Source organism: Pseudomonas sp. DWP2-2, from assembly GCF_049897065.1.
GTDB classification, from domain to species: Bacteria; Pseudomonadota; Gammaproteobacteria; order Pseudomonadales; family Pseudomonadaceae; genus Aquipseudomonas; species Aquipseudomonas paracarnis.
This window is the reverse complement of the sequence record NZ_JAFCVN010000006.1, coordinates 1-57671: the sequence shown is the minus strand read 5'-3', so window position 1 is coordinate 57671 and position 57671 is coordinate 1. Positions and strand designations below refer to the sequence as shown.

The 57671-nt window shown below is 59.4% G+C and carries 46 protein-coding genes and 1 pseudogene (1 of these 47 running past the window's edge); 26 read left to right on the top strand and 21 right to left on the bottom strand.

The window, feature by feature from the left end; genetic code table 11:
* Together ACP7CZ_RS15240 and ACP7CZ_RS15235 are read left to right on the top strand one after the other, a co-directional pair.
* Positions 1-474, top strand: the 3' portion of a protein-coding gene (locus tag ACP7CZ_RS15240; protein WP_054897996.1) for a hypothetical protein. The gene continues 6 nt to the left of window position 1, outside the view; only the last 474 of its 480 coding nucleotides appear in the window; the start codon falls outside the window, past its left edge; it ends in the stop codon at positions 472-474.
* Between the two features lie 250 nt (positions 475-724).
* Complete coding sequence (locus tag ACP7CZ_RS15235) at positions 725-1120, top strand: hypothetical protein (protein WP_072447133.1); 396 nt, start codon at positions 725-727, stop codon at positions 1118-1120.
* Between the two features lie 235 nt (positions 1121-1355).
* Here ACP7CZ_RS15235 and ACP7CZ_RS15230 read toward each other — a convergent pair whose 3' ends face one another.
* Positions 1356-1604 (bottom strand): DUF6124 family protein, encoded by a 249-nt coding sequence (locus ACP7CZ_RS15230; RefSeq protein WP_181123918.1) that lies wholly within the window; start codon positions 1602-1604, stop codon positions 1356-1358.
* A gap of 431 nt (positions 1605-2035) precedes the next feature.
* Between ACP7CZ_RS15230 and ACP7CZ_RS15225 the strand changes: the two are divergent.
* The 15 genes and pseudogenes from ACP7CZ_RS15225 to ACP7CZ_RS15155 all read left to right on the top strand — a co-directional run.
* Positions 2036-5341 (top strand): annotated as a pseudogene (locus ACP7CZ_RS15225) (DUF637 domain-containing protein); the annotation flags it as partial.
* A 3-nt stretch (positions 5342-5344) separates the two neighbouring features.
* On the top strand, positions 5345-5734 hold the full coding sequence (locus ACP7CZ_RS15220; RefSeq protein WP_127880968.1) for a hypothetical protein: 390 nt from the start codon (positions 5345-5347) through the stop codon (positions 5732-5734).
* 132 nt (positions 5735-5866) lie between these two features.
* Positions 5867-6568, top strand: coding sequence for a transposase (locus ACP7CZ_RS15215; protein ID WP_426174607.1), 702 nt, complete (start codon positions 5867-5869; stop codon positions 6566-6568).
* Positions 6569-6621: 53 nt separating this feature from the next.
* Positions 6622-6876, top strand: a complete 255-nt coding sequence (locus ACP7CZ_RS15210; RefSeq protein WP_146120443.1) for a hypothetical protein — start codon at positions 6622-6624, stop codon at positions 6874-6876.
* Positions 6877-6959: 83 nt separating this feature from the next.
* Complete coding sequence (locus ACP7CZ_RS15205; protein ID WP_294204672.1) at positions 6960-7661, top strand: transposase; 702 nt, start codon at positions 6960-6962, stop codon at positions 7659-7661.
* A gap of 457 nt (positions 7662-8118) precedes the next feature.
* The gene (gene leuA, locus ACP7CZ_RS15200) at positions 8119-9813 is read left to right on the top strand and encodes a 2-isopropylmalate synthase (protein WP_294204671.1); all 1695 of its coding nucleotides are present in this window, start codon (positions 8119-8121) and stop codon (positions 9811-9813) included.
* A 1-nt stretch (position 9814) separates the two neighbouring features.
* Positions 9815-10555 (top strand): AraC family transcriptional regulator, encoded by a 741-nt coding sequence (locus tag ACP7CZ_RS15195; RefSeq protein ID WP_054899116.1) that lies wholly within the window; start codon positions 9815-9817, stop codon positions 10553-10555.
* 210 nt (positions 10556-10765) lie between these two features.
* Positions 10766-12268 carry a TolC family protein gene (locus tag ACP7CZ_RS15190; RefSeq protein WP_198790645.1) on the top strand — a complete coding sequence of 501 codons (1503 nt, stop codon included), beginning with the start codon at positions 10766-10768 and terminating at the stop codon, positions 12266-12268.
* Entirely contained in the window at positions 12265-13437 is a 1173-nt protein-coding gene (locus tag ACP7CZ_RS15185) for an HlyD family secretion protein (RefSeq protein WP_054918464.1), read from the top strand. The genes ACP7CZ_RS15190 and ACP7CZ_RS15185 overlap by 4 nt, the downstream gene beginning before the upstream one ends.
* The gene (locus ACP7CZ_RS15180; protein WP_054918466.1) at positions 13430-14974 is read left to right on the top strand and encodes an MDR family MFS transporter; all 1545 of its coding nucleotides are present in this window, start codon (positions 13430-13432) and stop codon (positions 14972-14974) included. Before ACP7CZ_RS15185 ends, ACP7CZ_RS15180 begins: the two co-directional genes overlap by 8 nt.
* A 461-nt stretch (positions 14975-15435) precedes the next feature.
* Positions 15436-16212, top strand: a complete 777-nt coding sequence (locus tag ACP7CZ_RS15175) for a DUF3050 domain-containing protein (RefSeq protein ID WP_054898387.1) — start codon at positions 15436-15438, stop codon at positions 16210-16212.
* Positions 16209-16556: a DUF4437 domain-containing protein gene (locus tag ACP7CZ_RS15170; RefSeq protein WP_089042406.1), complete on the top strand. Its 348-nt coding sequence runs from the start codon at positions 16209-16211 to the stop codon at positions 16554-16556. The genes ACP7CZ_RS15175 and ACP7CZ_RS15170 overlap by 4 nt, the downstream gene beginning before the upstream one ends.
* A gap of 24 nt (positions 16557-16580) precedes the next feature.
* The gene (locus ACP7CZ_RS15165) at positions 16581-17510 is read left to right on the top strand and encodes a diiron oxygenase (RefSeq protein WP_072448457.1); all 930 of its coding nucleotides are present in this window, start codon (positions 16581-16583) and stop codon (positions 17508-17510) included.
* Between the two features lie 12 nt (positions 17511-17522).
* A complete protein-coding gene (locus tag ACP7CZ_RS15160) occupies positions 17523-20999 on the top strand; it encodes an amino acid adenylation domain-containing protein (protein ID WP_426174600.1) in 3477 nt (1158 codons plus the stop codon).
* A 21-nt stretch (positions 21000-21020) separates the two neighbouring features.
* Positions 21021-21488 (top strand): SRPBCC family protein, encoded by a 468-nt coding sequence (locus tag ACP7CZ_RS15155; RefSeq protein ID WP_054918472.1) that lies wholly within the window; start codon positions 21021-21023, stop codon positions 21486-21488.
* Positions 21489-21631: 143 nt separating this feature from the next.
* Here the strand turns inward: ACP7CZ_RS15155 and ACP7CZ_RS15150 are convergent, their stop codons facing one another.
* Together ACP7CZ_RS15150 and ACP7CZ_RS15145 are read right to left on the bottom strand one after the other, a co-directional pair.
* Positions 21632-26587: a hemagglutinin repeat-containing protein gene (locus tag ACP7CZ_RS15150; RefSeq protein ID WP_294204665.1), complete on the bottom strand. Its 4956-nt coding sequence runs from the start codon at positions 26585-26587 to the stop codon at positions 21632-21634.
* Between the two features lie 120 nt (positions 26588-26707).
* Complete coding sequence (locus ACP7CZ_RS15145; RefSeq protein ID WP_054898391.1) at positions 26708-28423, bottom strand: ShlB/FhaC/HecB family hemolysin secretion/activation protein; 1716 nt, start codon at positions 28421-28423, stop codon at positions 26708-26710.
* Between the two features lie 473 nt (positions 28424-28896).
* Here ACP7CZ_RS15145 and nadA point away from each other — a divergent pair, with 473 nt between their 5' ends.
* The gene (gene nadA, locus ACP7CZ_RS15140) at positions 28897-29955 is read left to right on the top strand and encodes a quinolinate synthase NadA (protein WP_003193840.1); all 1059 of its coding nucleotides are present in this window, start codon (positions 28897-28899) and stop codon (positions 29953-29955) included.
* A gap of 63 nt (positions 29956-30018) precedes the next feature.
* Here nadA and ACP7CZ_RS15135 read toward each other — a convergent pair whose 3' ends face one another.
* From ACP7CZ_RS15135 to arcD (ACP7CZ_RS15080), 12 genes are all read right to left on the bottom strand, one after another.
* Complete coding sequence (locus tag ACP7CZ_RS15135; protein WP_034128556.1) at positions 30019-30507, bottom strand: RDD family protein; 489 nt, start codon at positions 30505-30507, stop codon at positions 30019-30021.
* Positions 30508-30602: 95 nt separating this feature from the next.
* Entirely contained in the window at positions 30603-30815 is a 213-nt protein-coding gene (locus ACP7CZ_RS15130) for a cold-shock protein (protein ID WP_034128555.1), read from the bottom strand.
* A gap of 391 nt (positions 30816-31206) precedes the next feature.
* On the bottom strand, positions 31207-32331 hold the full coding sequence (gene gcvT / locus ACP7CZ_RS15125) for a glycine cleavage system aminomethyltransferase GcvT (RefSeq protein WP_294204661.1): 1125 nt from the start codon (positions 32329-32331) through the stop codon (positions 31207-31209).
* A 39-nt stretch (positions 32332-32370) separates the two neighbouring features.
* On the bottom strand, positions 32371-33747 hold the full coding sequence (locus tag ACP7CZ_RS15120; protein WP_034128553.1) for an L-serine ammonia-lyase: 1377 nt from the start codon (positions 33745-33747) through the stop codon (positions 32371-32373).
* Positions 33748-33908: 161 nt separating this feature from the next.
* Positions 33909-36746 carry an aminomethyl-transferring glycine dehydrogenase gene (gcvP, locus tag ACP7CZ_RS15115; RefSeq protein ID WP_198790640.1) on the bottom strand — a complete coding sequence of 946 codons (2838 nt, stop codon included), beginning with the start codon at positions 36744-36746 and terminating at the stop codon, positions 33909-33911.
* A gap of 10 nt (positions 36747-36756) precedes the next feature.
* On the bottom strand, positions 36757-37140 hold the full coding sequence (gene gcvH, locus ACP7CZ_RS15110; RefSeq protein WP_089042411.1) for a glycine cleavage system protein GcvH: 384 nt from the start codon (positions 37138-37140) through the stop codon (positions 36757-36759).
* Between the two features lie 402 nt (positions 37141-37542).
* Complete coding sequence (locus tag ACP7CZ_RS15105) at positions 37543-39051, bottom strand: sigma-54-dependent transcriptional regulator (protein WP_003193823.1); 1509 nt, start codon at positions 39049-39051, stop codon at positions 37543-37545.
* Positions 39052-39224: 173 nt separating this feature from the next.
* Entirely contained in the window at positions 39225-39587 is a 363-nt protein-coding gene (locus tag ACP7CZ_RS15100; protein ID WP_057975114.1) for a DUF5064 family protein, read from the bottom strand.
* Positions 39588-39605: 18 nt separating this feature from the next.
* Positions 39606-40535, bottom strand: a complete 930-nt coding sequence (gene arcC / locus ACP7CZ_RS15095; RefSeq protein ID WP_294204657.1) for a carbamate kinase — start codon at positions 40533-40535, stop codon at positions 39606-39608.
* 154 nt (positions 40536-40689) lie between these two features.
* Positions 40690-41700 carry an ornithine carbamoyltransferase gene (locus tag ACP7CZ_RS15090; protein ID WP_014719695.1) on the bottom strand — a complete coding sequence of 337 codons (1011 nt, stop codon included), beginning with the start codon at positions 41698-41700 and terminating at the stop codon, positions 40690-40692.
* A 12-nt stretch (positions 41701-41712) separates the two neighbouring features.
* Positions 41713-42969, bottom strand: coding sequence for an arginine deiminase (gene arcA, locus ACP7CZ_RS15085; protein WP_014719694.1), 1257 nt, complete (start codon positions 42967-42969; stop codon positions 41713-41715).
* Between the two features lie 24 nt (positions 42970-42993).
* Positions 42994-44421 (bottom strand): arginine-ornithine antiporter, encoded by a 1428-nt coding sequence (gene arcD, locus ACP7CZ_RS15080; RefSeq protein ID WP_014719693.1) that lies wholly within the window; start codon positions 44419-44421, stop codon positions 42994-42996.
* Between the two features lie 397 nt (positions 44422-44818).
* On the opposite strand from arcD (ACP7CZ_RS15080), the gene arcD (ACP7CZ_RS15075) reads away from it, so the two are divergent.
* Together arcD (ACP7CZ_RS15075) and ACP7CZ_RS15070 are read left to right on the top strand one after the other, a co-directional pair.
* Positions 44819-46246 (top strand): arginine-ornithine antiporter, encoded by a 1428-nt coding sequence (gene arcD / locus ACP7CZ_RS15075; RefSeq protein WP_294204654.1) that lies wholly within the window; start codon positions 44819-44821, stop codon positions 46244-46246.
* A complete protein-coding gene (locus tag ACP7CZ_RS15070; protein ID WP_200583308.1) occupies positions 46243-47094 on the top strand; it encodes a DNA-3-methyladenine glycosylase family protein in 852 nt (283 codons plus the stop codon). Before arcD (ACP7CZ_RS15075) ends, ACP7CZ_RS15070 begins: the two co-directional genes overlap by 4 nt.
* A gap of 104 nt (positions 47095-47198) precedes the next feature.
* Here the strand turns inward: ACP7CZ_RS15070 and ACP7CZ_RS15065 are convergent, their stop codons facing one another.
* From ACP7CZ_RS15065 to ACP7CZ_RS15040, 6 genes are all read right to left on the bottom strand, one after another.
* Positions 47199-48548, bottom strand: a complete 1350-nt coding sequence (locus tag ACP7CZ_RS15065; protein WP_057975118.1) for a CoA transferase — start codon at positions 48546-48548, stop codon at positions 47199-47201.
* 37 nt (positions 48549-48585) lie between these two features.
* Entirely contained in the window at positions 48586-49932 is a 1347-nt protein-coding gene (locus ACP7CZ_RS15060; RefSeq protein ID WP_054898400.1) for a sensor histidine kinase, read from the bottom strand.
* A 64-nt stretch (positions 49933-49996) separates the two neighbouring features.
* Positions 49997-50455 carry an LTXXQ domain protein gene (locus ACP7CZ_RS15055; RefSeq protein WP_034128544.1) on the bottom strand — a complete coding sequence of 153 codons (459 nt, stop codon included), beginning with the start codon at positions 50453-50455 and terminating at the stop codon, positions 49997-49999.
* A 250-nt stretch (positions 50456-50705) separates the two neighbouring features.
* Positions 50706-51383: a response regulator transcription factor gene (locus ACP7CZ_RS15050; protein ID WP_003193803.1), complete on the bottom strand. Its 678-nt coding sequence runs from the start codon at positions 51381-51383 to the stop codon at positions 50706-50708.
* A gap of 100 nt (positions 51384-51483) precedes the next feature.
* A complete protein-coding gene (locus tag ACP7CZ_RS15045; protein ID WP_034128543.1) occupies positions 51484-51783 on the bottom strand; it encodes a YciI family protein in 300 nt (99 codons plus the stop codon).
* A gap of 1 nt (position 51784) precedes the next feature.
* Entirely contained in the window at positions 51785-52372 is a 588-nt protein-coding gene (locus ACP7CZ_RS15040) for a septation protein A (protein ID WP_054898401.1), read from the bottom strand.
* 87 nt (positions 52373-52459) lie between these two features.
* Here ACP7CZ_RS15040 and ACP7CZ_RS15035 point away from each other — a divergent pair, with 87 nt between their 5' ends.
* The 6 genes from ACP7CZ_RS15035 to rluB all read left to right on the top strand — a co-directional run bounded on the left by ACP7CZ_RS15035 (position 52460) and on the right by rluB (position 57388).
* Positions 52460-53323, top strand: coding sequence for a PHP domain-containing protein (locus tag ACP7CZ_RS15035; RefSeq protein WP_020303140.1), 864 nt, complete (start codon positions 52460-52462; stop codon positions 53321-53323).
* Between the two features lie 13 nt (positions 53324-53336).
* Complete coding sequence (locus tag ACP7CZ_RS15030) at positions 53337-53966, top strand: L-threonylcarbamoyladenylate synthase (RefSeq protein ID WP_003193796.1); 630 nt, start codon at positions 53337-53339, stop codon at positions 53964-53966.
* Between the two features lie 120 nt (positions 53967-54086).
* On the top strand, positions 54087-54785 hold the full coding sequence (locus tag ACP7CZ_RS15025) for a segregation and condensation protein A (protein WP_164365898.1): 699 nt from the start codon (positions 54087-54089) through the stop codon (positions 54783-54785).
* A gap of 12 nt (positions 54786-54797) precedes the next feature.
* On the top strand, positions 54798-55718 hold the full coding sequence (gene scpB, locus ACP7CZ_RS15020) for an SMC-Scp complex subunit ScpB (RefSeq protein WP_003193794.1): 921 nt from the start codon (positions 54798-54800) through the stop codon (positions 55716-55718).
* A gap of 126 nt (positions 55719-55844) precedes the next feature.
* Positions 55845-56036, top strand: a complete 192-nt coding sequence (locus tag ACP7CZ_RS15015; RefSeq protein ID WP_034128540.1) for a DUF1289 domain-containing protein — start codon at positions 55845-55847, stop codon at positions 56034-56036.
* A gap of 143 nt (positions 56037-56179) precedes the next feature.
* Positions 56180-57388, top strand: a complete 1209-nt coding sequence (gene rluB / locus ACP7CZ_RS15010) for a 23S rRNA pseudouridine(2605) synthase RluB (RefSeq protein ID WP_014719681.1) — start codon at positions 56180-56182, stop codon at positions 57386-57388.
* The last annotated feature ends 283 nt before the right edge of the window (positions 57389-57671 follow it).

Sequence of the window (57671 nt, the reverse complement as noted above, 5' to 3'; positions counted from 1 at the left end):
GAGTTATATGAGGTTGTTCTAGGTGGTGTGGTTGAAGACGATATTATTATTCTTCTGAAGGATTTGGAGAGTCATTCGGAGCGCGTCGACGATGTGACAGCTTCAGAAGTGCTCGGTATTGCGAGTTGCTTGGGCCTTGATCAAAGTATGGTTGCGGAGCTTTGTCGTTTTGAAGGTGATGTTTGTGTGTCTGCTAAGTTGTATGGTTTTGATATTGTATCTGCTTCCTCCGATTTTTTTGTATTACTTAGAGTTGTAAAATGTGGGGGCGGTGTTGACGTAGAGCTGTGTTTTGACGATTCTGTTTTTAGTGATGTTGATAAAGTTATGCTTCTACTGCAGAAATATCTGAAAGAGATTTCTGATAGAGTTCGTATGAAGGAGTATTACGGAGGGATGGAGCCTGCTAAAGACTTAGGAACTCGGTACTTTACTGGCGAAATGTTAGGCCCTCTGGTTACGCGTTTTCGCTGACAGGTGGCAAAATGGGTGAGTATAAGCCTACATCCACGAAAACGACTTACGATCCAAAGGTTCTGCCGGATAGCAGGGTGGCTGATATGTCTAGTCGAGCGGCAGTCCAAGCCGAGTCTTTGTTTAAAACCAACCCAGCGTTGAGAGAAGCTAGTATTAAAGTTGATGGCTATCACTTCCAAGTGACACGTAATAGCAAGACAGGAGAAATAACAAATTCCTTTATCACTATGCCCCCGAGGACAAACTAATGGATAGCTTGGCTTGGCTTAAGAGGTTCAAGGAGTCATTTGCTTCAACTGGTCTGGACTATGAAGATCTTTACGAATTGATAGAGGCTTCTATGGCGAGGGGAAGGACTAATTTTCCAGCGTTCATCTATGACGCTTCGCAGGGATTTGGCTTCTCTGTGAGTGAAGGTTTTTTTTACGCCCTTGATCAGGACTGGGACGATCCAGAAAGTTTCAATGAGGTTAGTTTCTTTTTGGGCGAAGTGGAAACTTCAAGTATCCCAGTGCCTGACTACGTTTCCCTGATGAAAATTGCAGCAGATGTTTATTCTGCTTTCTTTCCTGATGATGGGGATGGCGTTCTAAGGTCTGCTGAAAGATTAGAAGAGCGTTACTCAAAAAAATTTTCAGTCTAGTTGGAGTGGAAAAGGAGCAGATTTATTTGATTGCTCTATTGGCGGTTTGCTGTTTAATAACGTGGTTTTATTTTTTGGTACCTGCTAGCTTTATAGTTAGCCAAAATGGATGTCTATAAGGCACCATTTTTTTGTAAGTATTCAATTGTTTAAATATAAGTGATAGATGGGCTAGGCCACGATATTTCGAATAAAACTGCGTAACCTATCCTCATCTATTTTTCTCCATTAAAAATCAGAGGGTTACTGGACTCGTTTTTTTCAGAGCATCGTTTACTAGAAGGTGCGCGCTTTCGATCAGCTGGGCCAACCCGAAGGTTTGAAGTCGCTGTGATCCGTTTGAGGAAAACGCCTGTTCATTCGCCATTGCTGATGCCGAAGCCAAAAGCTCACTCGCATTCACTAATGCTTCTTCGGAACTCAAGCCTGGCCGCACATTGAAAACACTGGCAGGAAAATCGTCATCATCTATTTGCGTGTTCATGAGCGACCCTCCGATGCACCACACATTGAATGAGCGTTAACGGTAGAGCGCGAACATCTCATCACGACTTTTACTTCAATAACTCGGCAGTTTCGATTTGTAGAAAACATCCACTCGATCCTCAGACAGTTAAGAGGCCACCACCTTCGTTGCGACACGAGTGGGTGGTGGACCGTGCGAGGGTCGCAAACCGGTGTCCGAGGGTACCGGCCGGGCAAAAGCCCGCCTCACACGGTCCACCATAGATGCGGTAAGCAGGCATAAAAAAAGCGCCTGCTACAGAGCTATGGCGCTACCGCGCCTCAGACTACTTCAGGTTGCGACACCCGGCCACAGGATTTACTGCGACGCCGAATCCTAGCCAAGTTACTTCCTATGGCTCAACCTCGGGAGGTCGTGGGAAAAGTCCGAAGCTCGTGATCACGGCAATACGTTTCAAAAATGATCCAGTTTTCCGACCGTCCGGCCAACGCTACATCAACGGCCTCGCCAGCGACGACGCACTGTTCCGCTACCTGATGGACAACGCCATCTCGTACAAGGACTCGCTCAACCTGCAACTGGGCGTGTCGCTAACTGCCGAGCAAGTCGCGGCACTGACCCACGACATCGTTTGGATGGAAGAAGCCGAGATCAACGGCCAGAAAGTCCTGACCCCCGTGCTTTACCTGGCCCAGGCCAACAACCGCCTGGCCCCCAACGGCGCGCTGATCCAGGGCCAGGACGTGAGCCTGGTCACCGGCGGCGACCTGCACAACAGCGGCACCCTGCGCGCCACCAATAACCTGAGCATGGTTGCCAACAACATCGACAACAGCGGCCTGATGCAAGCTGGCAACCGCCTGGAAATGCTCGCCACCGACTCGGTCCGCAACACCCGTGGCGGCATCATCAATGGCCGCGACATCAGCGCCACCGCCGTGATCGGCGACATCATCAACGAACGCACCGTCACCACCTTCAAACAGGACGGCCAGGGCTACCAACTGCGCAACGACGTGGCCAGCGAAGCCTCCCGCTTCGAAGCCACCGACACGCTCAAGCTGAACGCCGGCCGCGACGTGCTCAACCTCGGCAGCAACCTCAAGGCCGGTGGCAACGCCAGCGTAACCGCAGGGCGTGATGTGCTGATCGCCAGCCAGACCGAACAGGACGACTACGCCTACCAACGCCGTCGCATCAGCGGCACCGAGCAAACCATCCTGCAACACACCTCCGCCGTGGACGTGGGCGGCAACCTCGCCATCGACGCCCGCCGCGACATTGCCGTGGTCGCCAGCACCGTCAGCGCCGCCAAAGACCTCAGCGTCAAGGCCGGCGAAAACCTGACCCTGGCCGCCGCCGCCAACGAACAACACGACTACTCCAAAGGCAAAAAAGGCGGCACCAAAACCACTACTCAACTGGACGACGTCACCCAACAAAGCGCCGAACTCAAAGCCGGCGGCGACCTGATCGCCATCGCCGGCACCGACCTGACTTTGGTTGCCAGCAAGATCAGCGCAGGCAATGAAGCCTATGTGCATGCGGATAACGAACTGCAAATGCTGGCGGCGCAGGACAGTCATTACTCGCTGTATGACATGAGCAAGAAGGGCAATTGGGGCAGCAAGAAGACTCAGCGTGATGAAGTGACCGATGTGAAGAGTGTCGGGAGCGAGATCAAGACTGGGGGGGATCTGACACTGGAGAGTGGTGGGGATCAGAAGTATCAGGCGGCGAAGCTTGAGAGTGGTGGGGATATTGCGATTGTCAGTGGGGGGGCGGTTGAGTTTGAGGCGGTGAAGGATCTGCATCAGGAGAGTCATGAGAAGAGCAAGGGAGATGCGTTCTGGACATCATCAAAAGGTAAAGGCAATACAGATGAGACCCTGCGCCAGACCCAAATGGTGGCAGAGGGCAATATCGCGATCAAGGCGGTGGAAGGCCTGAAGATTGACGTCAGGCAGGTCAACCAGCAAACCGTCAGCCAATCGATTGATGCGATGGTCAAGGCCGATCCGCAGTTGGCCTGGATCAAAGACGCCGAAGCGCGTGGGGATGTGGACTGGAGGCAGGTCAAGGAGATTCACGACAGCTTCAAGTACAGCAACTCGGGGTTGGGGCCGGCGTCGCAGATCATTATTGCGATTGTGATGGCTGCATTTGTTGGACCTGCAGCTATGGGGGCAATGACCACCGCAGGTGCTGGTATTGGCGTCGCTGCTGGCACTGGCGCTATTGCCGCAGGTGCTGCGACTAATGCCACGGTGAGTGCGGTTAATAATCGCGGCAACCTCGGCGCGGTATTTAAAGATGTCACTTCGTCTGATGCGATGAAGGGATACGCAGTATCTGGCCTCACAGCAGGTTTCACGGCGGCATATTTTGACGGTTGGACGGGAAGTAAAACGACTCAAGCTTCCGGAAAAATCGACTTACAACTTAATACGCTGAAGGGCGTAGGGCAGTTTGCGGCCAACCAGACGCTACAGAACGGCACCTCGGCCGTGCTTAAAAAAGCGCTGGGGCAGGATGCCGATTTGGGTGATGCGCTCACCAGCGTTTTATTCAACACATTGGCGGCCACCAGCTTTAACGCAGTTGGTGAAATAGGTTTGAAGACGGGCAGTATCGAAAAAGTAGCTACCCACGCGCTCGTTGGTGGATTTATCGCGGAGGTGGCCGGAGGAGATTTTGTTAGCGGGGCTATCGCCGCCGGAGCTAACGAAGCACTGGCAAATCAGCTACGCCGCTTGGCTACCGATATAAGCCCTGAGAAGCGGGACGTCCTTCTAACCACCGCCGCTCAACTGATTGGTGTCGCTGCAGCAGCAGTTGTTGATGGTGGCGCCGACACGAAAAATCTTCAAGTTGCCGCATGGGCTGCTCAGAATGCCACCAATTACAACAGCTTAAATCATGAAGATGCCGCCGATTTTGTAGCAGATATGAATATCTGCGGGAAAGACGTGACATGCCAGCAGAAAACGTGGAAGGCAGGTAAGTACGACGATATCAGCCTCGGAAATTATGAAGAGGCCATGAAAACCGCTGGCCCGGCGTGGGCAAAGTCTCAGATAACAACGCTCGAAGGTGGTTTGTTTGCGCTTAAATCGCTCAACTGCCAAACAGATGTGTGTTTTAACTACAAGCAGACATTGGAGGCTAGGGCGTATGAGAATCTGGATAAGCTCCATACGTTGGTTAACACCTATGAACCTTATATTGCAGGCATAGCTGGTGGTGTTGCTGGAGGCGTGCGTCCTAGGCAACCTACGCTTCGAGAGGGTGAGACAGCAGGTGCGCAGGCTGGTAAATCAGAGGCGTACTGGAGTAAGGTTAAAATCGAAACTGGCGGTGTAAAAACACCCACAAGCTGGCAGGGGTCAGGCCCTGCGCCTGGGGTTTTAGGCTTGGAGCCGGGGTCTGTATCATCTAAAGCTATACAGAATTATTTTCCTAGTACAAAAAACGGTTCCATTGAGTTTGTTTTTGATCCTAAAACTAGCACTTTCGCTGTCGGTAAGCCTACCACTAACCTTGGGGGCTCTCCTCATCAACAGCTGGCAGAAACTATAAAGTCCGACGGATCGGCTCTAGTTGGTGGTATGTTTCGGCGAGGACCCAACGGGGAGGTGATAACGAATGAGTTTAGCGGGCACTACTGGAAAAATTGGACACCTGAGGTCAGAGCTAAGTTTGAGCAGACTCTTAAGCAGTACGATCTCAATGTCAAACATCATCCTGGAATGTAATGTATGAAAGATTCTGAGAGAATTATTTTGGATGGGGGGGGCGTAATTTGCAGATGTGAGTCTGGTCGCTGGAAGCTATCAAGCGATGAAGCTACATGGCCTTTGGTTAGCTCGTCAGATTTCAAAAGAGTTATCTCATTACTTGAGATACCTTTTGAAAGCGTTAAATTAGCTCTAGGACTAGACTTTCCCTACATGAGTGTTGTGAGGGTTGGATTGAGGCACGATTCTGATTATTGGATAAATCTTGCCATTTCTTGGGTCGCGCAAAGTTCGGCTCAAGAGGTCGCTTCCTTTGTAGAAGACCTGAAGAAGTTATCAGTAGATAAGGCTGTCTCACAAAGTAACCGACATTTGGCAAGAAAGGAACTAAAGCGTATTCTTAATGGTTAATTGATACAAGGCGCGCAGTATCCACTGCTAAGGAGTAGAGAAAAAAAGGGGACAGAAAAAAAGAGAAAAAAGGGGACAGATTTATTTTTTTCCATTTGCTAGGCTGTAATTCTCTAAGGAAGGAGGTTACCTATGCCCAGAGTGGGACGTGTCGTTTTGCCCAACTATCCTCATCATGTTGTACAGCGTGGTCACAACCGCCAGGTGGTCTTTGCTGCCGAGGAGGACTACCAGCGCTACGTGAGAGACCTTCGAGAGCTTAAGGACGCATTTGGCATAAAAATATACGCCTACTGTTTGATGACTAATCATGTCCATTTACTGGTTTCTCCGGGTAACTCGGTTGCAGGGCTAGGGCAGTTAATGAAGGCGCTCGCGGCTCGGGCCACTCGGTATCGAAACAGGTTAGAAGGGCGGACAGGTACATTATGGGAGGGACGGTATAAATCAAGCGTGGTGCAAACGGAGGCTTACTTGCTAGCTTGCTGCAGGTACATTGAATTAAATCCGGTTCGTGCATGCATGGTAGCTGACGCGGCGGATTATCCATGGTCAAGTTACAGTGCCCGCACAGGGCTGGTGCCTGATAGTGACTGGCTTGATGTTGATGCTTGTTTTTCCATATTGGGGGATACAACGCTGAAGCGCCGCGAAAATTATAAGTTATTTGTGAAGCAGTCCGTTTCGAGTGATGAGACGAAAATTATTCGTGAGGCGTTGCAACGGGGGCAGCTTACCGGAACTGCTCGTTTCATTGAAGAAGTTGAGAGGATTGCAGGCGTTCGTATTGAGCGCCGAGGGCAAGGGCGGCCAAGGTTGGATGGTGGTAAATAAATCTGTCCCCTTTTTGCTTTTTGTCGTGGTGTATCTAATATGGGAAGTAATAAGTGAAGCCAAAAACGGTAGGTTGGTACCTATTGGGTACGCTAGCTGTGTATTTTTTTCTGGTTTTTTTTGTGGTAGGTATTGTCGGTAATTTACTCGTGGCGACGATTGCATATTTCAAGCTGGGTCATTGGGCGCTTGAGGCTGGCGTTATCAATGCCTCTCTGAAAGTCGCTGCTTACTGCGGGGTTCCAGTAGGTGCGGGTATTTGGATGTTGTCATGGCTGAAAAGTCGTAAAGACAAAAAAAGGCACTAGTATTTGGAAGAAGTAGAAAAAGGGGACAGATTTATTTTTTCCCCATTTGCTAGGCTGTAATTCTCTAAGGAAGGAGGTTACCTATGCCCAGAGTGGGACATGTCGTTTTGCCCAACTATCCTCATCATGTTGTACAGCGTGGTCACAACCGCCAGGTGATCTTTGCTGCCGAGGAGGACTACCAGCGCTACGTGAGAGACCTTCGAGAGCTTAAGGACGCATTTGGCATAAAAATATACGCCTACTGTTTGATGACTAATCATGTCCATTTACTGGTTTCTCCGGGTAACTCGGTTGCAGGGCTAGGGCAGTTAATGAAGGCGCTCGCGGCTCGGGCCACTCGGTATCGAAACAGGTTAGAAGGGCGGACAGGTACATTATGGGAGGGACGGTATAAATCAAGCGTGATGCAAACGGAGACTTACTTGCTAGCTTGCTGCCGGTACATTGAATTAAATCCGGTTCGTGCATGCATGGTAGCTGACGCGGCGGATTATCCATGGTCAAGTTACAGTGCCCGCACAGGGCTGGTGCCTGATAGTGAATGGCTTGATGTTGATGCTTGTTTTTCCATATTGGGAGATACAACGCTGAAGCGCCGCGAAAATTATAAGGTATTTGTGAAGCAGTCCGTTTCGAGTGATGAGACGAGAATTATTCGTGAGGCGTTGCAACGGGGGCAGCTTACCGGAACTGCTCGTTTCATTGAAGAATTTGAGAGGATTGCAGGCGTTCGTATTGAGCGCCGAGGGCAAGGGCGGCCGAGGTTGGATGGTGGTAAATAAATCTGTCCCCTTTTTGGTCCTTTTTGGTCGGTCCCCTTTTTGGTCGTCACCCCCTTTTTGGTCGCTTTTTGCTCGTCCTGAACGTAACCTACAGGTATCCAATCAAGTGTGTTCAGAAAACCCGAGAGCCTTACACAGGTAAGGTTCTCGGGTTTTTTTTGCCCGTCAGAAATGTTTTCCCTGGCTCCCTCAGCCCGTTCATCCAAGCGATAGGTTCTTTTTTACTGATTTTGCCGGTAACTCCTGACTTCCGGTCTTTGATTGTTTGTTTTTATTTCTTTGCGCAATATTTTTTCGGTTTTTTTGAGCTTTTTGGATTTTTCTTTGGATTTTTTCATTCCGCAAACTCAACAACGCAATTTGTATCAAACTATGTTCGTTTAGTATTGGATCCAATCAGTCGGCATTGCCGGTGGTGTGTCTGACACAAACAAACTGCTGAAAAAGGAGAAACGCCATGATGCTCAAGGACCCTTCCCGCAAATATCGCCACTTCACCACGGTCAACCTGCCGGATCGCACATGGCCCAGCACTGTCCAGGCTGCTGCTCCCACCTGGTGCAGTGTGGATATGCGTGATGGCAACCAGGCTTTGATCGAGCCGATGAATGCCGAGCGCAAGCGGCGTTTCTTCGATTTGCTGGTGAAGGTCGGTTTCAAGCAGATCGAGGTGGGCTTTCCTGCCGCTTCGCAGACCGACTTTGACTATGTCCGTGAGCTGATTGAAAGCGGTTCGATTCCTGATGATGTGACGATTCAGGTCATGACCCAGGCGCGCAGCCACCTCATCGCACGCACGTTTGAGGCGTTGAAGGGCGCGCCTCGCGCCATCGTGCATGTTTACAATGCGACGGCGCCGGTGTTTCGGGACGTTGTCTTCAATGTGGACAAGGCGGGCTGCATCGAGATTGCTACCCAGGCAACACGAGAGATCAAGCAGCACATGGACGCGAACCCCGATACGCAGTGGACGTTCCAGTACTCCCCGGAAACCTTTTGCTTCACCGAGCTGGATTTTGCATTGCAGGTGTGTGAAGCGGTGACGGATACGTTCGGGCCGACCCCGAGCAACAAGATGATCCTGAATCTGCCCACCACCGTGGAGGTGTCTACCGCCAATGTCTTCGCCGACCAGATCGAATGGTTCTGCCGGCACTTCAGTCGCCGTGACAGTGTGGTCATCAGCGTGCATCCGCACAATGATCGGGGCACTGGAGTTTCCACCGCGGAGCAGGCGTGCCTGGCCGGTGCCGAGCGTGTCGAGGGCACGTTGTTCGGTAACGGTGAGCGTACCGGCAACGTCGATATCCTCACGCTGGCGATGAACCTCTACACCAGCGGCATCGATCCGCAGTTGGATTTCTCCGACATCCTGCACGTCCAGCGTGAGGTGGAGTTCTGCAATCAGTTGCCGACCCATCCTCGTCACCCTTACGCCGGTGAGTTGGTGTTTACCGCGTTCTCCGGCTCGCATCAGGACGCGATCAAGAAAGGCTTTGCGGCGCGCCAGGCCAATCCGCAGGGCATGTGGGAAGTGCCGTATCTGCCTATCGATCCTGCCGATATGGGCCGTAGCTATGAAGCGGTGATTCGCGTGAACAGCCAGTCGGGCAAGGGGGGAGTGGCCTATCTGTTGGAGCAGCACGGCATTGTGATGCCGCGTCGCTTGCAGATGGAGTTCAGCAGCTTGGTACAACAGGAAGCCGATGGCTCCGGCCAGGAAATCAGTGGCGAGATGATCCTTGCCTGCTTCACCCGGCATTACCTGGAGCAGGGCAAGCCTTACGCGTTACGAGCCCCCAAACTGGTGAGCGAGGGCGATGTGACTTACCTGGAGGCCACCCTTGAACAAGGTACACAGCGCATCGACTTGAGTGGCGAGGGCAACGGCCCGCTTGCGGCGCTGGTCGATGCGTTTGCCCAGCGTGGCATTAATTTTGATATCGCCGATTACCACGAACATGCCACCCGTGACGGTGCCCAGGCTGAGGCGTTGGCCTATGTGGAAATTCGCGTGGGCAACCAGTTGCTGTTCGGCGCCGCTCGCGATGGCAGTAGCCTGCTCGCTTCCCTCGAAGCGGTCACCAGTGCGGTCAATCGTGCATCGCGCCTGGGCCTGCTCAGCGTGGTGAATGCTGCGGTGCCGTCCTGAGATGAACGCGCATACCGCATTGGCGGCACTTGCCGGTAATTATGGCCACGGTGACATCGTGGCCTCGCATCGACATGACGAAGGCCAACTGGTCTACGCCATCAACGGCGTGATGCTTGTGTCGGTGGAGGAGACCACCTGGGTGGTACCTTCCGGGCATGCCCTGTGGGTGCCTTCAGGTTTGGAACATCAGATCCGCATGACCGGCGAAGTGCGCATGCGCACTTTGTTGATCTCACCGGGAGCGCACCGTCGTTTGACGGAGGAGTGCGAGGTCATCAGGGTTTCACCCTTGCTGCGCGAGCTGATTGTGGCCGCCGGCGATGAGCCTGACAGCCACCCGGCGTCGTTGCGGCATGTACAGATTGTCGAGCTGATTTTCTCGGAACTTGACCGTGCGCAAAGGGTGCTGGCTCACGTGCCGATACCGGACGAGCCTAGGCTCAAGTCTCTGTGTGCGGACTTTATCGACAACCCTTCTCAGGAGTCGAAACTGGAGAGTTGGGCGGTGCAACTCAATATGAGTTCACGCACCTTGGCTCGGCTGTTCCAGAAAGAGTTGGGCATGAGTTACGGCGAGTGGCGCAAGCGCACGCGGCTGCTGCTCAGCATGCAGCGGCTGGCCAGTGGTGCCTCCATCCTTGAAGTGGCATTGGAGCATGGTTATCAGAGTCCGAGTGCATTTACCGCGATGTTCAAACGCACCATGGGCTACACCCCGAGTAACTGTCGCTTGGTCTGAATCTGACTGGCGATAGCACCACCTCCTTTTGAACATGGCCCCGCCTCCAGGCAGGGCCATGTTTACCTGTGCCTGGTGTATGGAGCCTGCGGCGCAGAGGGCGCGCCGGCACATTGTCCCAATCGAAACGATGGTTGTCTGGAACTCGGGAGATGCGCAACCGGTTGCTCTCTTACCCTGCGTCTCTACTTGGCATTCTGGATTTCTTCGATGGGTTCGCCTTCTCTTTTCCCACGGCATTACCGTCTTTCGCTGCTTGGCATGGCGGTGGCGTTGTTGGCGGGTTGTTCGTCCTGGGTCGCCCATACACCGGCACAGCCACATCCGGAACGCATCAATGCCCTGAGCCACCTGCCCCAAGGTGTCTCGGACCAAGTGTTACCTGAGCGCTGGTGGCAGTTGTATAACGATCCGCAACTCGATGCGCTGGTGCAACAGGCGTTACTGCACAACCGCGACCTGGCGGCGGCCCAGGCCCATGTGCAAGCGATGCTGGCCGGGATCCAGCAGGCCGATGCCGAGCGCTGGCCGTCCACCCAGGCGTCGCTGGGGGCCGCTTATGGCAAGACGACCGATGACCAGACGCTGGCCAAGGCCACCGATAGCCATGCGCCGTCAGAATGGGCATTCAACCCAGGCTTCGAGCTGGCTTATCAAGTGGATGTGTGGGGCCAGGTTCAGCGCACCATTGAACGTGCCCACGTGCAAACCGCAGCGGCGCAGGATGCCGAGGACTTGCTGCGCATCACGGTCGTGGCGCAAACCACTCGCGCCTATGTGAATGCCTGCGCCCTGGGGGCGCGTGCCAAGGTACAGCGCCATTCGTTGGACGTGGTCGGGCATAGCCTGGCGTTGACCGATCGCCAGCGCCAGGCCGGTGTGGTGACAGACCTTGAATACAGCCGCATGCAAGCCCTGCAAGGCGAAACCCAGGCGTTGCTGCCGATGTTGGAGGCGCGTCGACAAGCCGCGCTCTACGAATTGGCCATGCTGACCGGCGTCGCTGAACTGGACCAAGGCTCTGGCGCCGCAACGTGTGAAGTGGTGCCCCAACTCAATGCCGAGTTGCCGGTGGGTGATGGCTGGCAACTATTGGCGCGCCGCCCCGACATACGTCAGGCCGAGCGCGCGTTGCAGGCGGCCACGCTGCAAGTGGATATCGTCCAGGCCGACCTGTACCCCAAGGTGACCTTCGGCGCTTCAGTGTCCTCCTCGGCCAACAAACCCCATGAGCTGGGGGACAGCAGTGCGGTGATGTTCGGCATCGGCCCACTGATTACCTGGCAGTTCCCTAATTGGCAGGCCAACCGCGCGCGGGTCAAGCAGGCACGGGCACTCGAGCAGGTGGAGGTCGCGCAGTTCGAGGCCAGCGTCCTCAAGGCCCTCAAGGAGGTGCGCCAGGCCCTGGCGTTGTACGACGGCGAACGGCAGCGCCACGCGGCCTTGAGCCGGGCGCTGGACAGCAGCCGCCAAGCCTACAAGTTGGCCCAATTCAACTACGACGCCGGTTCTATCGACTTTCTCGACGTGCTGGACAGTGAGCGTGAACTGATCCGCTTGCAGGCCACGCGCGCCGACGCCGATGGCCAGTTACTGCAACGCCAGATCGACCTATTCCGTGCCCTTGGTGGCGGTTGGCAGTCCGGCGCCGTCGATACCCCGGCCGCTGCGCCCACCCACGCGTCTATCCCTTCTTCCGGTACCCAGCCATGAATATCGCCGTTGATGAAAAAACTGCTGTCCAGGACGAGCAGGAGAATGTGCTCGAGCAACTTATGCATGCGCGTAAGCAACGGCGCAAAAGAAACCTGATCCTGCTGGGCGGCGCCGGGTTGTTGATCGCGGCGGTGGTGTTCGGCGTGTACTGGATGACCGTCGGCCGCTATCTGGAGCAGACCGATGATGCGTATGTGCGGGCCGACTGGATCCCCATCAGCCCGAAAGTCTCAGGCTACGTGGCCGAGGTGATAGTAGAGGATGATCAGCCGGTCAAGGCAGGGGATGTGCTGGTACGCATCGAGGACCGTGACTACCAGGCCCGCTTGGCACAAGCCCGCGCAGAACTGGCCGAGACCCAGGCCTCGGTGGCAGCGCAAGAGGCCAACTTGACAGTCACTGACAGCCTGATCGCCCAGCAAAAGGCCGGGGTTGCCCAGGCTGAGGCCCATGCTCGCAGTGTGGCCGCTGAGTTACGCCGCGCAAGCCTTGACCAGCGTCGCTACGAAGGCTTGGTGCGCGAACATGCTGCCAGCACGCAGCGTCTGGAAACGGCCGCCGCCAGTTACACCCAGGCCAATGCTGCGGTGGAAATTGCCAAGGCGATGCAACGCCAGCAGGAAACCCGCTTGACCGTGGCCACCACCCGCCGTCAACTGGCCCAGGCTTCGCTCCAGCAGCAGATAGCCCGGCGCAGCCAGGCCGAGGCGCAGTTGAACCTGGCGACGCATGCGTTGGAGGACACCTTGATCCGCTCACCCATCGACGGCGTGGTGGGGCAGCGCAAAGTCCGTACCCGCCAATACGTCGCGCCAGGGTTGCCACTGCTGGCGGTGGTGCCTTTGCAGCAGGCTTACGTCGTGGCCAACTACAAAGAAACTCAATTGCGCGATATGCGTGCCGGCCAACCGGTGGATATCAGCGTCGACAGTTATTCGGGGCGCAAGCTCAAAGGCCATGTGGTGAGCTTCTCGCCAGGCTCCGGGGCGGTGTTCGCACTGTTGCCGTCGGACAACGCTACCGGCAACTTCACCAAGATCGTGCAACGCTTTCCAGTCAAGATCGTCATTGATGAGCATGACGAAGGCGGGCCCATCCTGCCGGGCATGTCGGTGATCACCACGGTGGACACCCGCCCAGCTGAGCAGGGCGCTGCACATGACTGAAGCGGCTGAAAAGAGCGTCTCCTTTCGCGCCTGGGTGGCGGTGATCGGGGGGCTGTTCGGCTGTTTCATGGCCGGCATGAACGTGCACGTGACCAGCGCCGCGCTGCCGGAGATCGAAGGCTCCCTGGGCGCGACGTTCGAGGAAGGCTCGTGGATTTCCACCGCCTACCTGGTCGCGGAAATCGTGATGATCCCGCTGACCGCCTGGTTGGTGCAGGTGTTCTCTCTGCGACGTGTGATGCTCGTGGGCTCGTTTGTATTTTTGGTGGCGTCCATTGCCTGCTCCTGGGCGCCCAACCTGGAAGTGATGATCATCATTCGGGTAATCCAGGGCGCTGCCGGCGCAGTGCTGATTCCCTTGTCATTCCAGCTGATCATCACTGAACTGCCGCCCAGCAAGATCGCGATGGGCATGGCGCTGTTCGCGTTGTCCAACAGCGTCGCCCAGGCCGCCGGGCCGTCCATTGGCGGCTGGCTGACCGATGCCTATTCCTGGCGCTGGATCTTCTACCTGCAACTGGCCCCCGGCATTCTCTTGCTGTTGGCGGTGGCATGGTCGATCGATGCCAAGCCCATGCAGTTGAGCCTGCTCAAGCGCGGCGACTGGGGCGGGATCATCGCCATGATCGTCGGCCTGGGTGGCTTGCAGATCGTGCTGGAAGAAGGTGGCCGCAAGGACTGGTTCGGCTCCGATTTCATTGTATGGATGTCACTGATTGCCGGCGTTGCCTTGGTGTACTTCGTGCTGTCGCAGTTGTATGGCAGTCGCTCCTTCATCAACCTGCGCCTGCTCAAGAGCTACAACTTCGGCGTGGCCAGCGCAGCGATGTTCATCTTTGGCGCGGCCACCTTCGGCCTGGTGTTCCTGGTGCCCAATTACCTGTCTCAGTTGCAGGGCTACAACGCCCGGGAGATTGGCATCAGCCTGATCGCCTACGGCATGGTGCAACTGGTACTGGCGCCGTTCATGCCGCGCTTGATGAAGTGGCTCAACCCGAAACTGATGGTTGCCAGTGGCTTTTTCATCATGGCCCTGGGGTGCTATCTCGGCGCGCACCTGGACGTGGACAGCGCCGCCAACGTGATTATTCCGTCCACCGTGGTACGGGGCATCGGGCAGCCGCTGATCATGGTGGCGCTTTCCGTGCTGGCGGTGTCTGGCCTGGCCAAAGATGAAGCCGGCTCGGCCTCGGCCTTGTTTTCCATGCTGCGTAACTTGGGTGGTGCCGTGGGCACGGCGGGCCTGACGCAGATCGTGGCCATGCGCGAGCGCTTTCACTCTGAGCGGGTAGGGGAGTCGATCACCCTGTTTTCCCCGGCCTTTCAGGAGCGCCTGCGCGCCAGCATGGCCGACAGCGAGGCTTTTATCTTCAACCAGCTATTACCCGCTCAACAGCAGGTCCTTGAGGGCTTGATCCACACCGTGCGTCGTGAGGCGTACCTGATGGCCTACAGCGATGCGTTCTATGTGTCCTGTATTGCTTTGATCTTGTGCGGGGTCGCGGCCCTGGCATTGCGCCAATCAGCAAAGAACTGAACTCATTACTGCCCGCAGGTAATACGCGGGCGCTTATCAGCGGTAAGAGGGAACTTGAATGGTAAAAAGGCGAATGGCCGCGTTCATAGACTAGTTAATTGCTAACTTAGCAATTCCATACAGTTTGTTTGCACTCCCTTGAGGGGTGTTAGCTAACTATTGCCTGGCGAAGTTGATTTTATTAACTTCGGTCGGGCTTCTGTTTTTGTGGGTTTTACAACTTGGAAATAAATTGTATTAATTTTCCAAAAAACACTTGCTGATCATCATGAACTTCCTCTAAGTTTCGTCTTGCTTCGACGGCTGACCTTCGGGTCACGGAAGCATAACCGTACAACTTAATTGAATAAGACTCTAGCACTGGCCAAGAACGGCGAGGCAGGCCTGCTTATGCCTGAAAAAAGGTAAGCGGGTATCTCTCGAGTGGTCAGCGTTAACTAAAGCCTGATAAGGAGCGCAACATGGAAGATAAAAAGACGCTGTTGAACGCCAAGAAAGTAGAGCTGGGCAATCATCGGATCTTTGCTGAAATCAATTCGCTGCCGGTCCTGCGCGCCTTTATGGAAACCCATGTGTTTGCGGTGTGGGATTTCATGTCCCTGGCCAAGCGCCTGCAACAGGACCTCACCTGTACTCGCCTGCCTTGGCTGCCTCCCGTGGACCCGGCGGCCGCGCACCTGATCAACGAAATCATCCTGGGCGAAGAGTCCGACCAGAACTTGCAAGGCGGTCACTACAGCCACTTCGAACTCTACCTGCATGCCATGCGCGAAGTCGGCGCCAGCACCGACAAGATCGAACACTTTGTCAAACTGATGCGCGAAGGCGTCGATCTGAAAACGGCCTTGAGCCGTTGCGGTGCAGGCCTGGCAGCGTCGGCTTTCGTCACTGACACCATCGAAACCGCCATCAACGCTTCCACCCACAGTGTGGCTGCTGCGTTTTTGCATGGCCGTGAAAGTGTCATCCCGCAGATGTTCCAGCGCATTCTGGACGATTGGGATATCACCGCAGACGACGCGCCAACCTTTCGCTATTACCTGCAGCGCCACATCGAAGTCGACTCGGAAGACCACGGCCCGGCGGCAGAAAGCCTGTTGGCGCGCCTGGTCAATGGCGATGCGCAGCGTCAGGAAGAGGTCTACGTATCGGCTATCGCGGCGGTACAAAGCCGCCTGGCGTTGTGGGACAACCTGCGCGTGGCCATGGGCGAAACGGTCAGTGAGTGCGTGGCATGAACTTCGAAGTGATCGAGGCCGACCAGGCCCAATGGTTTGAGGTGACCTCTGAACGCGGTATCACGCTGACCGTCTTCAAAGACACATTGGACCCTGTTACGAAAACTGGAGTGCGTACACGTCTGGTACGTTTTCACCCTGGGGGCGGCACCCGTGAAATCTATACCCATGATTATCACGAAGAAGTGTATTTGATTGACGGCGACCAGACAGAGCAGGCCAGTGAGGGGCGCCCGGAGAAAACTTACCGCGACGGTAGTTACTTCTTCAGGGCCGCACACACGGAGCACGGGCCGTTTAATTCGAAAGACGGATGCCTGTTGTTTGAAGTGCACTACTACTGAGTATCATGAATAAAGGAAGTAGTCATGAGAGCTGAAGCATATCAATCGTTTTCCGAGTCGTGGGAGGAAAGGGCGACCATTCGGACGCGCCCGAGACGACGCTTGGAAGATGACGAAAAGTTAATATTTCCGACCAGTCGTCAACCATTGGTCATGAGCGCTACCTTTATGCAGAAGTGTAGTCACTTACAGCATTTTGTTCTCGTTCAGAGCTTGTATAAGTTCATTAATGATGTGGTGATTTTCGAAACCGAAATTGTCGACAAGACCGCCAGGAGCATTGCGAAAGATAACTTCGCTATCCGCTTTCCGTTTGCGTGCCGTTACGACGCGATGACCGTGGTCGTCGATGAGGACTATCACGCGCTAGTGGCGATGGACTACATGCAACAGACCATCGAGTTGACGGGCATCGAACCCATCACCTTGCCAGCGGAAATCGAGCTCAGCCGTTCTATCCCCAAGGCATTGGCCATGGCGCCCGCGCACCTCAAGGCTGCTGTCGAGCTGATCTGCGTGGCCATTGCGGAAAACACCCTGACCAACGATGTTGCCGCGTTTGCCCGCGACGACTCGGTCAAGGCATCGGTCAAGGGGTTGATGGCCGACCACTTGGCGGATGAGGGTCGACATTCGGGCTTTTGGGCCAAGTTGACGCGCATTTACTGGAATACCGCGAGCGAAGAGGACAAACGTGTGCTGGCCTCGATCATGCCGGTGTTCTTGGGTGAGTACCTGACCAACGAGATCCAGCAGGGGTTTGATTTCGCGCTGATCGAGCAACTGCCGGTGAACCCCAGCGTCAAGGCGGCGTTGCGTGAAGAGGTCGAAGGCATGAGTTTTCCGATCACGCCGTCTCACCCGCTGGTAGGCAACATCGTCCGATTCTTCAAACACAGCGGCCTGCTCGACGCTCCCTGCATGCAGGAAGCGCTCGCCGATTATCTGCGCTAGAGGACAACTTCGATGAGACATCTTGATATCGTTTTGTGCGGGCGCAGCCATGCGCTCGCCTGCCTTACGCAAGAGTTGGAACAGATGGGGCACACCGCCCGCTTGTTGACCAGCGATAACGCCATTGAGCTTTGCCAGTTATCGGCGCCGGACGTGCTGATAGACGACGCCAGCACGGCGCAACTCCCGCACTATCCGTCGTGTCATCGCCTATCTTTGCGGGCGCAGGCTGACGATGACAGTGATGTTCTCGCGCCACTGCGGGTGGACTGCCTGTGGCGTCCTGGCGATGGCGACTGGATGCTGCTGGGGCGTCGTGAAGTCAGCGCCTCCCTCGCCGGCAACGGTGCCGACCGGGCACGTGAAGCGATAGCGCAAGTGGTAGAGATGGCCAGTGTGCACATCGGGCGTTTCTCACGCAGTGCTGACTATCTTGAGGCGCCCCGTGAGCCGGTGCAGGCGATTGATCGCTTGTCGAGCCTGACCCTGTTGGATGGCCTGGCCTGGCGTCATCGCCACAATGCGAGCGCTAATACCGGCATTCTGGAGGAGGCCAGGCGCCCCTTTGTGCAGCGCTTGGCCGATAGCCTGTTGGCCAACGCCGAGCGCAACGCCCTGAAAGTGCAAGGGCGGGGTATGTCCTATGCGCAACTGCACGCTTATAGCGTTGCGATCCAGGAACGCTTGCAACCCTTGCTTGAAACCTCGACCCCAGGGTTGACGGTGGTCGGCATCTCGTTGCCCAAAGGCACTGCGCTCTATGCAGCGATCCTGGCGGTGATTGGTTGCGGTGCGGTGTACCTGCCGTTGGACCCGAACCATCCTGTCGAACGCCGTGCGGCCATCCTCAAGCATGCCGGTGCCAGCCTGCTGATCCAGGACACCGAGGCAGACAACCCGCTACCGGGCCTGGCTACCCTGGATATTGGCCATCTGGACTTCTTCCACCACGGCGCCAAGGGCTACAGCCGTGTCGCCCTGGCCCCGGATCAGAGCCTGTTGCGCGTAGCGCTGGATGGTTCGGCACCCTGTGTGGCGATCTACACGTCCGGTACCACCGGCCAACCCAAAGGCGTGTTGCTCACAGTCGACAACTTGAGCCACTTCTGTGCGTGGTATGCCCGTTACGTGGAACTGGACCGCCATAGCCGCGCCCTGCAGTTCTCGACCATCAATTTCGATGCATCGCTGCTGGATATCTTCCCGACGCTGATCCAGGGTGGCGAGTTGATCGTGCCCACCGAAGACCAACGCCGCGACCCGGTGGCGCTTGCTGAGTTGATCCAACAGGAGCAGGTCACCCACGCCTTTTTGCCGCCGGCTTTGCTCAGCATCATCCAGCTTGAATCGCTGTACGGCATGCAGCACTTGGTGACGGGCGGCGATGTGTGCGAACCCCACGTGATCGAACAACTGGTTGGCCATTGTGCACTGCACAACATCTATGGCCCCACCGAGACCACGGTGCTCGCCACCTGCCGTACCTTCCAACGGGGGGACAACAATCGCAACCTGGGCGTACCGATTGCCAATACCGCGATTTACCTGCTGGATGAGCACGGCCAACCGGTAGGCGAAAATGACAGCGGTGAAATCCACATCGCCGGGCCAGGGGTGGGCGCCGGTTACCTGGGCGCCTTGCAAATGACGGCCGAACGCTATCGGCTGCACGAGTTGCCCGATGGCCAGTGGGTGCGCCTCTACCGTACCGGTGACCTGGCGCGTTGGACCGAGGAGGGCATCCAGATCATCGGGCGCCTGGATAACCAGGTGAAGATCCGCGGTTTTCGGGTGGAGCCGGAAGAGATCGAACACCTGCTGCAATCGAGCCAGTTGTTCCGGCAACTGGCGGTGGTCATCGATCACCAGCGCCGCATCCTGACGTTTTTCTCCCAGCCTCAAGAGGGCGAGGGCCAGGCGGCCAGTGAGCAGTTGCAGGCCTATGCGCTCAAGCATTTGCCCGACTACATGCGCCCCAGCGCCTATTGCCTGCTGGACCGGTTGCCGGCCACGGCTAATGGCAAGGTCGACCGCAGGGCCCTGAGAGACCTGCCGGTCAACTACAAGACGCAAGGGCCGCGCCTGGCGCCCCAGAACGCCACCCAGGCGCAGTTGCTGGAGCTGTGGTCCAGGCTGCTCGACTTGCCTGGGCCGGACATTTCCGTAGATGACAGTTTCTTCAATCTGGGTGGCCATTCGATCCTGTTGTCGCAGATGCTCATGGGGATTCGCGAGGCGTTCGGCAAAGGAGTCTCGATCAACCGTTTTATTGAGCAACCCACCTTGGTCAACCTCGCCAACCTGATCGAGCAGGACGTCGAGGCCACTGCTACGGTCAGTCCGCAGGCGCTGCAAGACGCCATGATCCGGCCTGAGCTGGAGGTACTGCCCATCAGTCGATTGGGCAACGTACATAAAGTCATCGTGACCGGCTCCAACGGGTTCCTGGGTGTGCATATCGTCGAGGCCCTGCTGGAACTGGGCAGCACCGAAGTGGCGTGCCTGGTGCGCGAGTCCGGCGGCATGAGCGCGCAAGAGCGCTTCGAGGATGCGCTGATCCAGAACCGCCTCGAACATCTGGACCTGAGCCGGGTCAAGGTCCTGGCGGCGGATATCAGCAAGCCGCGCCTGGGGTTGTCCGAGCAGGACTATGAATGGCTGGATCGTGAATACGGCGTGTTGATCTACAACGCGGCCAACGTCAACCACGTGCTCGACTACGAGTCGCTGGTCAAGGACAACGTCACGCCGGTGCTGGAATGCCTGCAATTGTGTGAAGGGCGCAGCAAGAAAATTTTCAACTTCATTTCCACCCTGTCGGCCTCCAGCACGGTGGACGAGCAGGGCCGGGTATTGGAAGAACCGCCTGCCTTCACGCCGCCCATCTACATCCGCAATGGTTACAACCTCTCCAAATGGGTGGCTGAGCGCATCTTGTGGAACGCCAGTGAGTCGGGGGGGTGGGTCAATCTCTATCGCCCTGGAAACATCGCGTTCAATACGCGAACCGGTGTGTGCCAGCCTCATCAGAACCGTTTGATGCTGATGCTCAAAGGCTCCTTGCAGCTTAAGCAAGTGCCCGAACTGGCGCTCAACTTCGACCTGATGCCGGTGGACTTCCTCGCACGCTTCATTGCGTTTCACGCCAGCCGTCATAACCGCACCAAAGCGGTGTTCAACTTGCACAACCCGCTGCCTTTGACATGGGCTCACTATCTGGATGCGTTCCGCGCGGCCGGTCACGATTTCCAGATGGTCCCGGTGACACAATGGCAGCAACGCCTGTCGGCCATCGACAGTGATAACGCGTTGTTCGGCGTGGTCGGTTTTTACCTCAATGGATTTGAAGAAGACATTGGCGATATCTCGATGATCGAGTACCGCAATGCACTCTCAGGCATCCAGAGCATGGGCGAAGACTACCCAGCCAAGAACAGTGAGTTGCTGCAAAAAGGCTGTGACTACCTCAAGCAAATCGATTTCATCTGAGCAAAAAAAAGGAGCTTACCCATGCAACATTTTGAACCCGATACCCTGGTCCGTAATCCAGTCGGCAACCCTGTCGTCGCCAGCGTCAGCGTGAATGGTGATGCTCGCAGTGTGTGGAATGTCGTCGGAGATTTCGCCGGTTTCACGAAGTTTATTCCGGCCTTGTCCCATATCGAGATGACGGGCGAGGGCGTGCGCTCGGTACGCAAGAAGCTGTTCAAGGACGGCAATGTCGTGATTGAGCAACTCAACAGCCATGACGATCAAGCCATGACCATGACCTGGTCGCTGATCTACACCTCGCTGAACATCGGTAACCTGTGGGCGCTGATGGAGGTGGTGCCACAAGGCCCGAACCAGAGCCTGGCGACCTGGACCATCATTGGCCAGCCCTACACGGGCGGTAAGGAAGACGTACCGGCGTTCGAAGCTTTCCTGCAAGGCTTTGCCGATGACGCGATGAAGAACGTACAGGCGCTCTTCAACTGACATAGGAAGAGCAGGCAGTGGCTGATTCCGTGGCGAGGGAGCTTGCTCCCGTTGGGGCGCGAAGCGACCCTGAGAATAGGACTGCTGCGCAGTCCAGCGGGAGCAAGCTCCCTCGCCACAGAAGCGTTCTGCTGTTTTAAGCGTTAGTTGATGGCCTGATCAATCCCCGCCTGCAAGGCCTGGCTTTCACTGTGCCCACCCGCTCGCAGCGGGCCCAGGTTGAAGGCTTGGTCATTGCGTGTGGCGTCGTCGTGTTTCTGGGTCAGTTCGTCCTTGGCACCCAGGGCCAGGTTGACCGGTGACTTCGAAACGTTCAGCCCGACATCGGCGCGGTAGTCGCTGCCGGCCAGTGTGGTTGCCGTCACCTTGGAGCCACCCAGCTCAACCTTGCCATTGGGCGCGCTGATCCGCGCGCCCGTAAGCTGGGTATCACCCTTGACCTGCAGGTTGACGCCGTGGCTCGCGCGAATGCCTGACGCCTGGGTGACGCTGTCCTTGGCCACATGGCTGACATCCAGATACAGAGTCGGGGTGTAGCTGGTGTTGCCGCTCTTGTCGCCGAACAACACGCTTTCGGCGGTATTGGCCACCTTGCTGCCGGTGGTGTCTTTGCCACTGACGGTGTAGCTGTCGCTGGTTTTTGGCCAGACCTTATCCTTGAAGCCAGACAAGCGCGTGCCCAGGGCATCGGTCTTGTCTGCCAGGTATGCCTTGGCCTTGTCCACGCGGGTACCGAAGGCGCCACGGGGTTCCGGGTTCACATCGTAGCTGCCACTGCGAGTGAGTTTTTCGCCCAAGCGTTCCTTGGCATTGACCACGCTGTTGACCACGCTGTCCTTGGCCGAAGCCAGGTGCCCGGTGCCTTTGTCGACGACGTTCTCCAGCTTGTCGCGATGCTTGTCGAACGCGCCTTCAGCCTTGGCTTGTACCTTGTCCTTCAATGGGCCGCTGGCTTTGGCCAGCTTATCCACCACCCCCGGCTGGTTTTTCTCGACATCCAGCCTGGCGTCGACATTCACCTGGGTGCTGTTGACCTGGTCCTTGCGGCTTTCGACGACGAGGTCGCCGCCCACCGCGCCATGCACCTTGTCGGCGTCGACACGCGCTCCGGCCAGATGGGTATCGCCGGCACTGTTGAGGGTGACGTCACCCGCCGTGATCAGGCTGTTGTGCTGGGTGGTACCTTGCAAGTGATCCACATCGACCTTGGCCCGCGCATTGATGCCGCGCTGGGTCTTGGGTGTCTCATGTTCACCGGCGTCGGCCAGGGTGGTTTGGCCGACGCTGCCCCCTGCGCCCAGGGTGACGCCCCAGTTGCCACGGGCCTGGTTCGATTGCGCAGACTCTTGCAGGATGCCTCCGTTTTGCGCATCCAGGCTAACGCTGGCTGCGCTGACCTGAGTGCCCTGCAAGTGGATGGCATCGGTTGCATCAGCGCCGCTGGCGAGGCTGACCTTGCCGCTGCTGTGCAACTGCCCGACGACGGCGCTCTGGTCGTTTTCCGCTACTTTGCCAATGTTGAAGTTGGCGCTGAGGCTGCCGGTCTTGCTGCTGCTTTCGGCGCTGCTGGTCTTGCCGGCACCGAGGGTCAGGCCACCGCCCAGGTTACTGCCGTTGCTGACGTGGCTATCGGTGGCGGCTTGCAGGTTTAGCTTGCCGCCGGCATTGAGGCTGATATCGCCAGCCTTCGCGCCCGTACTGCCGATCTGCGTGCCTTGCAGGGTCATGTCAGCGCCGCTGCTGAGCTGCACGGGGCCGCTGCCCTGGATGGTTGCGACCTGCGCCTGGCTGTCCTGGGTGTCCAGGCGCTTGTTATCCAACTGCACGCCGGCACCGAGGTTGACGTTGCTGCCATTGGCGCCGGGCGCGGTGCCCACCGTCAGTGAGCCGTTGCCGCGCAGCGTGCTGCTGTTTTTACTCTGGGTGTTGGTGGCCTGGTTGAGCGCCAGCTCACCGCCGGTCTTGAGGTTGACCCCGGCCTGGCCGCCGTCGAACTGGCTGCCTTCATAACGGGCATCGCCCTTGGCTTCGATGCTCACGCCTTGGCTGGCCACATAGCTGCCGACCACCGCCGTGCTGCTGGACTCGCGCACATCGCTGCTGCCGCCCAGGCCACTGCCGCGCACATTCAGGTCTTCACCGGTGGTGGTATAGACTCGCACGCCAGCCTTGGCGTCCACGCCTTGCTCGCTGCTGCTGTGGGTGTTGGCCGCTGCGGTAGCAACGTGCTCGCCCGCCTTGATGTTCAGCCCGCCCTCGGTGGCGCGGTACTGGGTGCCCTCGTCCTGCAAGGTGCTGGCCGCATTGACCTGCACCGTGGCGCCACTGAACTGGCTGACCACGGCGGTGCTGTCCTGCGTTGTGCCGGTTTTGTTCGTGTGCCCGACTTCCACATCCAGGCCGACATTGGGTTGCTCGAATGCATCCAGCAAACCGGGCTGATGGAACTTGGCCTGGGCCACGCCCTCGACGGCTTTTTCGATCGGGCGGGTAATGCCTTTGTATTCCACATTGGCGCCAACATCGGCGGTCCAGCCGTTTTCCTTGTGGGTGCTGGTCTCGGTGGAATGGGCCGCCTGGTTGTCGATCTGGCCAGCGTTGACCTGCAGCCCGGCGCCGGCCTTGGCCTGTGCACCCTCGCTGGTGAAGGTGTTGCCAGCGTTGATGGTCAGCTTGCCGGCCGCGGCCACGGTGCTGGTTTGCGCAGTGGTTTTTTCAGCGGTGTCTTGGCTGCTTTGGTGGCTGAACTGAGCGCCACTGCCTGCCCGATCAATGCCGCCGGTGTAGTAGAAACTGCCGCCGGTGGCGGTTTTGTCGACGGCTTCGGTGCGCTTGTCGTGGGCGGCCAACAGCTCGACGTTTTTGCCGCTCAGGCTCGCATCGCCTTCGGTGGCCTGGAGGTTGGACCCGGTGATGCTGACATCGCCTGCGGCGTTAACCGCCACACTGGCGCCTTTAAGGCTGGAAGCCTGTTGTTGCGTGGTGTCGGTCTGGCGGGTTTGCTGCTGGTCTTCATAACTCAGGCCCGCACGGTACTGGCGGCTGACACCCTCGGTTTCCTTGGCGTAGCCATCGAAGCCACGGCTATGGGTGCGAGTGGTGTCGTGGGTGGTGTTCTCGGCGGCAACGACCTTGATATCGCCCTTGGCATCCGCTTGCAGTTCACCCGCAGCGGAGACCTGGGAGCCACTGACGGTGATGTCCTTGGCACTTTGCAGCTTGAGGTTGCTGTCCGAGCGCAGGTTGCTGGCAACCACGGTGCTGTCCTTGAGGTTCTTGCGGCTTTCATCCTTGGAGATACCGAAGAACTTGCTGTCATTGCTGTAGCGGTTGTCGTGGGAGGTGTCCTGGACGCCGTCGATCACCAGCGAGCCTTTGTCACTGATGACGCTGGCCTGTTTGCCGCCTCGGGCCTGGCTGCCGCTGATGCGCACGTCGTCGGCCTTGACGATCAGCTTGCCGTCGGCGTTGACCTTGCTACCAGTGTTCGACGTCTTGCCCTGGTTACCGTCGCCTTGCTTGCCGAAGAAGCTGCCACCGGTGAGGTCGCCGGAGTAGGCATTGTCGCTGCTGCTCTGGGTACGGCTGGCGCTGGCGATTTCCACGTGCCGGGCGGCCAGTTGGATATCGCCGGGGGTTTTCAGCTCGGCGCCTTGCAATTGCAGCTTCTGTTGGCTGGTCAGCTCCAGTGTCTTTCCGGCCTTGAGGCTGCTGGTGATGCTGCGTTGTTCGCTGCTGGATTTATCCCAGTTGGCTTTCCACAGGTGCTTGCGATGGTTGCCCTGGTCGCGGGTTTCATGGGTTTCGGTGGCGGCGTTAACGTGCAGGTTGGCACCGCTGTCGACGCGCAGAGTGTTGCCCGCTTCCACATGGCTGGCTTTGATCTCGGTGTTGGCACCGGAAGACAGCGCCGCATCCTGTTGCGCCACAACCTTGTTGCCGTGCTGGCGCGAGTCTTTGTCGCTGGTGGTGCGGTCGTAGGTTTCGTAGGTGAACAGGAAGTTGCTGTTGTTCCACTGTTCACGCTTTTCCTGGAGCTTGCGGCTTTCCAGGCTGCTGAGGGTCAGGTTGCGGCTGGCGTCGAGTTTGACGTTGCGCCCGCTGACGTCGGTGGCGGCCAGGTTCAGGTCCTTGGCGCTGTGCAAGTCGATATCGCCCTGGCGGCTGTGCACGCCAGCGCGAGTGGCGTCGAGGCTGTCGGCGCGCACCTGGCCGCTGATATCAAGGTCGCCGGCCGAACTGATCTTCACCCCGTCAGTGCCTTGCACCTGCACGCCGCCCACGCGTACACCGGCGCCTTCGGCGGTGCTGATGATGTTGATGCGCCCGGCCTGCATGGCGCCGAACAGGCGCGCGTCGATGCGTTGGTCCTGGGTCTTGCTGGCCGGGTCCACCTGGCGTACCTGCCCGCTGGCGAAATCGACCTGGTTGCTGCCGACGGTGAGGTTCAATTGATCGCGGGCACTGAGGCGACCTTCGCTGTCGATGCGCGGCGCGATCAGGTTGATGGACCCTTCGCGGTTGTGCAGGCCCTGGCCTTGCACTGTCAGTTGGCCGTTGGCATCGCGGGTGCTCAAGGCTTGCAGCTTGCCGTCGTTGAGTTCAGGGCGGCCCACCACCAGGTTGGCATTGGGCGTGTTGATGAAACTGCCGCCATTCACCGAAATACCGTTAGGGTTGGCCAGCACGTAATCGGCCGCCTGGCCGAAAATCTCCTGGGCGCCGTTGAGGGTCGAGGCGTTGCGGCTGATCACTTCGTTGAGGATCACGCTCGCCGCCTGGCCCTGGAACTGCGGGTTGGCCGCCAGTTGCCCGGCAAGTTGGGACTGGCCAGCTTGCAAGGCGTTGTTCAACACCAGGCCCTGGCGGTCGACGTTGTAATCCAGGAACTGGTTATGGGACAGGCCACCGGCGTTCGGCGCGACGATGTTGACGATGGGGACGCCGCCCTGGTTTTGCAGCTGCGGCGTACCGCCAGGGCCTTCGACGACGGTCAAGCCTGCGGCGAGCGCGAGCTGCGGCAGCAGGAAGAGACTAGCGATGGCCCAGCGCAGTTTGCCCTGGGGTGAAAGGTGGAAGCTATGTGAAGTAGTCGGCATAAATAATCTCGCTCTGTGTTGGCTGATCCACGACGCGCGTTGTTCGTTGCAACGCTGCTGGGGTGGTCAGGTACGGCGGTGACTCAGGCTAAAAACAGGTATTGGCTCATCGGTGCACACTCATATCTGCAAGCTAAGGCGCGTCAGCCAGACCTCCGGCTCCTGGCGAAAACCTGTGGGGGTGTTGAGGTTGCGTTGGTAGTCGATGTCGAGCTGTACGTTCTTCCAGCTCAGGTTGAGCCCCGCGCTGGCGCCGCTCAGGCGTTGGCTCTGGGCGCCGTGTTCGTGCTTGACCCAGCCGTTGTCCAGGCCCAGGCGCGGGGTGAGCTTCACCGGCAAGTCAGTGTTGAGCGGCAGGCGCAAGGTGTTGCGCCAGACTGCGCCAATGGCACCGGAACTACTGTTTTCGCGGTAGCCGCGCACGGCCGAGTCGTCGGTGATCAGCAACTGTTCGATGGCGGGCAACGCATCCGGGCTGTACTGCACCGACAACTGGCTCTGCCACTGCCATGGCTGCGCTGCCCATTGGCCGTTGCGCCATTGGGTGAGGTTGGCGCGGTACTTTTGAAACTGCGCCTTGGGCCGGTTTTTCTGCACCTGGTCGGCATCGCGATCGGCGCCGAACCAGGTCAGGCCCTGGGCGTAATTGACGTCCAGGTTCCACACCGCGCTGTTGAGCCAGAACAGGTTCATGCCCGCTTCGGCTACGGTCAGCGTGGGGCTTTGGATGTCCAGGTGTACCTTCTGTAGGTAGCTGTCGACGTCTTTGTAGGCCAGTTGCAGGTTGGCGCTGAGTTGGTGGCCCTGGTCGCGCCACAACACACGGTCGCTACGCAGGCTGACCTGATCGGTGCGGCCACTGTTGTAAAACGTGGTGCGGCTGAGTTTGAACGGCGAGCGGTATTCGGCATGGCTGGCGAACAGGCTGTAGGTCCAGTAACCGTAGGGGATCGAGTAGAACAGGCTGTGGCTGCGGCTGTAGCGTGGCCCATGGTTGAGCGTGTCGCTGAAGCTCAGGTTGAGCGAGTCGTTGATTTGTAGCGGGCTGTCCAGGCTCAAGTTGATCGCATTGCGATCACGCCCGGTGCCGGCGCTGCCGAGGTTATCCACCCCCAGGCCCAGGGCCCAGCGCGAGGCACTGCTGCGCGAGCGCAGGATGATGCGCGACGCGCCCGCGGTGCTGCCTGGGGCGATGTCGGCCGTGAGGTCCACCGAGCGCAGGCGGTTGAGCTGGTCCAGGCCCTGTTCCAGATCTCGCAGGTTCAGTGGCTTGCCGAGCATCCCGGGGAATGCCCCACCCAATGACACCGGCAGGCTCTGGTCGGCCAGTTCGATGGCCTCCAGGTAGCCTTCTTCGACGTGAATATCCAGCGGTTGCCCGGCGGCGGGCGCGCTGATCAGGTAGGGGCGGCTGGCGATATAACCGGCCTCGACATACAGCCGCGTGATCTCGGCCAGCAGGCGGTTGATCTGGGTGACGCCCATGCAAGGCGCCACGTAGGGCTCGATGTGTTTGTCCAACTCGGCACGGCTGAACAGCGTGACCCCGGCCAGGCGCGTACCGCTCAAGGGCCAGCAGCGTTCGTCCTTGGCGATGTCTGTTGGCAAGGCCGGTGTGGCCGCTGGCGTACCGAAACTGCCACGTTGCATCTGGCGTTGGCGCTGCTCCAATTGTAATTGCTGCAGGTCGCGTTGCTGTTGCTGTTGCAAGCGCAGGGCTTCCTGGCCTGGCTGCGGCGCCTCGGCGCCAGCCACGGGCAGCGCCCACAGGCAGAGCAGGGCAATGCCCAGGTTCCGGGTACAACTCAAGTGTCCGGTTGAGAGCTGATTTGGCACTCGACATCCTTAACGTAGAAATACACACGATCCACACCGCACGAGCTAAACCTTGAACTCAGCGCAGACTTGCCCCACTTGAGTGAGTGCTGAACGGTTTGTTACATCGCCGTAGGATTTATTGCACATTCTGTAAGAAAAATCGTGTGATGTAGTGCTCAAATGCACAAATTCAGTGCGCGAATGGGCGTCTCAGCCCAAAAATCCTGATTTTTCAGGAGGCGGGAGGGGGCGGCGCGGTTTTGATTGTTGTCTGGGCTTCACCTAATCGGCGTGCCGCGGCGAGGAACTGAGTACCTTGCCCGGTTGCCAGATTAGGCTTTTGAATCCATTGGATATTCTGTAGCCTTGCGCAGCTTTAAGCTGTACCCGTGCTTGATGAACAAAAACACTTCGTCCGGCGGCGCCCGAAGGGCTCCTGAGCCGGTGGTACACTCGACTTTCGCGCTACTGCGCCTGCAGGTCTTGCGAACATGACGCACATTTCCGAACGCCTACTGGTTCAAGCTCACCTCGACGCCAAGCAGCCCAAGGTCCTCAGCGCTGCCGAAGAGGCGAGCCTGCGAACCGCCATCGCCGCCGAGCTCAAGGCTCAGGACGCGGTGCTGGTTGCCCACTTTTATTGCGACCCGGTGATTCAGGCTCTGGCCGAAGAAACCGGTGGTTGTGTTTCCGACTCCCTGGAGATGGCGCGCTTTGGTGCCGCTCACCCGGCCAAAACCGTACTGGTGGCTGGCGTGCGCTTCATGGGTGAGACCGCCAAGATCCTTACGCCTGAAAAACGCATCCTGATGCCTACCCTGGAAGCCACGTGCTCCCTGGACCTGGGTTGCCCGGTGGATGAGTTTTCCGCGTTCTGCGATCAGCACCCCGAGCGCACCGTGGTGGTCTATGCCAACACCTCGGCGGCGGTCAAAGCTCGGGCGGATTGGGTGGTGACTTCCAGCTGCGCGCTGGAAATCGTCGAAAGCCTGATGGACAACGGCGAGACCATTATCTGGGGCCCGGACAAACACCTGGGCACCTACATCCAGCGCCAGACCGGTGCCGATATGCTGCTGTGGGACGGTGCCTGCATCGTCCACGAAGAATTCAAGTCCAAGCAGCTCGAAGACATGAAGGCGCTGTACCCGGATGCGGCAATCCTGGTGCACCCGGAGTCACCGACTTCGGTGATCGAATTGGCTGACGCGGTGGGTTCCACCAGCCAACTGATCGCTGCGGCGCAACGCTTGCCGAACAAGACCTTTATCGTCGCGACCGACCGCGGCATCTTCTACAAGATGCAGCAGTTGTGCCCGGACAAAGTCTTTGTCGAAGCGCCTACCGCCGGTAACGGTGCAGCCTGTCGCAGTTGCGCGCACTGCCCGTGGATGGCGATGAACACACTGGAGCGTACGTTGCAGTGTTTGCGTGAGGGCAGTAATGAGATCTTCGTGGAGCCGGCGGTGATTCCGCAGGCGGTACGACCGCTCAAGCGCATGCTCGACTTTACCCAGGCTGCACGGTTGAAACTGGCCGGCAACGCCTGAACACAAATCAAAATGTGGGAGCAGGCAAGCCAGCTCCCACAGTTGATCTGTGATGCGCTTGAGTTACTTCTTTTGCTTCGGGATCCGCACCAACTGCGTATCCGAATAGATGTCATGCCAGCTGCGTTTGTGTTTATCGAACAACGACCAGATAAATCCCAACCCCACGCACAGCCATGACGCAATCGACACCACAAAACGCAGCAGTGCCTGCCACAGGCTGATCCGCGACCCGTCGGCGTTTTGCACGCGCACGCCCCACACCTGCATGCCCAGGGTTTGCCCCGAATGAGTCCAGAACTTGGCGAAGAACCCGAAGAGCACGAACAGCAGGATCGTGGACAGCAACGGGTCACCGTCCAGCGCGCCGGATTCGGTGAGCGTGCGCATCTTCGCTTCGCCCACGAAGGCGATCCACACCAGCTTGTAGATAAAAGCGGTGACGATCAGCAGTGCGGTACATAAAAGAAAGTCGTAGAACATCGCTGCCAGACGGCGGCCCAGGCCAACGGCGGGGAATTCGCCCTGGGGGCTCAACAGGGGTTTGGACATGGCAGGGCTCTCTGGAGAAAGCACGCAGTTTACGCAATGGCGCCCATAAAAAAGCCCCTGATGTCATATCAGGGGCTTTTTGTCGCAGGTAAGGGTCAGGCTTCTGCGTGGACTTCGTCAGCCTGCATGCCTTTCTGGCCCTGCACAGCGACGAAAGTCACTTTCTGGCCTTCCTTCAGGCTCTTGAAGCCATTGCCCTGAATAGCGCGGAAATGCACGAACAGATCCGGGCCGCTTTCAGGAGTGATAAAACCAAAGCCTTTTTCGTCGTTGAACCACTTGACGGTACCGCTCTGACGCTCAGCCATTTTCTTCTTTCCTTTGACGCTAAAAATTAATGACAGCCCCTTTCAAACGAAAGAGTACTGGGCTGGGTTGCAGGAAAGTAAGAGACGTCGAACGGGTTGTAGCAACTACTTGAGCTACTGCCCAGGTCCAGGTTCCAAGCGACCCATGCAAACACAGTGGGCAAACTCTACGCCAACTAATATGAAAAAAACAAGCCCTTGTGCAGGCCCTGATTTTACTGGGGCTCATGACACTTTGTTGAATGTTCTGATACTGGCTTATTCGATAGAGTTATTCACTTGTTATAGGGCGTCAGCTATAAAAAGCCTATCGTGAATGCACTGTTTTATGGCGGTTGCGTTACAGTTTAGTGCACATTAACGCAACCGCGTTACTTATAGAAACAGTCAATCAGCCACGGTAGTAACGTTGCGGAACGAATGGCATTTTACTTACACGCAGTGGCACCTTTTTCCCACGTACCATTGCGCAAACTTCGGTATCCAGTGCGACAAAGGCGCTGTCCAGGTAACCCATTGCCAGAGGGCCGCCCAAGGTCGGACCAAAGCCCCCGCTGCAGACGCTGCCGATAACCGTACCTTGCGCATCGACAATTTCAGCGCCTTCACGCACCGGGGTACGCTCCTGCGGCAGCAGGCCTACGCGTTTGCGCGCCACACCGGTTTGCTGCTGAGTGAAGATGCGGTCGGCGCCAGGGAAGCCGCCGGCCCGTGCGCCATCGGCACGCCGAGCCTTGGAAATCGCCCACAGCAGGCTGGCTTCGATTGGCGTGGTGTCGGTGCTCATGTCGTGGCCGTACAAACACAAGCCGGCTTCCAGGCGTAGCGAATCGCGAGCGCCCAGGCCGATCGCCTGCACTTCGGTTTCGGCCAGCAGGCTGCGGGCCAGGCTCTCGGCATTGGCGGCCGGCACGGAGATTTCAAAACCGTCTTCACCGGTGTAGCCGGAGCGGCTGACGTAGCAGTCCACGCCCAGCAAACGCAGGGTGGCGAATTGCATGAAGGTCATCTGAGTGACTTCAGGGGCCAGGCGCGCCAATACTTTCACTGCCGCAGGGCCTTGCAGGGCCAGCAGGGCGCGTTCTTCGAACAGCGGTTCGATGGTGCATTGGTCGCCGATATGTGTACGCAGGTGCGCCAGGTCCTGGTCCTTGCAGGCGGCGTTGACCACCAGGAACAATTCGTCGTTGCCCAGGTTGGCGACCATCAGGTCGTCGAGGATGCCGCCTTGCTCATTGGTGAACATCGCATAGCGCTGCATGCCTACTGGCAGGTCGATGATATCGACGGGCACCAGGGTCTCCAGAGCCTTGGCGGCATTCGCGCCAGTGAGACGAATCTGGCCCATGTGGGAGACGTCGAACAACCCGGCCTGTTCACGGGTATGCAGGTGTTCCTTCATCACGCCCAATGGATACTGCACCGGCATGTCGTAGCCGGCGAAGGGCACCATGCGTGCGCCCAGTTCCAGGTGCAGGGCATGCAATGGGGTTTTCAACAGGGTTTCGGTGGACATATTCAACTCCTGAAAAACGTGCCGACGCGCTTGTGGGCGTCAGCACTCGATAATGTTGACCGCCAAACCGCCACGGGCGGTTTCCTTGTATTTGCTTTTCATGTCGGCGCCCGTCTGGCGCATGGTGCGGATGACCTTGTCGAGGGACACAAAGTGCTGCCCGTCGCCACGCAGGGCCATGCGCACCGCATTGATCGCCTTCACCGAGCCCATGGCATTGCGCTCGATGCACGGCACCTGCACCAGCCCGCCAATTGGGTCGCAGGTCAGGCCGAGGTTGTGTTCCATGCCGATCTCGGCGGCGTTTTCCACTTGGGACACGCTGCCGCCCAGCACTTCGCAGAGTGCGCCTGCGGCCATGGAACAGGCCACGCCGACTTCGCCCTGGCAACCGACTTCGGCGCCTGAGATCGAAGCGTTTTCCTTGTACAAAATGCCGATGGCGGCCGCGGTGAGCAAAAAGCGCACTACGCCGTCTTCGTTCGCGCCGGGGATAAAACGCATGTAGTAATGCAGCACGGCGGGAATGATCCCGGCCGCGCCGTTGGTGGGCGCGGTGACCACGCGCCCGCCATTGGCGTTTTCTTCGTTGACCGCCAGCGCATACAGGTTGACCCAATCGAGCACCGACAGCGGGTCGCGCAGCGCCGACTCCGGGTTCTTGCACAACTGCCTGTGCAAGGCCGCTGCCCGGCGCTTGACCTTCAAGCCTCCGGGCAAGATGCCTTCGTTGCGACAGCCGGCATCGACGCAATCCTGCATGACCTGCCAGATCTTCAACAAACCGCTGCGGGTTTCGGCTTCCGGGCGCCAGGCACTTTCATTGGTCAGCATCACCTGGCTGATAGACAGGCCATAGGTGGTGCAGTGGCCGAGCAAGTCCTTGGCGTGTTTGAACGGGAAGGTCAGGGGTGTAGCGTCTTCGACGATACGGTCGGCGCCCGCCGCGTCTTCATCCACCACGAAACCGCCACCGACCGAGTAGTACTCGCGGCTGCGGGTCTGGATGCCGGCGGCGTCAAAGGCACGAAAGATCATGCCGTTGGGATGATAGGCAAGGGGCTTGCGAATCATCGCCAGGTGTTCTTTCTCGTTGAACGCAATGCTGTGTTCGCCGAGCAGGTTGAGGCGCCCGTCACTGCGCATCTGCGCCAGGCGTGCTGCCACGGTTTCGGTATTCACGGTGTCCGGGTGTTCGCCTTCCAGGCCCAGCAACACAGCCTTGTCGCTGCCGTGGCCTTTGCCGGTGGCGCCCAGTGATCCGTAGAGTTCCACCTTGATGCCGGTGGTGGCCTCCAGCAGGTTGTCACGCTTGAGCCCCTCGACGAATCGAGCAGCGGCACGCATCGGGCCGACGGTGTGGGAACTTGAGGGGCCGATGCCAATCTTGAACAGGTCGAACACGCTAAGGGACATGGTTGTTCTCCGGTTTCTTATTATTTTCTGAAAGCCGACTCGGTCAATGTGGGAGCCGGGCTTGCCCGCGATAACGGTGGGTCAGGCAACATCACTGTCGGCTGATACACCGCTATCGCAGGCAAGCCAGCTCCCACACTGGCCGCGTATCTCCCGTCAGATCAGGCGTAGCTCTCGATAGAAGGGCACGCACACACCAGGTTGCGATCTCCAAACACGTTGTCGACCCGGCCAACCGGCGGCCAGTACTTGCCTTCGATCAATGAAGCCACCGGGTACACCGCTTGTTCACGGCTGTATGGGTGGCTCCATTCGCCCACCAGTTCCGCAGCCGTGTGCGGCGCGTTCTTGAGGGGGTTGTCGTCTTTGTCGAGGGTGCCGTTTTCTACCGCGCGGATCTCTTCGCGGATGGCGATCATGGCGTCGCAGAAGCGGTCCAGCTCTTCCTTGGATTCACTTTCGGTGGGCTCGATCATCAAGGTGCCGGCCACCGGGAACGACATGGTCGGCGCATGGAAACCAAAATCGATCAGGCGCTTGGCCACGTCGTCCACGCTGATGCCGCTGCTGTCTTTCAACGGGCGCAGGTCCAGGATGCATTCGTGGGCCACCAGGCCATTGCTGCCGGTGTACAGCACCGGGTAGTGCTCTTCCAGGCGACGGGAAATGTAGTTGGCATTCAGGATCGCCAACTGCGACGCACGCTTGAGGCCGGCGCCGCCCATCATGCTGATGTACATCCAGGTGATCGGCAGAATGCTCGCGCTGCCGAACGGCGCAGCGCACACCGCGCCTTCCTTGCGTTCCATGGCGGCGTGGCCGGGCAGGAATGGCGTGAGGTGCGACTTGACGCCAATCGGGCCAACGCCCGGGCCGCCACCGCCGTGGGGAATGCAGAAGGTTTTGTGCAGGTTCAGGTGGGACACATCGCCGCCGAACTTGCCCGGTGCGCACAGGCCGACCATGGCGTTCATGTTGGCGCCGTCGATGTACACCTGGCCGCCGTTGTCATGAATGATCCCGCAGATTTCGCGAATACCTTCCTCGAACACGCCGTGGGTAGAGGGGTAGGTGATCATCAGTGCTGCGAGGTGCTCGCGGTGCTCGATGGCCTTGGCGCGCAGGTCTTCGATGTCGACGTTGCCGCGTGCATCGCAAGCGGTGACCACCACGCGCATGCCGGCCATGTTGGCGGTCGCAGGGTTGGTACCGTGGGCTGACGACGGGATCAGGCAGATGTCGCGACGTTCTTCGCCACGGCTCTGGTGATAGGCACGGATGGCCAAGAGGCCGGCGTACTCACCCTGGGAACCGGCGTTGGGTTGCAGGGAGATCGCGTCGTAACCGGTGGCCGCGCAGAGCATGGCTTCCAGTTCGCTGGTCAGTTGCTGGTAGCCGGCGCTTTGCGCGGCGGGGGCGAACGGGTGCAGGGCACCGAATTCGGCCCAGGTCACCGGGATCATTTCGCTGGCGGCGTTGAGCTTCATGGTGCACGAGCCCAGCGGGATCATGGTGCGGTCCAGGGCCAGGTCCTTGTCGGCCAGCTTGCGCAGGTAGCGCATCAGCTCGGTTTCCGAGTGATAACGGTTGAACACCGGGTGGCTGAGGATCGGCGACTGGCGCAGCAAGGCGCTCGGCAGGGTGCTTTCGGTTGCAGCAAAGGCTGGCAGGGTTTTGCCATCGGCGAAGATGGCCCACAAGGCTTGGATATCGGCCTGGGTGGTGGTTTCGTCGACCGACAGGCCAACGCGTTCGCCATCCACCACGCGCAAGTTGATGCGCTGGGCGCGGGCCTTGTCGTGCAGGGCTGCGGTGTGGGCGCCGGTGTGGATTGTCAGGGTGTCGAAGAAGTGTGCCTGCTCGACTTTCTGGCCCAGGGCAGTCAAACCCTTGGCCAGGATCGCGGTCAGTTGGTGAATGCGCTGGGCGATCTGCGTCAGGCCCTTGGGGCCGTGGTACACGGCGTACATGCTGGCGATATTGGCCAGCAGCACTTGCGCGGTGCAGATGTTGCTGGTGGCTTTCTCGCGGCGGATATGTTGCTCGCGGGTTTGCATCGCCAAGCGCAGGGCCGGCTTGCCGAAGCGGTCGACGGAAACACCGACCAGACGGCCTGGCATGTCGCGCTTGAACGCATCCTTGGTGGAGAAGTACGCCGCGTGCGGGCCACCGAAGCCCAGTGGCACGCCAAAGCGTTGTGCGCTGCCAATGGCGACGTCGGCGCCGAATTCACCCGGCGGCGTCAGCAGGGTCAGGGCCAGCAGGTCGGCGGCCACGGCGACCAGTGCGTTGGCGGCGTGGAAACGTTCGGTCAGTTCGCGATAGTCGAACACATCGCCGTTGCTGGCCGGGTATTGCAGCAGGGCGCCGAAGAACGGGCTGACGTCGGTCAGTTCGCGCTCATCGCCCACTACTACATCGATGCCCAGTGGTTCGGCGCGAGTGCGCAGGACGTCGAGGGTTTGTGGGTGGCTGTGCACCGAAGCGAAGAACGCGTTGCTGCTTTTGTTCTTGCTCAGGCGCTTGCAGAAGGTCATGGCTTCGGCGGCGGCCGTGGCTTCGTCGAGCAGGGAGGCGTTGGCAATCGGCAGGCCGGTGAGGTCGCTGATCAGGGTCTGGAAATTCAGCAGGGCTTCCAGGCGGCCTTGGGAAATCTCGGGTTGATACGGCGTGTAGGCGGTGTACCAGGCCGGGTTTTCCAGCAGGTTGCGCAGGATCGGCGACGGCGTATGGCAGTTGTAGTAGCCCTGGCCGATGTAGGTCTTGAACAGTTGGTTCTGGCTGGCGATGGCCTTGATCTTGGCCAGGGCCTCGGCTTCGCTCAGGCCGTCTTCCAGGCCGAGCACGCTGGTGCCCTTGATGCTTTCCGGGATGACGCTGGCGCTCAGGGCTTCGAGGGAATCAAACCCCAGGCTGGCGAGCATTTGCTGCTCATCTTCCTGGCGCGGGCCGATGTGGCGGGCGATGAATTCGTTGGCGGTGGTCAGATTAACGGTCATGGCGCGCTCCTCAGGCTTCAGCGTTGGCTTTGATCAGGCGGTCGTACGCATCCTGATCCAACAGCTTAGCCACTGCATCGGCATCGGCGGGTTTAAAACGGAAGAACCAGCCTTCGCCCATCGGGTCTTCGTTGATCAGTTCCGGGCTGCCATCGAGCTTGTCGTTCACTTCCAGCACTTCACCGTCCAACGGCATATACACGCCGCTGGCGGCTTTGACCGATTCCACGGTGGAGGCTTCAGCGCCTTTGTCGTAAGCCTGCAACTCCGGCAGTTGCACGAAAACCACGTCACCCAGCGCGTTCTGCGCAAAAGCGGTGATACCCACGGTGACGCTGCCATCGGCTTCGGCGCGCAGCCATTCGTGATCTTCAGTGAAACGCAACTCGCTCATGGAAACTCCTCAGGGCCAGAATCGTCTGGTGGACGGGATTGGAATAATGAGGAGTTGCTTAGCAATATCGCGGCCAACGTTATTAAGTCTTTATAGATCAAAGAGTTAATAAATTCAGCCATAGGCTTAATCGAATGTGCTGTAGCGTTTTCGCTACAGTCGAGTGCGTGAAAAAAAGCCTATGTGGATCAAAGCCTTGCATGGCACGCAAAAAACAGGGCTGTAGCGATATCGTTACGCTGTAGCGCTTTCAGTACACGGAATGTCGTTCTCAGACCAAATCTGTAATGCGGTTTCTGTGGGGGCTTGCCTGCGATAGCGGTCTACCCGTCACTAAGGAGTTGGATGACCCGACGCTATCGCAGGCAAGCCAGCTCCCACAGTTGAACCGCGTTTATTCCGTCAGGGTTTGTTGGGAATGCCGTATTTGCGCAGGCGATGGGCGATAGCCGTGTGGGAGGTTTGCAGCCGGCTGGCCAGTTGGCGGGTCGAGGGGTAGCGGCTGTAGAGGCTTTCCAGCAGGCTGCGCTCGAAATCTTCCACGGCCTGTTCCAGGCTGTCGACTTCACCATCGCTCTGGCGCGCCACGGAGGTGCCGGCGATGTCCAGGTCGCCGATGTCCACCAGGCTGCTTTCGCAGATGGCGGCAGCGCGGAAGATCACGTTTTGCAACTGCCGCACGTTGCCCGGCCAGTGGTTGCCCAGCAGGGCTGGATAGGTACCGGGCGCCAGGCGGCAGACCGGGCGCTGGATCTGCGCGCAGGCTTGCTGCATGAAGTAGCGCGCCAGCAGCAGGATGTCCTGGCCGCGTTCACGCAAGGGCGGCACGGCGACGTTGAGCACGTTGAGGCGGTAAAACAGATCTTCGCGAAAGGTGCCTTCGCTGACCATCTTTTCCAGGTCGCGGTGGGTGGCGCTGAGGATGCGCACATTGACCTTCACTTCGCGGTCGCCACCCACGCGGCGAAAGCTACCGTCATTGAGAAAACGCAGCAGCTTGGCTTGCAGATACGGCGACATCTCACCGATCTCATCGAGGAACACCGTGCCCTGGTTGGCCAGCTCCATCAGCCCTGGTTTGCCACCGCGTTGCGCGCCGGTAAAGGCGCCAGGGGCATAGCCGAACAATTCACTTTCGGCGAGATTTTCCGGCAGTGCCGCGCAGTTCAATGCCAGAAACGGCGCACTGTGGCGCGCACTGATGGCGTGGCAGGCGCGGGCCACCAGCTCTTTGCCGGTACCGGTTTCGCCTTGGATCAGCAGCGGTGCATCCAGTGCCGCCACCCGTTGCGCCCGCGCCTTGAGCGTGCGGATCGCCGGGGACTCGCCCAGCAGCGCATCAAACCCTTCGGCATGGTCATGGTGCAGCGCCGACAGTTGTTCGCCGATGCGGTTGGGCTGGTAGAGCGTGAGCAGGGCGCCGGCGTCGGTGATTGGCGTGGCGCCCAGCAGCAAGGTCTGGCCGTTCACGCTGATCTCGCGCAACGGCAAGCGAAAGCCCTGGTCCAGCAAGGTTTCCAGCAATGCCGGATCATCGAACAGCTCGGCGATGCTCTCACCAGCCGGTTCACGCCCGTACAAGGCGATCAGCGCCGGATTGGCCAGCAGGATCTTGCCTGCACTGTCCAGGGCCAGCACCGGGTCGGTCATGGCCGCCAGCAGGGCGTCGAGTTGCAAGTGGCGACGCTGGCCCGGAAGGATGTCGACGACCTTTACCGCTTGCACGCCGTGCACGCTGAACAACGCGTCGCGCAGTTCTTCGAGCACTTCGGCGCTGAGGGTCGGCGCATCGATATAGACATTGGGCGGCACCATCTCCACCGCATCCAGATTGAGATTGCGCCCACCGAGCAAGGCCAGGACTTCCTGGGTGATGCCGACGCGGTCGATGAAGCTGACGTGGATACGCATGGGGCGGATCTTGATTCTGGAGTGCTGAGGGTGGCCAGTATGCCTTGGAGCCGGTGGAGATCAAAATGTGGGAGCTGGCTTGCCTGCGATGGCGGTGGGTCAGTTACCGAAAATATCGTCTGACACGTCGCTATCGCAGGCAAGCCAGCTCCCACATTCGATTGGGGGGCAGGTTATTCCAGGTGTTCGGGTTTGACCGGGTCGCCGGATTTCATATCCAACTGCTGGCGCACATCCTCAAACATCAGGTCGTAATGCTTGTGCTGTGAACCGACGCTGCTATGGGTCTTGGGAATGCCGTATTTTTCGACAATCTTGGTCACATTGCTGGCGAAGTTATAGGCCTGGTCCTTGGGCAGGAAAAAGGTTTCCTTCATGTCCTTGCCCTGGATGCTGCCATGCAGGGTGAACTGCATGCCTTTGCCTTCGCGGTCATCCGTGACGACTTCGTAGTCCAGGCACAGGTCGTAGCTGACATCGTCCTTGTTCAGCGCGTGTCGCTCGATATGCAAGTGGCCGGGTTCAAAGATAGCCATAGGCGTTTCTCCTCAACTTCACAGGTAGGTGATGCCAGGTTTTGCCGTGCTGATGCGCGTGCCGGCGCTGCCCTGGACGATGGCTTCTATGTCCGAGAGTGAACCGATCACCGCGGTTTTGCCAGTCTGACGGGCGAACTCGCAGGCGGCTTGTACCTTGGGGCCCATGGAGCCGGCGGCGAAGCCGAGTTTTTCCATCTCGTCGGGGTGGGCCTGGCCGATGGCCTTCTGGGTGGGCTTGCCGAAGTCAATAAAAGCGGCGTTGACGTCGGTGGCGATCACCAGCAAATCGGCCTCCAGTTGCGTTGCCAGCAAGGAGGAACACAAGTCTTTGTCGATCACCGCTTCAATGCCGCGCAGCTTGCCGTCTTCGCCATACATCGTCGGGATGCCGCCACCGCCGGCGCAGATCACGATGGCTTTTTTCTCCAGCAGCCATTTGATCGGGCGAATTTCAAAGATGCGTTTGGGCCGCGGGCTGGCGACTACACGGCGGTATTTGTCGCCGTCGGGCGCGATGGCCCAACCTTTTTCGGCGGCGAGTTGCTCGGCTTCGGCTTTGGCATATACCGGGCCGATAGGCTTGGTGGGGTTCTGGAAGGCCGGGTCCTTGGCGTCGACTTCGACCTGGGTGAGCAGGGTGGCGAATGGCACTTCAAAATCCAGCAGGTTGCCCAGTTCCTGTTCGATGATGTAGCCGATCATGCCCTCGGTCTCGGCGCCCAACACATCCAGCGGGTAGGGCGAGACGCTGGTGTAGGCCGCCGCCTGCAACGACAGCAGGCCGACCTGCGGGCCGTTGCCGTGGGCGATCACCAGTTCGTTGCCGGCGTGGATTTTGGCGATCTGTTCGGTGGCGATGCGGATATTGGCGCGTTGGTTGTCTGCGGTCATGGGTTCACCACGACGCAGGAGGGCGTTGCCGCCCAGGGCTACGACGATGCGCATACAGAATGTCCTTTCAGGGAACGCATGAACACCTCGGTCAATGTGGGAGCTGGCTTGCCTGCGATGAGGGCCTGGCAGGCGACCTGCTGTTGCCAGACCCACCGCTATCGCAGGCAAGCCAGCTCCCACACTGACGGTGTTCACACCGTGGAAATTAAATGTCTGCCAACGCCGACACCAGAATCGCCTTGATGGTATGCATGCGGTTTTCCGCCTGCTCAAAGGCGATGTTGGCCGGCGACTCGAAGACTTCCTCGGTCACTTCCACACCGTTGGCCAAGTGCGGATAGCGCGCAGCGATGTCCTTGCCGACCTTGGTTTCGCTGTTGTGGAACGCCGGCAGGCAGTGCATGAATTTCACCCGAGGGTTGCCCGAGGCTTTCATCATCTTGGCGTTGACCTGGTACGGCAGCAGTTGTTCGATACGCTCGTCCCACGCTTCCACCGGCTCGCCCATGGACACCCAGATATCGGTGTGGATGAAGTCCACGCCTTTGACTGCCTCTTTCGGGTCTTCGGTGATGGTGATGCGTGCACCGCTTTCCTCGGCAAATGCCTGGCACTGCTTGATGAAGTCTTCATGGGGCCACAGCGCTTTCGGCGCGCCGATGCGCACGTCCATGCCCAGCTTGGCGCCGATCATCAGCAGCGAGTTGCCCATGTTGTAGCGGGCGTCCCCGAGGTAGGCGTAGCTGATGTCATGCAGCGGCTTGTCGCTGTGTTCGCGCATGGTCAGGGTGTCAGCGATCATCTGGGTCGGGTGGAATTCGGCGGTGAGGCCGTTGAACACCGGCACACCGGCGAACTTGGCCAGCTCTTCGACGATTTCCTGCTCAAAACCACGGTACTCGATGGCATCGAACATCCGGCCCAACACGCGGGCGGTGTCTTTCATGCTTTCTTTGTGGCCGATCTGCGACGACACCGGGTCGATATAGGTGACGTGGGCGCCTTGGTCATGGGCCGCGACTTCGAAGGCACAGCGAGTGCGGGTCGAGGTTTTTTCGAAGATCAGCGCGATGTTCTTGCCCTGCAAGTGCGGGCGCTCGGTGCCGGTGTATTTGGCGCGTTTGAGGTCGCGGGACAGGTCCAGCAGGTAATGCAGCTCGCGGGTAGTGTGGTGCATCAGCGACAGCAGGCTGCGGTTGCGCATATTGAAAGCCATGATGGAATCTCCTTAATAGTCGATAGGGTCGCGGATGATCGGGCAGGTCATGCAGTGGCCGCCGCCACGGCCACGGCCGAGTTCACCGGCGCTGATGGTGATCACTTCCACACCGGCCTTGCGCAGCAGGGTGTTGGTGTAGGTGTTGCGGTCGTAGCCAATCACCACGCCCGGTTCCACGGCCACCACGTTGTTGCCGTCATCCCATTGCTCGCGTTCGGCGGCGAAGCTGTTGCCGCCGGTCTCGACGACACGTAGCGCCTTGAGGTTGAGCGCTGCGGCCACGGTTTCGAGGAAGTTGGTTTTCTCGCGCTGGATGTCGATGCCGTGGGGCTTGCTCTCGTCAGGGCGCAGGGTGAACGGCACGATCTGGTTGACCACTTCGGGGAAGACGGTGACCAGGTCGCGGTCGCAGAAGCTGAACACAGTGTCCAGGTGCATCGCGGCGCGGGATTTGGGCAGGCCGGCAACGATGACGCGTTCCACGGCTTTGTTCTGGAACAGGTTGCGCGCCAGTTGGCCGATGGCCTGGTGGGAGGAGCGCTCACCCATGCCGATCAACACCACGCCATTGCCAATCGGCATCACGTCGCCGCCTTCCAGCGTCGCGGCGCCATGTTCCTGGTCGGGGTCGCCGTACCAGATCTGGAAGTCCGCGTTGGTGAACTCAGGGTGGAATTTATAGATGGCGCTGGTCAGCAGGGTTTCCTGGCGTCGCGCCGGCCAGTACATCGGGTTGAGCGTCACGCCGCCGTAGATCCAGCAGGTGGTGTCGCGGGTGAACTGGGTATTGGGCAGCGGCGGCAGGATGAAACTGGCGTGGCCGAGAAAATCGCGGAACATCTCGATGGTCTTGCCACCGAAGCTGCTCGGCAGGTCGTCGGCCGATACGCCGCCAATCAGGTATTCGCTGATTTTGCGCGGCTCCAGGCTGCGCAGCCACGAGCCGACTTCATCGACCAGGCCCAGGCCTACCGTGTTGGCGGTGATCTTGCGTTCCAGAATCCAGTCCAGCGCTTCGGGGTTGGCGACGATGTCGGTGAGCAGGTTGTGCATTTCCAGCACATCAATGTCCCGCTCGCGCATCTTGGTCACGAAGTCGAAGTGGTCGCGCTTGGCCTGGGCCACCCACAGCACGTCATCGAACAGCAGCTCGTCGCAGTTGTTGGGGGTCAGCCGCTGGTGGGCCAAACCTGGGGAGCACACCATGACTTTGCGCAGTTTGCCGGCTTCGGAATGTACGCCGTACTTCACTTTTTCCGTGGTCATTACAGATCCTCCAGTGAACAACAATTACAGGGTCAGGAAGCCGTCGTAGAGCCCATAGGCCGCCACCAGGGCGCCAATGACCACTGCGGCGAAAATCAGCTTCTCGACGGGGGTGAAAATCGGTTTGCCCAGTTCACGCTTGGCCTTGGCGAACAGGATCGCGCCGGGGGCGTAGAGCAGGGCGGAGAGCAGCAGGTATTTGGTGCCGCCGGCATACAGCAGCCAGATCGCATAGATCAGGGCGATGGCGCCGATGAACAGGTCTTTCCTGCGCTCTTTGAGGGCGTTCTCGTAGGTCTCGCCGCGCACCGCCAGCAGCAGGGCGTAGGCCGCCGACCACAGGTAAGGCACCAGGATCATCGAGGTGGCGAGGTAGATCAGTGACAGGTAAGTGCTGGCGGAAAACAGCGTGATCACCAGGAATATCTGCACCATTGCGTTGGTCAGCCACAGGGCGTTGACCGGCACGTGGTTGGCGTTCTCCTTGCGCAGGAACTCCGGCATGGTGTGGTCCTTGGCGGCGGCGAACATGATCTCCGCACACAGCAGCACCCAGGACAGCAGCGCGCCGAGCAGGGAGATGATCAAGCCCACGCTGATCAGCACCGCGCCCCAGTGGCCCACCACATGCTCCAGCACGGCGGCCATCGACGGGTTTTGCAGCTTGGCCAGTTCCGGCTGGGTCATGATCCCCAGGGACAGCACGTTCACCAGCATCAGGAACAGCAGCACGGTGATAAAGCCGATCACGGTGGCCTTGCCCACGTCGCTGCGTTTCTCGGCACGGGACGAGAAGATGCTCGCGCCTTCGATGCCGATAAACACCCACACGGTGACCAGCATCATGTTGCGCACCTGGTTCATCACACTGCCCAGGTCCGGGTTTTTCACGCCCCAGATGTCGGCGGTGAAGATGTCCAGCTTGAACGCGAACAGCGCGATGAGCACGAACAGCAGCAGCGGCACCACCTTGGCGACGGTGGTTACCAGGTTAATGAACGCGGCTTCCTTGATGCCGCGCAGCACCAGGAAATGCACGGCCCACAACAGCACTGACGCAGCGATCACCGCCGTCGGGGTATTGCCCTCGCCAAAGACCGGGAAGAAATAGCCCAAGGTGCTGAACAGCAAGACGAAGTAGCCGACGTTGCCCAGCCAGGCGCTGATCCAGTAACCCCAGGCAGATGAAAAACCCATGTAGTCGCCGAAACCGGCCTTGGCGTAGGCGTAGACCCCGCCGTCGAGGTCAGGCTTGCGGTTGGCGAGGGTCTGGAACACGAAGGCGAGGGTCAACATGCCGATGGCGGTAATCACCCAGCCGATCAACACCGCACCGACATCGGCGCTGGCGGCCATGTTTTGTGGCAATGAAAAGATACCGCCGCCAATCATCGAGCCGACGACAAGTGCGACCAGGGCGCCTAGTCGAAGTTTTCCGGGAGTTTCAGACATTGCATGACTCCAATGCAGGAGAAGAGAGACCACAGAATAATTCCGTGCGCTAATCAAACAGCTGACTCAGATCACTTCATTGGCACATTCCATTGTGAATTAACGACTTAGGGTGAGGTTTTTGCGGGCGAACAAGTCCCGCAAAGGCGCTTGATAGAGCGCTCTTTGCTTTGTGGTTAATCATTTGGTCGAGGACATGGGTGTTGACGCTAGTTCGTATTTGCGAATGTGCAAATTTTTTGTACGTTGTTTGACTATCGCTTCATAATTAACGTATTTAAATTCTAAATAAGCCTAAACTTCCTACCTTTACATATCCTTATGTTATGACAACGTCATTAATCTGAATTACTTATGTGCGCAGTTGTCGCCCAACCGTTTATTTCGAGGAAGCTGCATGACCCAACCCGCCCAGAAACTTCGGCTCAGTGCCCTGATTGCCCTGGTGGTGGGCTCGATGATTGGCGGCGGCATCTTTTCATTGCCGCAGAACATGGCTTCCCGTGCCGAAGTGGGGGCCATCTTGATCGGCTGGGCGATCACCGCCATCGGCATGCTGACCCTGGCCTTTGTGTTCCAGACGTTGGCGAACCGTAAGCCCGAACTGGACTCCGGGGTGTATGCCTACGCCAAGGCGGGTTTTGGCGATTACATGGGCTTTTCATCCGCCTGGGGTTACTGGATCAGTGCGTGGATGGGCAATGTCGGTTATTTCGTCTTGCTGTTCAGCACCCTCGGCTACTTTTTTCCGGCGTTCGGCCAGGGCAATACGCCGCTTGCCATCGGCTGCGCGTCGCTGTTGCTGTGGGCCGTACATTTTCTGGTGATGCGCGGGATCAAAGAGGCAGCGTTCATCAATCAGGTGACGACGGTGGCGAAGATCGTGCCGCTGCTGATGTTTATCGTGATCGCCGCCGTTGCATTCAAGGCGGATATTTTCACCCGCGATATCTGGGGAATGGGTAACCCGCAGATGGGCAGCGTGGTCGAGCAGGTGCGCCACATGATGCTGGTCACGGTGTTTGTGTTTATCGGGATCGAAGGCGCCAGTGTGTATTCGGCGCGGGCGCGGAAACGCTCGGACGTGGGGCGCGCCACTGTGATTGGTTTCGTGGGCGTGCTGGCCTTGCTGGTGCTGGTGAATGTGTTGTCCCTGGGCATCATGAGCCAGCCGGAGCTGGCGCAATTGCAGAACCCGTCTCTGGCCGGTGTGTTGGAGCATATCGTCGGGCCTTGGGGCGCGGTATTGATCAGTATCGGCCTGGCGGTTTCGCTGCTCGGCGCGTTGCTCTCGTGGGCGCTGCTGTGCGCGGAAATCCTCTATGCCACCGCCCAGGACAAGACCATGCCGGCGTTCCTGAAGAAGGAAAACGCCAATCAGGTGCCGGTCAATGCCTTATGGCTGACCAACGTGATGATCCAGGCATTCCTGGTGATCACGCTGTTTTCCGCCAGCACCTACACCACCCTGATCTACCTGGCTTCCTCAATGATCCTGGTGCCTTATTTGTGGTCGGCGGCCTATGCGGTGCTGTTGAGCGCGCGCGGCGAAACCTATGCAGGCTGGCAGCGCCGGCGCATGAAAGATCTGCTGGTGGGGCTGGTTGCCCTCGGCTACGCGATTTGGCTGCTGTATGCGGGGGGCTTGAAGTATTTGCTGCTGTCGGCGTTGCTGTACGCACCGGGTGTGATCCTGTTTGCCCTGGCCAAGCGCGAGCAGGGCCAACCCTTGTTTACCACCGTGGAAAAAGGCATTTTCAGCGGCGTGATCGCGGGCGCCGGGTTAGCCGCGTATGGGCTGTATAGCGGGGTATTGTCACTGTGAGACTGGCGTATCAACCGCCCTACGACTGGGCGGCGATGCTGGGGTTCCTATCGGCGCGGGCGATTACCGGGTTGGAAGCCGTGGACGCCGGGGTGTATCGGCGCAGTATCAGTGTGGCGGGCCGACATGGCTGGGTCAGCCTCGAACCGGGCGTGGGGGATTGGCTGGAGGTGACGGTCGACTTTCCCGAGCCTGCAGCGATGCCTGAGATCGAGCGGCGCTTGCGCAGGATGTTTGATCTGGATGCGGTGCCTGAGGTGATCAACGCGCAATTGTCGCAAGACCCCCTGATGGCGCAACTGGTTGCGGCCCACCCTGGCCTACGGTTGCCAGGCACCTGGGACGGGTTGGAACTGGCGATTCGTGCAGTGCTGGGCCAGCAGATCACCGTGGTGGCGGCGATTCGCCTGGCGGGCAAGTTGGTGGCGCAGTATGGCCAGACCCTGCAAACCCCGCACGCCGGTATTACCCACCTGTTTCCGACACCTGAAGTGTTGGCTGCGGCGGACCTGACTACCCTGGGCATGCCCAAGGCGCGGGGCCGTACGTTGTCTGGTGTGGCCCAGGCGCTGTTGGATGACCCACAGCTTTTCGAACCCAAGGCTAGCCTCCAGGACGGCGTTGCAAGGCTAGTGGCATTGCCGGGGATTGGAGAGTGGACCGCGCAGTACATCGCCATGCGCCAGTTGCGCGAGGCGGATGCGTTTGCGTCGGGGGATATCGGGCTGATCAATGCTTTGGCGGCTTTGGAAGGTGGGCCGGTATCGGCGCGGCAGTTATTGGCGCGTGCCGAGGCGTGGCGGCCGTTGAGGGCGTATGCGGCGCAGCATTTGTGGACAACCCTGTAGGAGCGAGCTTGCTCGCGAAAAACCTGAGAACGCCGCTGTGTATCAGGTTTCCCGCGTTATCGTTGGCGACCTTCGCGAGCAAGCTCGCTCCTACAGGGTATTAGTCACCACTGAGGCCGGTGCGAACCCAGTTCCACCGCCGGAAAATCCCACTGCAACGGCGTGCCACTGATGCTCAGCGGGGCTAGCAGCCGATGAGCCTGGCCCCAGGCTGTCTGCTCCACCACCAGGCCTTGGTCATTGATATCTTCTTCGCGCAATGCCGCTTGCTGTGACACTTGCCCGGCCTCCACCAGCAACTTCGCCGTACGCGCCAACGACAAGCGCGCCGAACCGCCGCGTCCGGAGTCCAGGCGCTCGGCCAACGCCCGGATCGCACTGGCGGCCATCAAATAGCCGGTGGCGTGATCCAGCGCCTGCACCGGCAGCGGCAGCGGTTTATCCGTCTGTTTCCAGGCCATGCCCGCCTCGGCAATCCCGCTGCTCATCTGCACCAGGCTGTCAAAGCCACGCCGATTACGCCATGGGCCGCTCCAGCCGTAGGCGTTGAGGCTGACGTCGATCAGTCCGGGGGCGATGTGCTGACGTTCGCCAAGGGTATAACCGAGTTGCTCCAAGGCATCGGCGCGGTAACCGTGGAACAGGATGTCGGCGTCCTTGAGCAACGCTTCGAACACTTGCCGGTCGTCGTGGCTCGTTAGATCCAGGCGGGCGCAGCGTTTACCCAGGGTCATTTCCGGGACGACGCCAGGTTCGTTCCAGGTGGGCGAGTCGATGCGCAGTACGCTGGCACCCAAGCCGGCGAGGAAACGACTGGCCACCGGGCCGGCCAGCACCCGGGTCAAATCCAGCACCTTGATGCCGGCCAGTGGGCGCGCTGCGGAACCGAGCCAGGGTTTGTCGGTGCCGCGTTCGAAGACCTGACGCTGGATCAACGCTTCGGCGTTTACCGCCAAGCCTTGGGGATGCTGCTGCCAGGCTTGCCAGCTACGCATCTGCGCCGCACAACCGCCCGCATCGACAACCGCCTGTTCCAGTTCGGCGGCTTTCCAGGTCGCGACTCTACTCGCCATGGCTGCGCGATCAGCGGCAGGCCCCAATACCCGCTCGGCCGCTGCGCGGTGATGGGGCGCGTTGGTGTGCAGACGGATCCAGCCATCCACGCTGGCGTAATCACCCGCTACCGGGTCCCACAAAGGCGGCACTTGCCACCCCACGGGACGAATCGACGAGGAGAACCACAACGAGGCCAGGCGCCGATCCACGCTGACGCTGGGCAGGCGCCCGGTTTGTTGCTCAATCAACTGGGCGACGGCCTGGCCCGCGGCGCCGATGCTGGCGGCCGCCAGGTCTGTCACGGCGAAGGTCGAGGGCAAGGCGCCGGCCTGGGTCTGGGGCAGTGGGGCGTGCGGTAAAGCGAGTGCGGCTTGGATGGGAGTCAGCAGGTCTGTCATCAAAGGCCCTCCGTAAGAGAAGGGCCACTATAGAAGATCATCCCACCGGTGTGGCAACCCCAGGGATCAAGGGCAGTTCGATGCTGGCGATAAAGCCGCCATCGGGATGGTTGGCCAGGATCAGGTTACCGCCATGGCGCTCGGCGGCGCGACGGGCGATGGCCAGGCCCAGGCCATGGCCTTGGGCGGTCTGGCCTGGCGCCCGGTAGAACGGCTCGCCCAATTGGCTCAGGTGCTCGGCTTCAACGCCGGGGCCGTGGTCGCGTACGCTGATCAGAATGCGCCCGCCTTGATGCTGGGCCTGCAATTCAATCGGTTCGCCCACCGGGTTGAAGCGCTGGGCATTGCGCAGCAGGTTGTCCACGGCGCGTTCGATCATGGTCGGCCAGCCTTTAAGCTGCAAGTCATTGGCAGTCGTCAGTTGCACCACTTGCTCGGGGGCACTGAGTTGGGCGTCCTTTTGCAGCGTTTTAAGCAACGGGGTGAGGTCGATGTCTTCGGCGCTGGCGTTGTCGGCGTCGACCCGCGCCAATACCAGGATCTCGCTGATCAAGGCCTCCAGTCGATCGCATTCGCGGGTCAGGCGCGGCCAGAGTTTTTCCCGTTCTTCGGGGCTGGCGCGTTCGGCCAGGGCCAGGGCGATACGCAAGCGCGCCAACGGCGAGCGCAGTTCGTGGGACACGTCGCGCAGCAACTGGCGCTGGCTGCCGATCAGGCTTTGCAGGCGTGCGCCCATGCGGTTGAAGTCGTTGGCCAGCACGCCGAACTCGTCGCGCCGATTGGCCAGTTGCGCCAGGCTGTTCTGTTGATAAGTGGTTTGCCCCAGATCATGCACCGCGCCGCGCAAACGGCTGAGTGGGCGGGTGATGGACAAGGTCACCAGCAGGCTGAACAGGGTCAGCACCACCAGGGTAATCGCCAATGCACTGAGCGGCCACAGCAGGCTGCTGCGGTGCCAGGCGTCCAGCTCCGGGTGAGGAATACGGTAGATCAATAGGTAGGTGTCGCCGGTTTTGGCGCTGGTGTACTCGGCGGTCAGGCGTCGCCACGGCAGGTGGCCGTCCTGGCTGTCGTTCTGGCGGGCTTCGAACGCGGCGGCGCGGCGCGGGAAGGTGCCGCGCACCACCGGGTCGCCGCTTTCGTTAAGCACTTGCACGTCGATGTGGTACTGGCGTTTGCGCTGCTGCAGCAACTCCTGGGCGGCGTCTTCGCCCTGGGTTTCGTAGAGCTGCGTCCACTCTTGGGCCAGGTTGTTGAGGCCAGGGTGGCGGCTGAGAATCCAGGCATCCTGGTTGAGCATGTGCCCAAGCAGGATCGACAAACCGGCAACCAGGGCGATGGCCAGCCAGAAACTCGCCAGGATACGCCAGAACAATGAACGCACAGGAAACCCTCAAACAGGAAAAGCCCAGCGGCGCGAACCACTGGGCTGGGGTGAAGCTAGGTCATTATTGCGCTTTTTGCGCTTGCTGGGCTTTCCAGGCCTGGAACTCTTTCCATTCGGCGCGGCGTTCGGCTTGTTTCTTGACGATTTCGTCGTACTTCTTCTGCTGGTCGGGCTTGAGCACGGCACGGATATCGGTCTGGGTTTTCTGCTTGCCGGCGGCGATTTCGTCCTGCATCGCCTTCTGGTCAGCGGCTGGCAGTTTGTCCAGGTACTTTTTGACCAGGTCTTTGCGGGCGTGCCATTGGTCACCCATCAGCTTGCGGATCTGCTCGCGCTGTTCCTTGCTCAAGTCCAGCTGGCTGAACGGGCCGCCTTTGCCACGCGGACCGTGTTCACCGTGGCCTGGGCCGCCCATCATGTGGCTTTCAGGACCACCCATCGGGCCTGGGCCTTCCGGCATTGCCATGGCAACGGTGGGCAGGGCAGTGGCGAACATCAAAGCGATAAGGGTCTTGCGCATGGTGATTCTCCTGTCTCTATTCCGGTGAGTCCGGATGTGAGTAGGTTACGCAGCGCAAGGTCAGCGGCGGTCAGGGGAGGGTAAAGCTTCGGTAAAGACGGGTTTGATAGGAACTGACAAAACCCTCGAGGCTGATGAGAACGCGGGTGGGAGCTGGCTTGCCTGCGATAGCGGTGTGTCAGTCACCCTCATGCTAACTGGCCCACCACTATCGCAGGCAAGCCAGCTCCCCCAGGGTTGAGCGTGATGTTTAGAGGCTGTAGTAGTAACCACGACTACGCAGCGCCACGATCCGTGGCCGGCCATCGGGGTGTGGGCCGATCTTTTTACGCAGGTTGCTGACGTGCATATCCAGGCTGCGGTCATACAGGGTCAGCTTGCGGCCCAGGGCGATCTGCGCCAGTTCCTGTTTATCCAGGGGCTCGCCGGGTTGGCGCAGCAATGCTTCAAGCAGACGGCTTTCGGAGACGGTGAGGGCGAACTCCTGTTCATCGATGCTGACCACGCCGCGCACCGGGCTGAAGCACAGGTCGCCCAGTTCCAGCTGGGTCGATACCGCGGCCGGGTGGCTGCGGCGCAATACGGCGCGCAGGCGCGCCGTCAGCTCGCGCGGATCGCAAGGCTTGGCCAGGTAGTCGTCGGCGCCCAGTTCCAGGCCGAGGATGCGGTCCAGGGGTTCGCCCCGGGCCGAGAGCATCAGCACCGGCAGCTCCGGGTGGTCGTTGCGCAATTGCTTGAGCAGCTCCAGGCCGCTGCCGTCGGGCAGCATAACATCCAGTACGACGGCCGCCGGCGCACTGTCGGCCAGGGCTTTTCGGGCACTCAAGCCGTCATGGCAGGCGCGTACCTGGAAACCTTCCTGGCTCAACCAACTGGTCAGCAGCTCACAGAGCTCCTGGTCATCATCTATCAGTAACAGCTCGCTCATGACTCACTCAATTTAGCCATTGTCGGCGGCGAAGGCCCCACCGGTGACGCCGTGAGCCATTAGGAGTGCGCCGAAACGATTAGGTTCGACGCAGCCGCGCTCAAGGCAAGACTTGCTTGAACGGCTTGACCACTACATCGGCGTAGACGCCTGCTGCGACATAAGGGTCAGCCTTGGCCCAGGCCTGGGCGTCGGCCAGGGAGGCGAACTCGGCGACGATCAGGCTTCCGCTGAAACCCGCGTCGCCTGGGTCGTTGCTGTCGACGGCCGGGTGCGGTCCGGCCAGTACCATGCGGCCTTCGGCTTGCAGTTGTTTGAGGCGCTCGACGTGGGCAGGGCGTACGCTCAGGCGTTTTTCCAGGGAGTTGGCAACGTCGGTGGCAATGATGGCGTAGAGCATGTCAGTCCTCGGTTTTCGGTGTGGTGTCATGCAGGTGGCGTGACAGGTAGATGCCCTGGCCGATCAAAAACAATACGGTCATGCCCAGGCTGCCAAACACTTTGAAGTCGACCCAGTAGTCCTGGAAGGTGAAGGCCACGAACAGGTTGGCGGCGCCGCAGAACAGGAAGAACACGATCCAGGCCACGTTCAGGCGCCCCCACACCGGCTCCGGCAAGGTCAGCGCATGGCCCATGATCCGCTTGATCAGCAGGCGGTCACCGATGAAGTGGCTGCCGATAAACACCAGGGCGAACAGCCAGTTGACCACCGGGGCTTTCCATTTAAGGAAGGTTTCGCTGTGGAAGGCCAGGGTCAGGCCGCCGAACACCAGGCAGGCGACGAGGGTGAGCCATTGGCTTTTTTCCAGCTTGCGCTGCGAGATGAAGATGGCGCCGTACACTACGATAGAGCTGATGATCAGTACGGCAGTGGCACTGTAGATGCCCCCGAACGACAGCTCGTGGCCGGCGATTTCGATGACCCTGGGGTCGAGTTTGGTAACGATGAAAAACAGCAACAGCGGGATGAAGTCGATGAATTGTTTCACAGTAAGAGCCAGAAGCTGGATGTGTCGGCATAATAACAAACATCCTTGGTTGCGATAGCGCCAGCTGACTTGAGGTTACACACCCCCGTGAATGTTGATTTGCACTGCCACAGCACGGCCTCCGACGGCGCCCTGGCGCCCGCGGTACTGGTTGCGCGTGCGTTTGAAAAAGGCGTGCGAGTTTTGGCATTGACCGACCATGACACCCTTGAAGGCCTCGACGAAGCCCGCCAGGCCGCGCACTCCCTGGGTATGCAGCTGGTCAACGGCGTGGAATTGTCCTGCACCTGGGGCGGCGCCACCATCCACGTGCTGGGCTACGGTTTTGATCAAAAGGCCCCGCCCTTGGTGGCGGCGATTGCCCAATTGCACGATGGCCGCTGGCTGCGGTCCGAAGAAATAAGCCGCAAGCTCAGCCTTAAAGGCATGCCAGGTGCCCTCGACGGTGCCCGTGCTATCCAGCAGGAACTGGGCGACAGCGGCAACGCACCGGCCCGTCCGCACTTTGCCGACTGGATGGTGCGTGCAGGCTATGTGAAGGATCGCGCCGAGGCCTTTCGCAAATGGCTGGGCGCCGGCAAGTTGGGCGATGTGAAGCTGCACTGGCCAACCCTGGAAGACACCGTCCAGACCCTGCGGGCCTCCGGGGCCTGGGTGAGCCTGGCGCATCCCTGGCATTACGATTTCACCCGCAGCAAGCGCCGCAAGCTGATCAGCGACTATATTGGAGCGGGTGGCCACGCCATCGAGGTGGTCAATGGGCATCAACCCGCCGAACAGGTCGGCAGCCTGGCGATCCTCGCCCGCGAATTTGGTCTGCTGGTCAGTGCCGGCAGTGACTTTCATGGCCCAGGCGGCTGGTCCGAGATTGGCGAATATCGCCAGGTCCCGGAAGATCTGCCGCTGTTGTGGGGGCGATTCAAGCATGACCCCATTATTGCCACCGTCTGAACAGGTAGAGCACGTGAGCCAATTCTTCCAGATTCATCCGGAAAACCCTCAGGCGCGCCTGATCAAACAGGCCGTGGAGATCATCCGTGCCGGCGGCGTGGTGATCTATCCGACTGATTCGTCCTACGCCATTGGCTGCCAGATCGGCGACAAGGGCGCGGTGGAGCGAGTAAGACGCCTGCGCCAGCTGGACGACAAGCACAACTTTGCGCTGATCTGCAGCGACTTGTCCCAGCTCGGGCTGTTCGCCAAGGTCGACACCGGCACCTTCCGCCTGCTCAAGGCCCACACGCCGGGGCCCTACACCTTCATCCTCAACGCCACCCGCGAAGTGCCGCGCCTGTTGCTGCACCCGAAGAAGCGCACCATTGGCCTGCGCGTGCCGGAACACCCGATTGCCCTGGCGCTGCTGGCCGAATTGGGCGAACCGCTGATGAGCGTGTCGTTGATCCTGCCCGGCGAAACCGAGCCGTTGTACGACCCTTACGAAATGCGCCGTTTGCTGGAAAAGCACGTCGACCTGATCATCGACGGCGGCTACGGTGGCAACAAGGCCTCCACGGTGATCAACCTGGCCGATGGCGAACCAGAAGTGGTGCGTGTGGGTTGTGGCGATCCGGCTCCGTTCATGGTCGAGGCCTGAATGTCAGCCGTGGAAGCCGCTGATCCCCAGGCTGGCGCCCAGCAGGAACTGCCGTTTGCCATGGTGTATGGCCAGGCGGTCATGGAAATGCCCCTGGACCTGTACATCCCGCCGGACGCCCTGGAGGTGTTCCTTGAAGCCTTCGAAGGCCCGCTGGACTTGCTGCTGTACCTGATCCGCAAGCAGAACATCAACATCCTTGACATTCCGGTGGCAGAAATTACCCGCCAATACATGGGCTATGTCGAGCTGATGCAGTCGGTGCGCCTGGAACTGGCCGCCGAGTACCTGGTCATGGCCGCCATGCTCGCCGAGATCAAGTCGCGCATGCTGTTGCCGCGCTCGGAGACGGTGGAAGCCGAAGAGGATGACCCGCGCGCCGAGCTGATCCGCCGCCTGCAGGAGTACGAACGCTTCAAGGCCGCCGCCGAAGGCATCGACGGCCTGAGCCGTGTGGGCCGTGATGTGGTGGTGCCCAAGCTCGACGCTCCCGAGGCGCGCGCGCGCAAGTTGCTGCCGGACGTGAGTCTGGAAGAATTGCTGATGTCCATGGCCGAAGTACTGCGCCGCGGCGATATGTTCGAGAGCCACCAGGTCAGCCGTGAAGCGCTGTCCACCCGCGAGCGCATGAGCGATGTGCTGGAACGTCTCAAGGGAGGTGGGTTTGTGCCCTTTGTCGAGTTGTTTACTGCCGAAGAGGGCCGACTGGGCGTGGTGGTGACCTTTATGGCGATCCTTGAGCTGGTGAAGGAGTCCTTGGTCGAGCTGGTGCAGAATGAGCCTTTTGCGGCTATCCACGTGCGGGCGCGAGCCGAATAACGAGCTGAATCGATGAATCTGACTGAACCCCGCGAACTGGCCCCTTTGCTGGAGGCCTTTCTCCTGGCCTCGGGCAAACCGCAATCTCTGGAGCGCCTGTTCGAACTCTTTGAAGAGGCCGAACGCCCGGAGCCGCCGGTCTTCAAGAAGGCCTTGGAGATCCTGCGCAAATCCTGCGAGGGCCGTGCCTTTGAACTGCGTGAAGTGGCGTCGGGTTACCGCCTGCAGATCCGTGAGAAGTTTTCACCGTGGGTCGGGCGTTTGTGGGAAGAACGCCCGCAGCGCTACTCCCGGGCGATGCTGGAGACCATGGCGCTGATCGCCTATCGCCAGCCCATCACCCGGGGCGAGATCGAAGACGTGCGTGGTGTGGCGGTCAACAGCCATATCGTCAAGACCCTGCTGGAACGTGAGTGGATCCGCATTGTTGGCTACCGCGATGTGCCGGGCAAGCCGGCCATGTTCGCCACCACCAAGGTGTTTCTCGATCACTTCAACCTGAAAAACCTTGACGATTTGCCGCCCCTGGCCGAGCTGCGCGAAATGGAGGCCGAGCCGGTGCTCGACTTCGACGACGCACCGGTGCCGCAAAGCCTGCAGGAACTGGCCGACGCCAGCGCCGAGCCGGAGGAGCCCAAGGACGAAACCAGTTTCCATACGTTGTTGCTGGAGCTGGACGACATGGAGCAGGGGATCAAGACCGACTTCGACGATTTGCTGCGTGATGGTGCGGCGGAGCCAGAAACCCAGGTGAACGTTGAATCCGAGCCTGAGGTCGAAGCCGAAGACGATGTGCTTGGCGTGGCCCAAGCCCGGGAAAAGCTCCTGGCCGCCGTCGCCGCCCTCGAACAGCCGCCCCTGAGTGACGAAGAAGACGAAGCCCGGGCGCTGGCCGAGGCCATCGAGAACGAACGCCGTCAGCTCGAAGACTGACCGGCTCTGACGTTCACCGCGCAACCCATGTGGGAGCTGGCTTGCCTGCGATGCAGACGCCTCGGTCTCTCAGATGCAAGGAGGTGATGCCATCGCAGGCAAGCCAGCTCCCACAGAGGATCGACCATGAGTGCCATGAAAGACCCGTGCATCAGCATCTGCAAATTCAACGATGACATCTGCGTCGGCTGTGGCCGCAGCAAGCGTGAAATCCGTGCCTGGAAGAAGCTCGATAAAGCCGACAAGCGCACGGTGCTGGCCGAAGCCGAGCTGCGATTGCTGGCCCTGGGGGCCACCGGTCGGCGGAAAAGCAAATGAGCTGGGCGTTATCGACTAGTCTGTGATGCGCAACACGCGCCATGCGCGTATGATTCGCGACCCCTTGCCGACCTATTCGGCCAAGGCTCCGCTTTCAATACCCTCAGGCCACGCCTGAATCGACCCACCGGGAGGTGCTTACGATGAATGACCAAGACCAGAAAGACCAGGAAATCGGCCCAGCAGGCGAAAAGCTGCAAAAAGTGCTGGCGCGTATCGGCGTGGGCTCGCGCCGCGACGTCGAAGCCTGGATCACCCAGAAGCGCATCAAGGTCAACGGCGTCGAGGCAACCCTCGGCCAGCGCGTCGACCTGCACGATGCAATCACCATTGATGGCAAGGTCATCAAGCGTGAAGAGGCCGCCGAATCGGTGCGCCGCGTGATCATGTACAACAAGCCCGACGGCGAGATCTGCACCCGTGACGACCCGGAAGGCCGTCCGACCGTGTTCGACAAGATGCCCAAGCCTAAAGAAGGCCGCTGGATCAACATCGGTCGCCTGGACATCAACACCACCGGCTTGCTGATGTTCACCACTGACGGTGAGTTGGCCAACCGCCTGATGCACCCGTCCTACGAGATGGACCGTGAATACGCCGTGCGTGTACGTGGTGAAGTCGATGACGAGATGATCGAACGCCTCAAGGCGGGCGTGGTGCTCGAAGACGGCCCGGCCAAGTTCACCGACATCAAGCAGGCGCCGGGTGGCGAAGGTTTCAACCACTGGTACCACTGCGTGGTGATGGAAGGCCGTAACCGTGAAGTGCGTCGCCTGTGGGAGTCCCAGGGCCTGGTGGTCAGCCGCCTCAAGCGCGTGCGTTTTGGTCCGGTGTTCCTGAACTCCGACCTGCCGATGGGCCGCTGGCGCGAAATGAGCCAGTACGAAGTCGATATCCTCAGCGCCGAAGTGGGCCTGACGCCGGTTGCCATGCCGCAGATGAACGCCAAGAGCAAAGACAAGCTTGAGCGTATGCAGCGTAAATCGTCGCGCCCAGTGCCACGTACCGAACGTGTTGCTCGCACCCTGCGCCCTGCGCTGGATGCACCGGCCACCGGCGGTCGTATCTCGCGTCAGCCGCACATTGAAGGCGAACGCCGCCCCACCACGCCATCGCGTCAGGAAGGCGAGCGTGCGCCACGTACGCCGCGTCCTGCTCCGGCGGGTGGTCGCAGCAACCGTGGTGAAGCGGATCGCCCGGCCGACAACGCCAGCACCAAGCGTCCAGCCAAGCCAGCGGCGAACAAGCGCCCTGGCCCGAAACTGGTCGCGGACGAGCCTTCGGGCAAGCGCCGTGGCGCCCCGGCCGGTTCCGGCCAGCGTCCTGGTTTTGGCCGCAAGAAGCCGCAGTGATGCGCTAAGCGCTGCACGAAAACGCCAACCCTAGGGTTGGCGTTTTTTTTGCGATCTACATTCGAAATGCAATCAACTGTGGCAGCTGGCTTGCCTGTGATAGCGGTGGGCAAGCCCTAATGCCAGTCAGTTAAGACAGAATCGGCAACTGTGGCGAGGGAGCTTGCTCCCGCTGGGGCGCGAAGCGGCCCCAAAAATGGGACTGCTACGCAGTCCAGCGGGAGCAAGCTCCCTCGCCACAAGTCACTGGTTGTCTGCTCTAGCTCTTAACTGACTGGCATTA

What these genes read in the sequence shown, in the direction of transcription:
- ACP7CZ_RS15150 (WP_294204665.1), bottom strand. Translation starts at nt 26,587, where the DNA reads ATGCCGACTACTTCACATAGCTTCCACCTTTCACCCCAGGGCAAACTG.
- arcA (WP_014719694.1), bottom strand. Translation starts at nt 42,969, where the DNA reads ATGACCACGGAAAAAGTGAAGTACGGCGTACATTCCGAAGCCGGCAAA.
- ACP7CZ_RS15195 (WP_054899116.1), top strand. Translation starts at nt 9,815, where the DNA reads ATGAACGCGCATACCGCATTGGCGGCACTTGCCGGTAATTATGGCCAC.
- nadA (WP_003193840.1), top strand. Translation starts at nt 28,897, where the DNA reads ATGACGCACATTTCCGAACGCCTACTGGTTCAAGCTCACCTCGACGCC.
- ACP7CZ_RS15015 (WP_034128540.1), top strand. Translation starts at nt 55,845, where the DNA reads ATGAGTGCCATGAAAGACCCGTGCATCAGCATCTGCAAATTCAACGAT.
- ACP7CZ_RS15050 (WP_003193803.1), bottom strand. Translation starts at nt 51,383, where the DNA reads ATGAGCGAGCTGTTACTGATAGATGATGACCAGGAGCTCTGTGAGCTG.
- ACP7CZ_RS15130 (WP_034128555.1), bottom strand. Translation starts at nt 30,815, where the DNA reads ATGGCTGAGCGTCAGAGCGGTACCGTCAAGTGGTTCAACGACGAAAAA.
- ACP7CZ_RS15220 (WP_127880968.1), top strand. Translation starts at nt 5,345, where the DNA reads ATGAAAGATTCTGAGAGAATTATTTTGGATGGGGGGGGCGTAATTTGC.
- leuA (WP_294204671.1), top strand. Translation starts at nt 8,119, where the DNA reads ATGATGCTCAAGGACCCTTCCCGCAAATATCGCCACTTCACCACGGTC.
- arcD (WP_014719693.1), bottom strand. Translation starts at nt 44,421, where the DNA reads ATGTCTGAAACTCCCGGAAAACTTCGACTAGGCGCCCTGGTCGCACTT.
- ACP7CZ_RS15190 (WP_198790645.1), top strand. Translation starts at nt 10,766, where the DNA reads ATGGGTTCGCCTTCTCTTTTCCCACGGCATTACCGTCTTTCGCTGCTT.
- ACP7CZ_RS15230 (WP_181123918.1), bottom strand. Translation starts at nt 1,604, where the DNA reads ATGAACACGCAAATAGATGATGACGATTTTCCTGCCAGTGTTTTCAAT.
- ACP7CZ_RS15105 (WP_003193823.1), bottom strand. Translation starts at nt 39,051, where the DNA reads ATGCGTATCCACGTCAGCTTCATCGACCGCGTCGGCATCACCCAGGAA.
- ACP7CZ_RS15160 (WP_426174600.1), top strand. Translation starts at nt 17,523, where the DNA reads ATGAGACATCTTGATATCGTTTTGTGCGGGCGCAGCCATGCGCTCGCC.
- ACP7CZ_RS15155 (WP_054918472.1), top strand. Translation starts at nt 21,021, where the DNA reads ATGCAACATTTTGAACCCGATACCCTGGTCCGTAATCCAGTCGGCAAC.
- ACP7CZ_RS15165 (WP_072448457.1), top strand. Translation starts at nt 16,581, where the DNA reads ATGAGAGCTGAAGCATATCAATCGTTTTCCGAGTCGTGGGAGGAAAGG.
- scpB (WP_003193794.1), top strand. Translation starts at nt 54,798, where the DNA reads ATGAATCTGACTGAACCCCGCGAACTGGCCCCTTTGCTGGAGGCCTTT.
- gcvH (WP_089042411.1), bottom strand. Translation starts at nt 37,140, where the DNA reads ATGAGCGAGTTGCGTTTCACTGAAGATCACGAATGGCTGCGCGCCGAA.
- ACP7CZ_RS15170 (WP_089042406.1), top strand. Translation starts at nt 16,209, where the DNA reads ATGAACTTCGAAGTGATCGAGGCCGACCAGGCCCAATGGTTTGAGGTG.
- ACP7CZ_RS15175 (WP_054898387.1), top strand. Translation starts at nt 15,436, where the DNA reads ATGGAAGATAAAAAGACGCTGTTGAACGCCAAGAAAGTAGAGCTGGGC.
- ACP7CZ_RS15215 (WP_426174607.1), top strand. Translation starts at nt 5,867, where the DNA reads ATGCCCAGAGTGGGACGTGTCGTTTTGCCCAACTATCCTCATCATGTT.
- gcvP (WP_198790640.1), bottom strand. Translation starts at nt 36,746, where the DNA reads ATGACCGTTAATCTGACCACCGCCAACGAATTCATCGCCCGCCACATC.
- ACP7CZ_RS15090 (WP_014719695.1), bottom strand. Translation starts at nt 41,700, where the DNA reads ATGGCTTTCAATATGCGCAACCGCAGCCTGCTGTCGCTGATGCACCAC.
- rluB (WP_014719681.1), top strand. Translation starts at nt 56,180, where the DNA reads ATGAATGACCAAGACCAGAAAGACCAGGAAATCGGCCCAGCAGGCGAA.
- ACP7CZ_RS15045 (WP_034128543.1), bottom strand. Translation starts at nt 51,783, where the DNA reads ATGCTCTACGCCATCATTGCCACCGACGTTGCCAACTCCCTGGAAAAA.
- ACP7CZ_RS15055 (WP_034128544.1), bottom strand. Translation starts at nt 50,455, where the DNA reads ATGCGCAAGACCCTTATCGCTTTGATGTTCGCCACTGCCCTGCCCACC.
- ACP7CZ_RS15100 (WP_057975114.1), bottom strand. Translation starts at nt 39,587, where the DNA reads ATGGCTATCTTTGAACCCGGCCACTTGCATATCGAGCGACACGCGCTG.
- ACP7CZ_RS15185 (WP_054918464.1), top strand. Translation starts at nt 12,265, where the DNA reads ATGAATATCGCCGTTGATGAAAAAACTGCTGTCCAGGACGAGCAGGAG.
- ACP7CZ_RS15135 (WP_034128556.1), bottom strand. Translation starts at nt 30,507, where the DNA reads ATGTCCAAACCCCTGTTGAGCCCCCAGGGCGAATTCCCCGCCGTTGGC.
- ACP7CZ_RS15180 (WP_054918466.1), top strand. Translation starts at nt 13,430, where the DNA reads ATGACTGAAGCGGCTGAAAAGAGCGTCTCCTTTCGCGCCTGGGTGGCG.
- ACP7CZ_RS15205 (WP_294204672.1), top strand. Translation starts at nt 6,960, where the DNA reads ATGCCCAGAGTGGGACATGTCGTTTTGCCCAACTATCCTCATCATGTT.
- ACP7CZ_RS15235 (WP_072447133.1), top strand. Translation starts at nt 725, where the DNA reads ATGGATAGCTTGGCTTGGCTTAAGAGGTTCAAGGAGTCATTTGCTTCA.
- ACP7CZ_RS15065 (WP_057975118.1), bottom strand. Translation starts at nt 48,548, where the DNA reads ATGACAGACCTGCTGACTCCCATCCAAGCCGCACTCGCTTTACCGCAC.
- arcD (WP_294204654.1), top strand. Translation starts at nt 44,819, where the DNA reads ATGACCCAACCCGCCCAGAAACTTCGGCTCAGTGCCCTGATTGCCCTG.
- ACP7CZ_RS15120 (WP_034128553.1), bottom strand. Translation starts at nt 33,747, where the DNA reads ATGTCCCTTAGCGTGTTCGACCTGTTCAAGATTGGCATCGGCCCCTCA.
- gcvT (WP_294204661.1), bottom strand. Translation starts at nt 32,331, where the DNA reads ATGTCCACCGAAACCCTGTTGAAAACCCCATTGCATGCCCTGCACCTG.
- arcC (WP_294204657.1), bottom strand. Translation starts at nt 40,535, where the DNA reads ATGCGCATCGTCGTAGCCCTGGGCGGCAACGCCCTCCTGCGTCGTGGT.